A 56,782-nucleotide genomic window follows, 5' to 3' on the forward strand; every position below is an offset into this window, starting at 1 on the left:
TTTTTCTCTTACGTTTATATCGCAATTTCTCACCCGCGGTCAAAGTGGCGGTGCAGGTTATTGACCCGGATTTGGAGCCATGTTATACATTCCTCTCTTGTGCTCCGCGAAACTGGCGGGCGCAAGCAACCCCGCGGTCCCATCCCGGCCGGCAGCAGGCGAAATGGGGCCATGAGCGCGGCCAAACGCATAGCTCCCGCCTTGACGTGGAAGCGCGCATCCGGGTGGTATCAGGTACGAGCAACCGCTCTCCCTTCGCCGCAGGCCTGGACGGAGAGAAAGCGAGGATGCGGCCCGATTCGTCGTCCTATTCATGTGAATACCGTTTGGAGGACTTTTATGCGTACCCGGCTCCCGTTTGGCCGAGCCCTGTCCGGCTTCGGACGTTTGCGTCGCCCGGCCCTGATTCTGGCGATCTCAGTTGCACTTCTAACCCTGCTCTCCACCGCGAGCTTTGCCCAGCAGGCGGCGCCCGCGTCGCACGAGATGAGCGGCGAAGCCAGCCTCAAGCTCCCCGATCTGTCCACCGTCTCGTTCCTGGGCATGAACGGCCACAGCCTGCTGCTGATCGGCATCCTGTTCTGCATTTTCGGGCTGCTGTTCGCGCTGGTGCAGTATATGCAGCTCAAGAGCCTGCCCGTGCACCGCGCCATGCGCGAAATGTCGGAACTGATCTACGAGACCTGCAAGACCTACCTGGTGACGCAGGGCAAGTTCCTGGCGATTTTGTGGGCGTTCATCGCGGTGGTGATCGTGCTCTACTTCGGCGTGCTGCTGAAGGCGGAATATTCCGTCGGCGTGGTGCTGATCATTCTCGGCTTCAGCGTGGTGGGTATCCTGGGCAGCTACGGCGTGGCCTGGTTCGGCATCCGGGTGAACTGCTTTGCCAATTCGCGCGTCGCATTCGCCGGATTGAAGGGAAAACCCTATCCCTGCTACGCCATCCCGACCAAGTCGGGCATGAGCATCGGCATGGCGCTGATCAGCGTTGAGCTGCTGATCATGCTGATCATTCTCCTGTTCGTTCCCGGCAATTATGCCGGCCCGTGCTTCATCGGCTTCGCCATCGGCGAGTCGTTGGGGGCGGCGGCGCTGCGTATTGCCGGCGGCATCTTCACCAAGATCGCCGACATCGGCAGCGACCTGATGAAGATCGTGTTCAAGATCAAGGAAGACGACGCGCGCAACCCCGGCGTCATCGCCGACTGCACCGGCGACAATGCCGGCGATTCGGTCGGCCCCTCCGCCGACGGTTTCGAGACCTACGGCGTCACCGGCGTCGCGCTCATCACCTTCATCCTCCTCGCCGTGAAAAGCCCGACCATCCAGGTGCAACTGCTGGTCTGGATCTTCGTCATGCGCGTGATGATGCTGGTGTCGAGCGCGGGCTCGTACTTCATCAACGGCGCCTGGGCCAAGGCAAAGTACGCCGGCAAGGACGAGATGAACTACGAGACGCCGCTGACCACGCTGGTGTGGCTGACCTCCATCATCTCCATCGCCCTCACCTACCTGATTTCGTACCTGATGATTCCCAACCTCGGCGGCGACACTTCGTTGTGGTGGAAGCTGGCGAGCATCATCTCCTGCGGCACGCTAGCGGGCGCGGTGATCCCCGAACTGGTCAAGGTTTTCACCTCGACCGAATCGCGCCACGTGAAAGAAGTGGTGACGTCGGCGCGCGAAGGCGGCGCCTCGCTCGACATCCTCTCCGGCTTCGTGGCCGGCAACTTCTCCTGCTACTACCTGGGCGGCGCGATGATCATTCTCATGTCCCTCGCCTACTACGTCAGCTTGCAGGGACTGGGGGCGATGCTGCCCGGTACCAACATACCGCTGATGCTGGCGCCCGCCGTGTTTGCCTTCGGACTGGTGGCGTTCGGCTTCCTCGGCATGGGCCCGGTGACCATCGCCGTGGACTCCTATGGCCCGGTCACCGACAACGCGCAGTCCATCTACGAGCTCTCCCTGATCGAGACATTGCCCGGCATCGAGAGCGAACTGAAGCGCGATTACAACATCACCACCGTCAACTTCGAGCGCGCCAAGTACCTGCTGGAAGCCAACGACGGCGCCGGCAACACCTTCAAGGCTACGGCCAAGCCGGTGCTGATCGGCACGGCGGTGGTGGGCGCGACCACGATGATTTTCTCCATCATCATGGCGCTGACCCACGGCCTGACCATCAACGTTGACAAGCTCTCGCTGCTGCACGCGCCGTTCTTCCTCGGCATGGTGACGGGCGGCGCGATGATCTACTGGTTCACCGGCGCCTCCACGCAAGCGGTGAGCACGGGCGCGTATCGCGCGGTCGAATTCATCAAGGCCAACATCCGGCTGGAGGGAGTGGAGAAGGCGTCGGTCGAGGACAGCAAGAAGGTGGTGGAAATCTGCACTCAATATGCGCAGAAGGGCATGTGGAACATCTTTCTCGCCGTGTTCTTCGGGACGCTGACCTTCGCCTTCATCGAGCCGTTCTACTTCATCGGCTACCTGATCGCGATCGCCATCTTCGGCCTCTACCAGGCGATGTTCATGGCCAACGCGGGCGGCGCCTGGGACAACGCCAAGAAGATCGTCGAGGTCGAGCTGCAGCAGAAAGGCACCGAACTGCACGCCGCCACCGTGGTCGGCGACACCGTGGGTGACCCGTTCAAAGACACCTCCTCGGTGGCCATGAACCCGGTCATCAAGTTCACCACGCTGTTCGGCCTGCTGGCGGTGCAGTTGGCGGTGAAGCTGACCAGCGAATTGGGCTCGGGCGTGGCCCACCTGATTGCGATCTGCTTCTTCGCCGTGTCGTTCACCTTCGTGTACCGCTCGTTCTACAGCATGCGAATCGGCACGCTGGAGAGCGCGCAGGCGCCGGTGGTGGAGAAGGAAGAAACCATGGCGCACAGATAGTCGCGAGTCGCGAGTTGCGAGAAAAAGCCACCCGGAGACGGGTGGCTTTTGTTTTAGATTCACCTGTTGTGAATTGTGAGACTCCCGACTCACAAGAACCAATCCATCTGGTAGACGAGACCTTAGAACGGAATATCCTCGTCTGTTATTTCGGTTGAAGTCGGGGCTTCGAGAAGTGGCGTGCCATCATCGAGAACCACAGCCGGGTTCGCCGGGTCCGTTGATTGTTTGAGCGCCTCAGCGAGCTGCGATTGCCAGTTAGTTGGGAACTGCCGAACGTTTGCGATAATCGCCTCGCGAATACTCACATCGCCATTCTGAACTGCTGCGGAGATTGCCCTTATCGCTCTCTTAACCTCGCGCTCGTCAGTCAGTATCTCCGGCAGGTGAAGCATGAAGTATTTTGCGACGTAGCGGCGATCATCGTCGTCTACACCTTCCAATTTTTGAATTAACACTCTTGCGCCATCTGCACGGAGAGTGAAGTTTTTCATGAACCTGCTAGCCCACGTGCCGAGCGGGCCAATCGTCTTTCCGGTTAGCTGTATTTCGCCCTCCTCAACGACTCGAATGAGCTTGTTCTCAATTCGGAGACGCGAAGCCTCAGCAATTCGTGGCCACAGTTCCGGCGTTAGCATCTGTAACGCAGTCCGGATGGCGACGTCTTCAGCTGTGGTTCGGAATTCCTCAGACACCGTGCTAAGGTACCGCGCGAGTTGAACATCGCTGAGATCTGACAGCAGTGTTGGCACGAGATAACGCAGCTTTCGAACTTCGAGTGAGCGGCGAACTCCAAATAGGGCTGCAAGCGCATCGCCGCGCCGGTTCGTGGGGACCTCCGCGACGAGTAGCTCGGCGTATCGCTTAGACTCCACGAACTCAGGATCGGAGATGCTCGCGATGAAACTCTCGACTGTAAAAGCTTCCTTAGAAGCGTTGAGGATGCGCAGGATGTAATCCAAGAAATGGACAATGGCGTCCGCGTCCTCTTGCGAATCCTTGAATTGTTCGTGGCTCCTGGGGTTTCGTATCGCGAGATACACGCCGCGCAGCAATTGCTCAATTCCCCTTTGGACGTTTTTCTCGCTTTCTGATTGGAATGCGTTTACGCGAAGCTTCGGAGTATCCCCGCCAAGTGCTTGTCCCACCAAGGCAGCTCCATCGCCATCAGCGCCAGATCTGTCGCGAAGGATCGTCGTGAGATGGTGCACCGCCTCAAGGATCGCGTGCGAGTAATTTCCTGACTCGTACGGACCTCGAATAGCGTCCCACAAGTTACTCGATATGTGCGTCTGGAGATTCATGTTCCGCTCCACGTATCCACTTGCCGGGTGCCCCGCCCAACGCGGTTTTCGTTGGGTGGGATTCCGTGCCGCCGTGGCATTACACCGATCGTTTCAGCATTCGGAACTGCGTGATCTCAACTCTTCCCTCGGGAAAAATGGCCTCGATGCGCAGGGTCCCTCCCATTGCTCTGACGAAGTCCTGAAGCGTGCTGACATACATATCAGCGCGGTGTTCCAGCTTCGAGACAGCCGCCTGATTCACTCTCAAAATCCTGGCGAGGTGTTGTTGCGTCATCTCGCGGGCTACGCGAAGTTCGTCCAGCGCCATGGCCTCTGCGTATTGACGAGCTTTAGCCCGGGCGCTTTCTTGGGCCTCGGGACTCATCTTTTCTCTTAGCGCCTTGAACCTTTTTGCCATCATCCCTCTCCTGTTTGCGGCGGTCCCGCTTTATCTCCTTCAAGTGTTCGTCGAACAGATCGTCCGCGATTGGAACAAACTGGTTGTACCAGTCTGGGTTGCCCGTCTTGTCGCCGCCGATGAGCAGGATCGCGGTCCTGCTCGGGTCAAACGCGTAGAGGACCCGAAGCTCACTCGGCTCTCCTCCCGGCTTCGTTACCCTGCCGCGCAGTTCTTTCATATTGGCATATCTGGATTGGCCGATCACGTCAGAATGGGGGCGAGGAAGGACGGGCCCACGTTCTTCCAACAATCTGACTTTGGCGTCAATCTCGACCTGCTCGTCGGAGGTCAGCGTGTTCCACCACGCCTCGAATTCAGCCGTGAATTCGACCTCCCATGCCATAGATGGAATATAACTTAGACGGAATATATTGTCAACAGGGTTGTGACCGCCCCTATCGGAAGCGGTCAGAAAAGCCATCCGGAAAACGGGTGGCTTTTTCATTTACCATCGCGCCCATTTCGGCGAAACTTTGAGTGCTCGTGGCTGCGTTCCGTCGTACAATCCCGGTACCCCGGTCAGGAAATCTGCAGTGCGTGCTGAGGTGAGGAAGGCACGGCCATGGAGCTTCGTAACTTCAACACGGTTTCGTCAGTTCGGCCGTTCCTGATCGCTTGCGGTTGCGCCGCGCTGGTGGCGGCCAGCGCCATCGTCGGGCAATGGGTGCTCAATGTTCACTTCGGTGTTCCGCGTCTGCACGGGATCGGACTGGTGGGACCGACGATCAGCTTTGTTGTGACCTCGGTGCTGGTGTACATCATCCGGTTCCGGGCGCAGCAGCGGCGCAAGGCGCGCCTGGCGCGGGCGCAGATCGTGGCGGACTGCAATCACGAGATCCGCAACGCGTTGCAATGCATGGTCGGCCTGAATTATCCGCAGGAAAGCCTGGCGCAGATCGAAGCAGCGGTGAAGCGCATTGACGGCGCGCTGCGGGACCTGCTGCCGCACCTGGAGGATGACGACGCGGAGGGCGACGGCGGGGCGGAAAAGTGGGAGATTCACCAAGGACGGCTTAAAGTTAAAGATCAGGTCCGCTGACACGGCCATGTGAATAAGTTCCCCGCCGAAAACCTGGCGCTGGACCCCCAGTCGCTGGAGCGCTTCCCGCAGCGAAGCCCGGGCTGCTTCCGCCCTCAACCATCACGACATCGCCAGTAATTCTTGCCGCCAGGCCGAAATTTCGCCATGACGCCCTTCCGCTGCAATTTCAGCACCCTATTGATTATAAACTACTTAGTAGGAGCAGTCCGTGGTACGCAAGTTGCTGTAATCAAGGTGTCCTGATAAGGACTGGGGGGATATTCCATGGACCAGGAATCCGGCAAGTCGTTTCAATTCAAGCCAATTTGGGGCGCGGTGGCAGCGCTGACGGTGGCGGTCGCGCTGGCGGGCGGGTATGCGATCCACGAGCACACCGCGGCACAAAAGCTGTCGGCGGAAAACACGCAGATGACCACGGCGCTGCAAGACACGCGCGGTCAACTGGACACGCTGGCGTCGAAGGTGAACGCGATGAGCGAGGCGGAGGCACAGCGCCAGCAGGCAGCGGCGGCCGCGGCGCAGCGCGCGCGCGTGACGCACACCGCGACGGCGCGCCGGCCCAAGGGCATGGACGACAAGCGCTGGAAGGAAATCCAGGCGAAGCTGGACGCGCAGCGCCAGGCGATTGACGCCAACGGCAAGGCGATCGAAGACACGCGTAGCGACCTGGCAGGCGCCAAGACGGAGCTGTCGGGATCGATCGCGCGCACGCATGGCGAGTTGGTTGCGTTGCAGCGCAAGGGCGAGCGCAGCTATTTCGAATTTGACGTGGATAAATCCAAGCAGTTCCGCGCCACCGGCCCGGTGGGGATCAAGCTGAAAAAAGCCAACACCAAGCACCAGTTCGCCGACATGGACCTGATGGTGGACGACGTGGCGGTGAACCAGAAGCACGTCAATCTGCTGCAGCCGGTGATTTTCTATGCCGGCGAAAATGGAAAACCGGTCGAACTGGTGGTGCAGCGGATCAGCAACAACCATATTCACGGGTACGTGAGCACGCCGAAGTATAAGGACTCGGACCTGGCGGCGATGTCGACCGCGAATGCCCAGGCCAATGGCGAACAGAGCGCTCCCGCACGGCAGAAGCTGGAATTGCCTAAGAACTAGTTTCAGTTTCAGTTTCAGTTTCGGTTGGACGGCGCAGAGGGATCTGCGCCGTTTTCGTTGTCGACACAGCTTGGCGAGTCCGCGCAGACAGGCAGCGCGATTCAGGCGAGGACAATCAGGCGAGGAAGTAGATGTCGGGCTGGTCCACGACTCCCGAATCTTCTTGCGCACGCGGCACTGCGGGAGAGGTGACGAACCCTCGCGCCTTTGCCAGGTCCGTGACCTCAAACCAGGTAACGACCTCGTTGGGGTCGTCGAGGTTGCGCAACACCTTATCGAGGCGCAATCCTGACTGGCGTTGCGCCTCGGCGTGGGAATCGAACACCCGCTTCCAATTGGCAAAGTCCGCCACTTTGAGCCGCACCAGCAAATAAGGCATGCAATTATCCTCCCCATCGCGTTCGAGGGCGAACGCGCTCCAACTGCTCATCGCGGCCCTCCGGACGACAAACCGGCATTGTACTGCCGAGGGAAAAATATCGCCGAGGCACGGATTTATTGAACTCGGACGGATGGCGTATCGTAATAAACATCAAGTCAGGAGATACGGCATGAAACTCAAATTCCTGGTAGTCACGCTTGTCCTATTGTTCGCCGCTGGGGCGTTGCAGGCGCAAACGCCGCGGCCTGCGCCCGGCGGATCGCCGTTTATGGGCAACTGGAACCCGCCGGCCGCGTTGACAACCGACTGGTGGAATAATCCCGATATCGCCAACGACCTGCGCCTTACCGAAGCACAGAAGAAGCAGCTCGAGCAGGTGAGCACGAACGTGAAATTGACGCTGATCGATGCCGGGGCCACGGGGCTGAAGTCATACGTGCGGCTGCAGTCGCTGCTCGATGGCGATCCGTTCGACCGCGCCGCCTTTAACCAGGAGCTGGATGCGGCGTCCAACGCGGCCAGCAAGTTGGTGAAGGATTTTGGGCAGATGGCGGTCACCGTGCGCACCATTCTGACGGCGGAGCAGTGGCACAAGCTGGAAGCGATGAAGTCCGCCGGCCGCATGCGCGCGCGCCCGCATCCCGACGCGATGCATGACGGCATGCACGACCACATGCATGCGGCGCCGCCTCCATCGCTGCAAACGCCGCCGCAGTAAACAGGCTCCAGGCTGCAGGCGCCAGGCTGCAGGCGCGGCGATTTCGGCATGACAGGAGCAGTTCGGTTCGTGAGAAATCGGCAATCTGCAATCGACAATCGGCAATGGTTTTGTTTTTTTGCATGCTAGACTGAATTGAATGAAAGTCGGCGTCATCCAGTTTCCCGGCTCCAACTGCGACCAGGACCCTTACTGGGTATTCCAGCAGGTGGCAAAAGAGCCGGTCACCTACCTGTGGCACGAGTCGCAGGACCTGGAAAACTGCGATCTGATCGTGGTTCCCGGCGGTTTTTCCTACGGCGATTACCTGCGCACCGGCGCCATCGCGCGCTTTTCGCCGGTGATGGAAGCGGTGGGCCGCTTCGCCGCCGCGGGCGGGCTGGTGCTGGGCATCTGCAACGGATTCCAGATCCTGTGCGAATCGCACCTGCTGCCGGGCGCGCTGCTGCGCAATGCCGGATTGAAATATATCTGCAAGCCGGTGCAGGTGCGGGTGGAGAACGCGGAAACGCCGTTCACCAGCGGCTGCCGCCGCGGCGAGGTGCTGCAGATCCCCATCGGGCACATGGACGGCAACTATTTCTGCGACGCGGCAACGCTGGAGGAGCTGCGGAACGAACAACGTATCGTGTTCCGATATTGTTCCCCGGCGGGGGAGATCAGCGAAGCGGCCAATCCCAACGGGTCGCTCGACAACATCGCCGGAATCTGCAACCCCGGACGCAACGTGCTGGGCATGATGCCCCACCCCGAGCGCGCCAGCGAAGCCCTGATGGGCGGCACCGACGGCTTCAGGATTTTCGAGTCCCTGGCCGGCGCCATGGCGCCGCGACCGTAAAACAGCTTAGAGTTTCAGTTTCGGTTTCAGTCTCAGTTCAGAAGGACGAACTGAAATCGAGAATGAAACCTCCTTCCGAATCGATCAAAATCTTCAACTCCGAGGACAACGTATATGCAGCAGGCCACCAAGACGGCAAAACAAGAAGCTCGGTCCGGCGTGAAAAAGGTCGCGCTCCTGGGCGCAGGAAAGATGGGCGGCATCCTGCTGGAAGCTTTTGCGCGCTACCAGGGATCGCCGCGCCTTGCGCTTAGCGCCACGGTGCAGCATGCCGCCCGCGCCGAGACGCTTGCGCAGCGCTTCAACGTTCCCATCGGCACGGACAATCGCAAGGCCGCTCGCGCCGCCGACATCATTTTTTTGTGCGTCAAGCCGCAGGTCGTAGACCAGGTGCTGGCGGAAATCCGGCCCGAGGTCGGACACGGCAAGCTGGTCGTCTCCATTGTCGCTTCCGTCCCCACCAGCTATATCGAGCAAAGGCTGAAGGGGAAAGTGCCGGTGGTGCGTTCCATGCCAAACACGCCCGCGGTGGTGGGCTGCGGAATGACCGCCATCTGCAAGGGAAGCTTTGCCACGGACGAGCACATGGAAATCGCCCGCCAACTGTTTGGCTCCGTGGGACGGTGCGCGATTGCCGAGGAGAAGCAGATGGACGCGATCACCGGACTTTCGGCCAGCGGTCCGGCGTACATTTTCATCATTCTCGAATCCCTCGCCGAGGCCGGCGTCAAAGTCGGGCTGTCGCGCGAGCTGGCTACCGAACTGGCGGCGCAGACCGTGCTCGGCGCCGCACAAATGGTGCTGCAAACCGGGAGTCATCCCGCGCTGCTGAAGGACGCGGTCACCACGCCCGCGGGGTGCACGATTGACGGCATCCTCGAACTGGAAGAGGGCAAGCTGCGGGTGACGCTGATCAAGGCGGTGGTGAAGGCGACGCAGAGGGCGAAAGAACTGCTGATGTCGCGGTAGGAGTTAGGACGAGTTAGTAGTTTGGAGTTAGCGTCTATGCCCAAGCGCAACTCTCACCGGCGAAGAGTTATGCCTTTGTGTCTATCCCCATGCAAGCCAGGAAGAGAACTTACTGCCAGAACGACGCCATTCGTTACATGAAGCCGGGCGGACGCGTCTTCCTCCGGCAAAACATACAGGCCACCGGAACTAATTCTCAGAAACCCCCGAGCTCCAGCATTCCGGTTTCGTTCAGGTAATAAAGTCGACCGTACGCTACTTTCCGTCGAAATTCAGCATCTTGCTCCAACTGACACAGCCACCCGCGAACTACGGCGTCGGACAGCAAGTTGTAGCAAGCGTTACAGACGCTGTCTTCTATATAACTTTTCGGCAGATGCTGGCCCAGACCGGCTTCTCGCAACAGAGAAATAAGTCGGTTCGGACCCCACAGCCTGAGGGCATGTAATGCGACGCTCGTCTCGGCTCGATCGAAAATGTCAGCCACGGAGGATTCCCGCAGGTTGCCCAGAAGAAGCGGGTGCTTATGCTGTAACTCAATCAGCGGCCCTATGCAACCGTAAACGCGCGCGTCAGGAAAAATACAGGGCGAGCTAGCAGCCTGGCAGGCCTCTTTTGGCGGCTCATCGCTAAGCCCAAATCTCAATTGCGAGATCATCTGGGAAGCTCGGCCCAATGGGAAGGTAATCCCCGTACGAATATTCTCTTGATCGGTAAGCTGGAGAAGCTCGGAATTGACCCGTTGATACTCAGGATCCCTCTTATTGTCGGTGACGACTGAGATGTAGTAGGGTATCCCACACTGTTGGGCCGCCCAGATAGCATTTTTTACATGCTCAAACGGCACGTAATGCTGATGGTATACATCAGTGCTAATCGACAAAAAACAGATCTTCGGCAGGCTCTCCAGCAACCGCTTGGCCGTTTCCCGTTTAGTCGCCCAAAACCCATTGGTCACAACTGATATGTACAAGTTACATTCAGCGGCGAACTCCATCACTTCTCTAAGCAGCTTTAGATTGGAGAATGGCTCGCCGCCCGTTAACGAAAGAACATACACATAATGATTGCGATAGGAAGCGATCTGGCGAATCCAATTGCGGGCATCATCCAGAGTCACTTCCTCGTGTCGATCCGGTCCGGCCTTAACGATGCAATGGGCGCAGGATGCCTGGCAATGATAGGTCAGGAATAGGCCTACGTTGCGCACAAATGGCGGATCCCCACCCGTTCTTTGTACAGTATCCATCTGACTGTGAGAGGCTCTTACTTCAATTGTTCAGGCACTTTCTGCATTACCACCAGCTGCCCCTGTGCCCGTTTCAGCGCGTCGAGGTGGTCGGCAAGCGCTGCGCCCGCCTTCGGGTCACCGCGACGTAGAACTGATGTCAACATGTCAATGTCAAAGATAATGTAACCATTGTTGTGGGGAATCTGCGGTACGAACCTAACCTCATTAGTGAATGCCTTCAGCAAATCAACCGGAATCCTGAATTCTGCGGTGGGCGTTGTTTTGTCCATTGTGGAATCCTCCTTCTGTAAGGTCGAACTGAAACCTTGTTCCGCTTAGACCTACTTGAACCCCGCATGTGCGAAGTGTTCGCTCCAACAGAAAGTACGATGGGTGCACTGATCCGTGTACCCTGTACTCGTCTCGGTTATCGGGAGCCTGGGCCTACTGGGTAGTGACTTATGGTAGTCCCATTGCTAGCACTTCGCCTGAAGATTTTTTCGCAGCCGTGCCATTGTGGGAATCGAAACTTCTAACGACTAACTACTACCTACTAGCTACTAACCACTCTAACAACTAACTACGAATCCCCAACTACTGCTTCTTGAACGCTTCTTTGTTCACCACGAACGGCATCTTGCTGGGATCAGCGTTGTAGTGGTTCTCCAGCACATCAATGAGGCCTTGCACGCAGCGGCCCGCCATGCCTTTGTCGGGATCGGTGGAGAGCCGCGTGATCTTGCCGGCGCTGGCGAAGTGCGGGTAGAGGCGGCAGCGGTCTTCGATGGCGGGGTCGCGCAACGGCGAGTCGGCGGGCAGCGGTTCTTTGGCGAAGACATCGAGCGCGGCGCCGGCAATCCAGTTTTCCTTCAGCGCCTTGGCGACCGCGACCTCGTCCACCACCGGCCCACGCGAGTTGTTGATCAGGTATGCGGAGGGCTTCATCATGCGCAGCGTCTTCTCGTTGATCAGGTGATAGGTCGGCGTGCCGCCCTCGCCGGGACGGACCAGCGGCACGTGAATGGTGACGAAGTCGGATTCGTGCAATGCCTGCTCGAAGTCCGCGTACTTGATCCAGGTGCGGTCTTTGGTGATGCCGAGAGAATGGCGCAGGTTCTTGAGCAGCTGGATGGCCTGCACGAACTGGTGGTTCTGGTACACCGGGTCGTAGCAGAGGATGTTCATGTCGAAGCCGTCGCATTTTCTGATGATCGCCTGCCCGATGCGGCCAGTGCCGATGACGGCGATGGTTTTGCCGGTGACTTCGTCGCCCAGGAACGGGAGATACGGGTGCCAGGTGCCCCACTCGTTCTTGCGCACGTTATGTTCGGCGCTCCACAGCTTGCGGGCGAGGGCGCCCATCATGAAAAAGGCAAATTCGGCAGTGGCTTCGGTGAGAACGTCGGCCGTATTGGTGAACGGGACGCGGTAGCGGTTGGCGTCGGCGCGATTGATGTTGTCGAATCCGACGGCGAGCTGCGAGACCACCTTCAGGTGGCCCTTGCCCGCCTCGAAAATTTCCGCGTCAATGGGATCGCGCAGGGTGGTGATGAGGCCGTCCACGCCGCTGCGCAGCTTTTCGATGACGAGTTTTTTCGGCGGCGGCTCCGGGCCGGGATAGACCTCGACGTCGTAGCCGCGCTGGCGCAGCAGATCGAGAGCTTCACCGATATCGCAGGTGGCGTACACGCGCTTCTGGTCGGCCATGTCGTCCTCCCCACAGGAAAGCAAACAGCCTAGCTTACGGGAGGGGGTCGGGGAAAATCCAGTTGGGAAGGAAGTGGTCAGTGGTCAGCGGTCAGCGGCCGGTAGGCAGTGGTCAGTCAAAGTCGCGGGCGAGGGCGCCCGCGCCACAAGAATTTCAGAGGTTTCAGATTCACATGACGGGCGGAACGGTGATGCCCATGACATCGAGAATGCGGAGGAGTTCGCGGCGCACCACCGCAGCCGTCGCCAGCAGGAATTGTTTCCTGCCCTCGTCGGGTTCGTTGAGGATGTGGTGGCGGTGGTAGAAGTTATTGAAGAGCTGCGCCAACTGGAAAGCGTGCTTGGCGGCGTAGGCGGGCTCGGCGGTGGCGATGCACTGCTCGATGACGTAAGAAGTTTTCGAGGCGGCGAGCCAGAGCTCCCAGAGTTCGTTGGCAGAAGGCGCGCTGAGATAAGTGGCGAAATCGATGGACGTCGATGGTCCATGGTCGATGGTCGATGGCGAATTGCCGATTGTCGATTGCCGATTGTTGATTGAGGAGAGCACCGATTCGGGATCGACCCCGGCTTTGCGGAAGATGTTGGTGGCGCGGACGACGGCGTACTGGGAGTAAGGGCCGGTTTCTCCCTCGAAGCTGAGCGCTTCCTTGAAGTCGAAGGCGATGACGCTCGGCTTGGTGAACTTGAGCATGAAGTAGCGCAGCGCGCCGATGGCGATTTGGGTGGCGATCTCGCGGCGCTCTTCCTCGCGCAGCTCGGCGTGGCGCGAATCCACTTCCTTGCGGGCGGCAGCGATCAGCGTGTCGATGAGGTCGTCGGCCTTGACGCCGAAACCCTTGCGGCCCGAGACCTCGATGTAAGCCTTGCCCCAATCGTCCTCGCTCAGCTGATAGCCGAGTTCAGAGGCGCAGCGCGGAGTGAGCGCGACCATTTCGTAGGACAGATGCGTGTAATGCTCGGCAGCATGGGTGTAGCCGAGCCCGCGCAGCGCTTCGATCACCGTGTTCTGCGCTTCCGCCTGGCGCGCGTCAATCACGTTGTAGATGGCGCTCACCCCGCCGAAATGTGGATGATCTTTTTCGCCTTCGACCGCCGAAATCCAGACTTCATGCCGATTGGGATACTGGTAGAAGCGGCGATATTCGAAGTCGCGACCGAGCAGCCCGAATTTCCACAAGTGATACGCGATGTCCTTGCCGACGTAACCGACGGTGCCGTTGGAGCGCACGATGACCTTCTGGTCTTCTTCGGTGTGCTCCTCCTCGGACTTCCCTGCCGCGTGCGGACGCCCCATGACCCAGCATCCCTTGTTCTTGCCTTCGGGTTCGAGGTAGAGCACGCCTTTGTCCTTCATCTGCTGGAAGGCAAGGTCCCAGAAATGCAGGCGGAGAATTTCGCTCTCGCGCGGCAGGAAGTCGTACTCGATGGAGAGCCGCTCCATGGTTTCGAGATGGCGGCGCAGAACGGCGGCGGAGATGATCTCGGCGATATCGGCGGATTCATTGCCGCCCTGCTCGATCGCGTGCAGCGCCTCGGCACGCTTCTGGAGGTTCGCGTTGTCTTCCTGGTACCACTGCGAGACGCGCGCGTAGAGGTTCCAGCAGAGGTAATCGAAACGCGGCTCGCGGCGCGCAAGCTGTTCGATGTCCTGCTGGCTCTTAGGTTCGAGCTCGCGGAAGCCGACGACCACGTCGGCGACCTGGACGCCGGTGTTGTCGATGTAGTTCTGCACGTCCACGGTGCGGCGGGCGGCGCGCAGCAGGCGAACGAAGGTGTCGCCGAGAATGGCGTTGCGCAAGTGGCCGATGTGCGCGGCCTTGTTGGGATTGATGCTGGTGTGCTCGACCAGAATCTTGCCTTCGACGCCGGGAAGTTGCGGCGGCTCTTCACCCGCGGCGAGCGCGGCGGCGGCGGCGGCGCGATGGAGGCGCGCGTTGATGTATCCCGCGCCCGCGACTTCCAGCTTCTCGAAGCCTTCGATCGCACCGATGCCGTTGACGATGTCCTCGGCAATCTTGCGCGGCGGCTTGCGCAGGCGCTTGGCAAGCTCGAAGCAAAGCGGCAACGCGAACTCGCCGAGCTCGACCTGCGGCGGCTGCTCGATGACTACGTTGTCCAGATCAATGTCGTAGGCTTCGCGCAGGTAGGCGCGAACGCGATCGGCGAGTTGCTGCTGGAAATGGCGGTACAAGCGGCCTCTAGCGGTGATAGACAGAAGCGATTATAGCAATGCCGGAGGTTTGACGCGGGTGGAGCGCTTCCCTATGATGAAGGATTCGAGAATTGAGAAGTAAGAATTAAGAAGTCAGAAGTCAGAATGAAGAGTGAAGAATTGTCGGAAAAGTTCTACATCACGACGCCGATTTACTACGTGAACGCGCGGCCGCATCTGGGGCATGCGTACACCACCATCGTCTGCGACACCATTGCGCGGCGGCAGCGCATGTTGGGCAAAGACACGTTCCTGCTGACCGGAACCGACGAGCACGGGGTCAACGTGGAGCGCGCGGCGCAGGCGGCGGGACGCGATCCCAGCGAATACGTGGACGAGATCGCGGCGGCGTTCAAGGCGATGGCCGACCGGGTGGGCGCGACTTACGATAAATTCATCCGCACCACCTCGGCGGAACACAAGCACGGCGTGCAGGCGCTGTTCCGCGTGCTGCGCGACAACGGCCACATCTACAAGGGAACGTACACCGGCCAATACTGCGTCCACGACAACCTGTACGTGGATTCCGCCGGTCCGGGCGCGCCTTGTCCGACCTGCGGGCGCCCGACGGAAACGATCAGCGAGGAGAACTACTTCTTCAAGCTGTCGGCGTTCGAGGACAAGCTGCTGCGCCATTACCAGGAGAATCCGGAGTTCATCCGCCCGGAGACGCGGCGCAATGAAGTGATGTCGTTCGTGAAGGGCGGACTGCGCGATCTCTCCATCAGCCGCAGCACGTTTCAATGGGGCATTCCGGTGCCGGACGATCCCGGCCACGTGATCTACGTGTGGCTGGACGCGCTGAGCAACTACATCACGGCGATCGGGTACGGATCGGAGAAGAAAAAAGACCAGCAGCAGTTCGAGAAATACTGGCCGGCGGAAGTGCACATGATCGGCAAGGAGATCGTGCGCTTCCACTGCGTCTACTGGCCGGCGTTCCTGATGGCGGCGAACCTGCCGCTGCCCAAGACGATCATGGCGCACGGGTGGATCCTGTTCGAGCAGGACAAGATGTCGAAGTCGCGCGGCAACATCGTGCGCGCGGAGACCATCATTGACGTGCTCGGCCTGGACTCGCTGCGCTACTTCCTGCTGCGCGAGATCGTGTTCGGGCAGGACGGGTCGTTCTCCTTCGACGCGCTGGTGGGGCGCTTCAATTCCGATCTGGCGAACGACTACGGCAACCTGGCGAGCCGCACGTTGAGCATGATCCAGCGCTATTTTCGCGGCGAGGTGCCGTACCCGTCGGCGACCGGGTCGCGGACCGCGGCGGACAACGCCATCCAGGAGCACGCGACGCGCGCCATCGAAGAGTGCCGGCGACTGTTCGACGATTACCAGTTCTCGCGCGCGCTGGAATGCGTGTGGGGCGTGATTGGCGCGGTGAACAAGTACATCGTGGAAAACGAGCCCTGGGCGGTGGCGGAAAAAGAGGATGAGCCGAGCCGGTCGCGGCTGGGCACGATCCTGTACACCGCGGCGGAGGCGCTGCGGGTGGTGACCGCGCTGGTGCACCCGGTGGTGCCGGAGTCGAGTTCGCGGATATGGAAGCAGCTTGGTCTCGGAGAAATTTCCAAGTTCCGCCTGGACAAGCTCAAGTGGGGACAATTGGAGTTGGGAACGAAGCTGGGCAAGGTGGAGCCGGTGTTCCCGCGCGTCGACAAGAGCGCGATCGAGAAGATGCACGAGATGGAGCAGCAGGGCCGCGCGCCCGTCGCATCGGCCGAGACAAAGAAGCCGCCCGCAACCGCCGGAGCGCGCCAGCCGGTGGAGATGGCGATGGGCCAGAACGGTGAGACCGCGCCGCCCGCGCGAAGCGCAGCGACAGCGGGACAGCAGGGGACGCCAGCGGCGCCGAACGGCCCGGCGGCGTCGCCGAGTGCCGGCACAGTGGCGGCAAGCACAAAGCCGGCCGCGGCGCCAGAGGGAAAAATCTCGATTGACGATTTCCTGAAGGTCGAGATGCGCGTCGGGCAGGTGAAGTCGGCGGAAAAAGTCAAAGGTGCGGACCGGTTGCTGCGGCTGGAAGTGGATATCGGAACAGAAGTGCGGCAGCTTGTCGCCGGCATCGCCGAGGCGTACACGCCGGAGCAGTTGATCGGACGCAAAGTGGTGATCGTGGCCAACCTGGCGCCACGCAAGCTGAAAGGACTGGAGTCGAACGGCATGATCGTGGCGGCGTCGGTCGAGGGCGGCAAGCCGGTGCTGGCGGGATTCCTGGAAGACGTTCCGGTCGGGGCAAAATTGAAATAATTGACCACGGATTTTCACGGATTCACACGGATCATTTTTTCTTCTGTTTTATCCGTGTGAATCCGTGGCGATCCGTGGTTCGCTTTTATGTACGTTGACTCTCACTGTCATCTTGACGGGCAGAAATTTGCGCCGGACCGCGAACAGGTGCTGGCGCGGGCGCGGGAAGCGGGCGTCGAGGCGCTGGTGGCGATCGGGAACGGCAGCGGGCCGGATGACGTGGCGTGTGGGATCAGGTTGGCCGGCCAATGGTCGATGGTCGATGGTCGATGGCAACAGCAGATTCCCCCCTCCGGTCGAAATGACAACTTCATAAGAATTTTCGCGACCATCGGCGTGCATCCGCATGAGGCGGCGCTGGCCCAGGAACGGCATTACGGCGAAATGGAAAAGCTGGCGCGAGACCCGCGGGTGATCGCGTGGGGCGAGATTGGGCTGGATTATTTCTACGACCACTCGCCGCGCGAGGTGCAGCAGAAAGTATTCATCCGGCAGATGGAGCTGGCGCGCGCCGCCAAGCTGCCGATCGTGATCCACAACCGGCCGTCGGACAACAGCGAAAATGCCTGGGAAGACCTGTTCCGCCTGCTGCGCGAGCATTGGCAGTCGAGCGGCTTGGGCGGGATTCTGCACTGCTTTACCGGCACAGTGGAGCACGCGCGGGCGGGAATGGATTTGGGATTCATGATTTCCTTCGCCGGAAACGTGAGCTATCCGAAAGCGGTTTCCATTCGCGAGGCAGCGGCGCAAATCCCGCTGCAACGGATGTTGATTGAGACGGACTCGCCGTACCTGGCGCCGGTACCGCATCGCGGGAAACGCAACGAGCCGGCGTTTGTGGCAGAGACGGCGCGGCATATTGGGGAGCTGCGCGGGATATCGGCGGAAGAGATTGGCTCGGCGACAACGGAAAATTTCTACCGCTTCTTCGGGATTGATTAGCCACAGAGGGCACAGAGAAAGAGGAAGGTCAGTTTCAGTTTCAGTTTCAGTTTCAGAAAAGCATAGATCCTGAGCGCGCGCTCAGAATGACTTCCTTCATCCATTTCCTCTGTGTCCTCTGTGGCTAGCTTTTCTTTCCGCGATACAAGCCCGCGATCCCAAACGTGTACGGCGTCCAGGAAACGTCGGCGAATCCGGCGAGGCGCATGCGGTCCAGCATTTCTGCGGGCAAAGGAAAGCGCTCGACGGAGGCAGGCAGATAGGCGTAGGGGCCTTTGACGCCGGAGATGACGGTGCCGACGGCGGGCAGGACGCGCTTGAAGTACAGGCGATAGAAGCGGCCGATGAGGCCCGTGGGCTCGCCGAAATCGAGGATGCCGATTTCGCCGCCCGGGCGCAGGACGCGGAAGATTTCGCGCAGTCCGGCGTCGTAGTCGGCGAGATTGCGGAAGCCGAAGGCGGAGGTGACGAGATCGAAGCTGGCGTCGGATAGGGGAAGCCGGAGAGCGTCGGCCTCGAGCCAGCGGAGCGAAGTGCCGCTGGATTTCTGGACGGCGCGGACGAGCATGGCGTGAGAGAAGTCGGCGCCAAGGATTTCAGTTTGCTTGCCGGAGGCGCGGTGCAGGGCGAAGGCCATGTCGCCGGTGCCGCAGCAAAGGTCGAGAGCGCGGGCGCCGGGGCGTTGCAGGATGTGGCGAAAGCTGCGGGCCGCGCGGCGCCACCACAGGCGGTCAATGTTGAAAGAGAGCAGGTGGTTGAGCAGGTCGTAGCGGGGCGCGATGGAGGTGAACATGTCGCGCACCGCGGCGGCGGCCTGCCGGCGGTCCTGCGCGCCTTCGGGGGTGGCGCCGACGACGGGCTTGGGGGAATCCGCCATGGGTTTAGTTAACCACAGAGGACAGTCTTCAGTCGTCAGTCTTCAGTCGTCAGGAACATCCCCACCCTGTCTCGCCCCGGCGACTGCGTCAGCGCAAGCTCCATCGCGGCGAGACAAGGGTGGGGCAACCGAAAAAGCAGGTTCCTCGACTCGAAATGACGAGAAGATATTTTGCCCGAGACGCCGTGCCCTTCTCGAAAGGTCTAATTCGGACCAAGCCTAATTGCGAGGAGGTAAGGGTGCCTACGCCTGGGAGAGGTGGCGGAGTTCTTCGACCGCCTGGATGACGACGCGCTCGGGGACGTCGGAAACGACTTCGACCTTGCCGACCTCGAGGGGGAGGATGAAGTGGACGATGCCGTTCATGGTCTTCTTATCGTGCGCCAGGCGGCGGGCGATGCGCTTGCCGCGCGCCTCGACCTTGGGCAAAGCGGCATAGGCGAGCACGGAGGAGATGATGCGGCGCGCGGTTTCGGAGTCGGCCTTCTGCATGGCGGCGGAGATCATGGAAGCGGCGACCATGCCCCAGGCGACCGCTTCACCATGCAGGAAGCGCTTGTAACCGGTTTCGGCTTCCAGAGCGTGGCCGACGGTGTGGCCGAAATTGAGGATGCGGCGCAGGCCGGCTTCGCGCTCGTCGGCGGCAACCACGTCGGCCTTCACTTGCACACATTCGGCGATCAGCCACTCGAGCGCGGCGGGATCGCGCTGCAGGATGCGCTCGCGGTTCTGCTCCATGAAGTCGAAGATGTCGGGGCGGCGAATGATGCCGCATTTCAGGGCTTCGTAAAGGCCGGAGCGGTATTCCCGCGGGGCGACGGTGGAGAGCACGCCGGGATCAATGAGCACGGCGCGCGGTTGATGGAAGGTGCCGAGAAGATTCTTTCCCTCGGGGAGGTCCACCCCGGTTTTGCCGCCGATGGAGGCGTCCACCTGCGCCAGAAAGGTGGTGGGAATTTGCACCACGTCGATGCCGCGCATGTAAATGGATGCGACAAAGGCGGCAACGTCGCCGACAACGCCGCCACCGAGGGCGATGACGGCGGACTTGCGGTCGGCGCCGCGGCGTACCAGCTTGGTGGCGAGGTCGCGAACGGTTTCCAGGGTCTTGGCGCGCTCGCCGTCGGGCATTTCGATGACGGTGTGCGCGAGCTTAGCCTTGGCGAGGGAGGCGGTGAGCGTTTTGGCCCAGTGTTTCTTGACCGGCGGAACCGTGATGATGAAGTAGCGCGAGCGGTCGGGCAGAGCGGCACGGAGAAGCTCACCGGCGCGCTTCAGCAGGCCCGATTCGATGGTCGCCGTGTAGCGATGGGAGGGGAGTTGAACCTCGACTTGCCGCACGATGCCATGATAGCGCAGAGGTGAGGCGCGGGTCGCGGCAGTTGGGCAGGCGGTAGTCCCTAATCGGTAGTGATCGGTGGCGTCACTCGGCGGTAATACTGACTATCGCAGGGGCGAAGATGTAACATCATGCGGCCATGAAACCCGTACCCAGTGAGACCGATTTCATCGTGGTGGGAGCGGGGATTGCCGGGCTGCGCGCGGCCATCGATCTGGCGCCCGGCGGGCGTGTGCTGGTGCTGGCCAAGCGCGAGTTGAGCGAATCGGCAACCCAGTACGCGCAAGGCGGGATCGCGGCGGCGCTGAGCGATGAAGACGAGATCGGGCTGCACCTGCAGGACACGCTGAACGCGGGGGACGGGCTGTGCAACGAGGCGGCGGCGCGGGTGCTGGTGGAGGAAGGGCCGGAGCGGATCGAGGAGCTGATCGCCTGGGGCACGGAGTTCGACCGCAATGGGAGCAAGCTGGTATTCGCCCGCGAAGGAGCGCACAGCCGCAACCGCATCCTGCACGCACATGGGGATTCCACGGGGCGCGAAATCGGGCGCGCGCTGTGGCTGAAAACCAAGGCGCTGAAAAATGTCACGCTGCTGGAGTTCGAGTTCGCAACCGAGCTGTGCACCGAGGATGGACGCGTCACCGGGTTAAGCGTGATGAACGAGAAGGGTGCGCGCAAGCAGGTGCACGCGTCGGCGGTGCTGCTGGCCACTGGAGGGTTAGGCCAGGTCTATCGCGAGACGACCAATCCCGGCGTGGCGACCGGGGACGGCGTGGCCATGGCGTACCGGGCGGGGGCGGAGATCAGCGACATGGAGTTCGTGCAGTTCCATCCAACGGCGCTGTACGTGCCGGGAGCGCCGCGATTCCTGCTGTCGGAGGCGCTGCGCGGAGAGGGAGCTTACCTGCGCAACATGGAGCTGGCACGCTTCATGCCGAAGTACCACGACATGGCGGAATTGGCCCCACGGGACGTGGTGGCGCGGGCGATTGCGCACGAGATGGAACTGGTGAAGTCGCCGCACGCGGTGGTGTATCTCGACCTGACGCACCTGAATGCGAAAAAGCTGGAGAGCCGCTTCCCACGGATTTACAAGACCTGCCTGGATTACAACGTGGACATCACCACCGACCTGGTGCCGATTCGTCCGGCGGCGCACTACGCCATGGGCGGCGTGCGCACCGACCTGGACGGCAAAACCAACCTGCGCGGGCTGTTCGCGGCGGGCGAGGCGGCGTGCACCGGGGTGCACGGCGCCAACCGTCTGGCGAGCAATTCCCTGCTCGAAGGGCTGGTGTACGGCGCACGCGCGGCGAAGGCGATGCGGGAAGAGCGGCGCGGGCACCACTCCGCTGCGGAACACGTCGCGGGTGACGCGGGAGGCGCGGGCGGGACGGCTTCAGCCGCCGATGTGGTGCAACAGATCCAGGACCTGATGTGGCGCGAGGTGGGGATCGTGCGCAGCGGATCGCAGCTCCGGCATGCGATTCACGAATTGGAAAAGCTGCGGGGCGGATGGCCGCAGGAGATGCATCGGGCGGCGTGCGAAGCCGCGAATATCCATGAGGTTGCGCTTTTGATTGCGCGCTCGGCGCTGGCACGGGAGGAAAGCCGGGGAGCGCAGTATCGCACGGATTTTCCGCTGCACAACGATGTCAAGTTCAGGAAGCATTCGGTGGTCAAGGGCGACAGCATAAGATTTGAGTAAGTTTTCCCGCACAATTCAGCCGTCCCTACGGTGTCTGTGTCATAGCTCGATTTCGCGCGTTGCAGTGGTCCAAAAGCGAACCGAAACCAGCCGCGGAGCGGCGAAATTCGTTAGCCCAGCGCGGCAGCGCTGGGTAAAGTGGACCAAAAAGCGTGAGCGCCAGCGGCCGAAATTCGTTAGCCCAGCGCGGCAGCGCTGGGTAAAGTGGACCAAAAAGCGTGAGCGCCAGCGGCGCGGCACGGCGATGACGCAGACACCTACGGGACTTGACCGTAACTTGCTGATGCCTTCCCGGCACTGAAGTGCCGGGCTACTTTTACCCGTCGCTCACGCGACAGACTTCAATTCGCGAGGACATTCTCGTGCACTTATCGAGAGCTGTTTCCGTACTTCTGCTCCACCTTTGCTTCTGTGCGGCCTGCGCCCCAATGGCGATCGCTCAGCAGTCGGCGCCCGCCACGCAGCATCCAGCGCCAAAACCAGCAGAAACAGCGAATAGCATCCCCGCGTCGTACACGCCGGGGCTTGACGTGACGGCGATGGACAAAAGCGTGGACCCGTGCGTGGATTTTTATGCATACGCGTGCGGCGGGTGGCAGCAGAAGAACCCGATTCCGGCGGACCAGTCGTCGTGGAGCTTGACGGCAAAGCTGCAAGAGGAGAATCGCCAGGTATTGCGGCTGATTCTGGAAAAAGCAGCGGCGCCGGATCCGCACCGCGGGCCCATCCAGCAGAAGATCGGGGATTTCTACGCGTCGTGCATGGATGAGAAAGCGGTGAACGCGACCGGCGCCGGCGCGCTGCAGGTTGATCTCGATCGCATTGCGGCGGTGCGCACCAAGGGAGATCTGGCGGATTACCTGGCGCGCGCGCATCCGGAGGACATCGGTATTTATTTTGGGCAGGCGCCGCTGTTCCGGTTCGGCTCGACGCAGGACGCGAAGAATTCCGCGGAGGTGATTGCGGAGGTGGACCAGGGCGGGCTGGGGCTACCCGACCGGGATTACTACCTGAAAGATGATGCGAAGTCGCAGGAGCTTCGCGCGAAATACGTGGCGCACGTGCAAAAGATGCTCGAGCTTGCGGGGGAGACAGGGCCTGCGGCGGCGGCGGACGCGCAGGCGGTGATGCGAATTGAAACCGCGCTGGCGAAAGGTTCGATGACGCGAGTCGAGCGGCGCGATCCCAAGGCGACCTATCACCGCATGTCGCGGCAGGAACTGCAGGCGTTGAGCCCGGCATTCCCGTGGGACCGCTATTTCGGCGCCTACGGCTTGTCGGGCGTGAAGTCGCTGAACGTGGTGTCGCCAGATTTCGTCAAGGCCATGGACGCCGTGATCGCCAGCGAAGAGCCGGCGGCGTTGCAGGGATACTTGCGGTGGCACCTGGTGCACGCGCAGACGCGCTGGCTGGCGTCTCCGTTCGTGGAGGAGGACTTTAACTTCTACAGCCGGACACTGACAGGCGCGCGCGAGCTGCAGGCGCGGTGGAAGCGGTGCGTGCGCTTCACCGACCGCGCGCTGGGTGAGGCGCTGGGGCAGGCGTACGTGGAGGTCGCGTTCAGCGCGCAGGCCAAGCAGCGCACGCTGACGATGGTGCAGCAGATCGAACAGGCGATGGCGCGCGACATCCGGCAGTTGAGCTGGATGAGCGAGCCGACGAAACAGCAGGCGCTCACCAAGCTGCACACGGTGGTCAACAAGGTTGGATATCCGGACAAGTGGCGCGACTACGCGGCATTGAAGATCGCACGCGGCGACGCGCTGGGCAACGGCGAGCGGGCGAATGCGTTTGAGTTCATGCGGCAGTTGCGCAAGATCGGAAAGCCGGTGGACCGGACGGAGTGGTACATCACCACGCCGACGGTGAACGCGTACTACGATCCGCAGAACAACAGCATCAACTTCCCTGCCGGGATTTTGCAGCCGCCGCTGTTCGATCCCAAGATGGACGACGCGCCCAATTACGGCGACACCGGCGGCACCATCGGGCACGAGCTGACGCACGGCTTCGACGATCAGGGCCGGCAGTTCGATGCCGAAGGAAACCTGCGCGACTGGTGGCAGTCTCAGGATGCGAAGGAATTCGAGCGGCGGGCGCAGTGCGTGGCCGACCAGTACGCGCAGTACACGATCGTGGACGAGATCAAGATCAACAGCAAGCTGACGCTGGGCGAGGACGTGGCCGACATCGGCGGACTGATCCTGGCGTACATGGCGTGGCGCGAGGAAACACGCGGGCAGAAGCTGCCGCCGGTTGAGGCACTGACGCCGGAGCAGCGGTTCTTCATCGGCTATGGGCAGAGCTGGTGCAGCAACCAGCGTCCGGAGGTGATGCGCATGCGGGCGATGACCGATCCGCACTCGCCGCCGAAGCATCGCACCAACGGCGTGGTGCGCAACATGCCGGAGTTTCAGGAGGCGTTCCACTGCAAGACGGGCGCGCCCATGGCGCCGGCTGAGAAATGCAGGGTGTGGTAAAGCGGGCTTCAGGCTTCAGGCTTCAGGCTTCGGGCCTTAGGCTTCAGGCTTTGGGCGGTTCTCTTTAGGCGCGATGAGGAGCGAGGCGACAACCGAGGTCAGCAAGACCAGGCCGACCGTGATGAGCGCGTATTCGGTGGGGATGGGGTAATAGCTGGAGAGCAGCATTTTCATGCCGATGAAGATGAGGATGGCGGAGAGGCCGTAATGGAGAAAGTGGAAGGCTTCCATCATGCCGGCGAGCGCGAAATAGAGGGAGCGCAGGCCGAGGATGGCAAAGACGTTTGAGGTGTAGACGATGAACGGGTCGCGGGTGATGGCCAGCACGGCGGGAATGGAGTCGGCGGCGAAGAGAACGTCGGTGGTTTCGACCACGATGAGCACCAGCAGCAGGGGCGTTGCGAACAGGCCCGGTTGGCGGACGGTGAAGCGCCCGCCGACGTAGTCGGGCGTGACCGGCACCCAGCGCCGGAACATTCTCAGGACGGGGTTATGTTCGGGGTGGATTTCTTGCTCCTGCTCGCGAAACAGGCGCGCGCCGGTGTAGATGAGGAAGGCGCCGAAGACGTAGATGATCCAGTGAAAGCGGCGAATGAGCGTGACCCCGGCGAGGATGAAGGCGCCGCGCATGATGAGCGCGCCCAGGATTCCCCAGAACAAGACTTTGTGCTGGTAATGCGAGGGCACGCGGAAATAACGGAAGATCAGAAGAAAGACAAAGAGATTGTCGACGCTGAGCGATTCCTCGACCAGGTAGCCGGTGACGAATTCCAGCGCCGTGGCGCGCCCGCGCCAATAAAAGACGAGGACCGCGAACGCCGCCGCCATCGCCACCCACATGATGCTGAAGCCGAGCGCCTCGCGAAAACGGATGGCGTGCGGCTTGCGGTGGAAGACCGCCAGGTCCAGCACCAGCATCAGCACTACGAAAGTATTAAACGCGATCCAGAAGGTGAGATGGTTCACGGTCGTCGGTCGACGGTCGATGGTCGATGGCGGTGCTGCCATCGTAATCCGGTGACCGGCGACAATTTGGCATTAAAAATGAAATCGCGCGAAAGAGCCAGCCCTCAAGGTTGACGGGCGGAAAGACCGGTTCGGGCCATCCTGTTGACGCAAGGAGCAACACGCCGCGTAGCGCGATTCACCACCGAGGCGCCGAGTTCACCGAGATACACCGAGGAATCTACTTCAAGGAACACGAACAGAAATTCTCGGTGGGTCTCGGTGTCCTCTGTGTCTCGGTGGTGACCCTCTCAGTTCGGGTTCAGCAGGCTGATCGTCTGCAGCACTAGACTTCCCACAATTTCCAGGCTCTGCGGGCTCAGTTTGTCCAGCGTGTCCTGGGGCGTGTGCCAGTAAGAATTGTTGGGACCGTAGTTCAGATCTATGAGGTCAGCCACGGGGACGCCGGCGCGGGCGAACGGCAGGTGGTCGTCTTCGATCTGGTTTGGGCGGCCAAAAAAGTGCGGTGCATAGCCGAGTTCGGTCGCGGCCTTGTAGATCACGTCTTGCAGCCACGGAGTTGAATTGGCATCGCGCTCGACGTTGAGGTCGGCGTCGCCGATCATATCGAGCAGCAGGAAGGCCTGGATCTTCTTGAGCGTGCCGTCGTTCGCCCACTTCGTGGCCAGATGCCTGCTGCCGTAGGTGGAATCCGTGGGCGACCACTGCCGGATGGCCTCCTCGCCGTCAAACCAGACCAGCCAGACACTGTAGCCGTCAAGTTGCTTGCCGCGGAGTTGGCGGGCGAGTTCCAGCAGCAGGCCGGTGGAAGAGCCGCCATCGTTGGCGCCGACGAAATCTTTGCGTCCGTAGAGGGTGTCGTAGTGGCCGGTGACGACGATCAGTCCGTCCTTTTTGCCCGGGAACTTGGCGATGAAGTTGGTCATGCGGAGGCTGCCGGCGGGGGTGGAGGCGGTGAAGGTGTCTTCCTGGAGGTTGTCGCCGCTGAGTTCCTTGCGCAAATACGCCTCGGTTTGGGCGTGGCCGGGGCTGCCGACATAGCGCGGGCCGAAGGCGACGACCTCGCGCGTATATTGCAGCGCGCGCTGTCCGTCAGCATGCGGTAGCGAAGCGCCGGCGGGCACCGAAGCGGGTTTGGGCGCGGGTTCGGCGGGGGAGGCGCTGACGGAGCTGTCTCGATTGCAGGCCGAGAAGACGAGCATAATCAGGAGCGCGAACGCGATGGTGCTCAGGCGCGGGTGCCAATTGATCATGCGATGTACCGCGCATCAGCATATCAGGTCGCGCACGGGCTCCAGTGCCGGGTGAATTCCTTCACCATGGCGCCGCGCAAAATCCAGTAAAATCAACCTTTCCTATGGCGACCCTGGTATCCCAGGCAGCACCGGCCATGAGCTGGCAGGCGGCTGCCCGCATGATCGATCACACGCTGCTGAAGCCGGAAGCCTCGCGCGAGCAGATCGAAAAGCTTTGCCGCGAGGCGGCGCGCTTCGACTTCGCCTCGGTGTGCGTGAACGCGTACTGGATCCCGGTTTGCGCCGCCATCCTGCGGCCCACGCCGGTGAAGGTGTGCACCGTCGTGGGGTTCCCACTGGGAGCAACGCTGACCAGCGCGAAGCGCTTCGAGACGGTGGAAGCGCTGCGGCTGGGGGCCGATGAAATTGACATGGTGATGAACGTGGGCGCGATGAAGTCGGGCGACCACGCGCGGGTGGAGAACGACATCCGCGCCCTTGCCGAGGTCACGCACGATGCCGGCGGGCTGCTGAAGGTCATCTTTGAGAATGTGCTGCTGACGCGAGAAGAGAAAATCGCCGCCAGCGAGCTGAGCCTGGCCGCGGGAGCGGATTTCGTGAAGACCTCCACCGGGTTCTCGTCGGGCGGCGCGACGGTGGAGGATGTTGCGCTGATGCGCGCGACGGTGGGCAATCTGGCGGGAGTGAAGGCGGCGGGCGGGATCCGCACGGCCGATCAGATGATGGCCATGGTGGCGGCCGGCGCGGATAGGATCGGGGCGAGCGCCTCGGTGGCGATTTGCCGGAAATTGGGGGCGCCGTACTAAACCAGTCGTCAGTCGCCAGTCGCCGGTCGCCGGTCGTCAGAAAGAATCAAATCGGTTGAGGGTCTTCCCGTTCAACTCCGACTCCGCACTAGTCGCTGAACCGCCGCTGCTGAAGCTGGGACCCGCCTGATATCATCCAATCCTAACGGCCCAGACCATGACTACGATGCCTCGAACCATGACCACAACCGCGACCCAGACCGTGCCCGTGCAGGTTGACTCGCTGCTGCTGGAAGTGGCCGACGTGGTGAACACCACGCTCGACCTCAACACCATCCTGCGGCGGGTTGCGGAACTGGTGCGCCGGGTCATTGAGTACGAGCATTTCGCCATCATGCTGCTGAACGAGAAAACGCAGGAGATGCGCATCCGGTTTTCGATCGGGCATCCGCCGGAGGCGATTGAGCGCTGCCGGATCAAGGTGGGCGAAGGCGTGACTGGGCTGGCCGCGCAGCGCCGCGAGCCGGTGCTGGTCAACGACGTTCTGAAGGCACCGCACTACATCGAGACGCTGCCCCAGGTGCGCTCCGAGCTGGCGGTGCCGCTGATTATCAAGAACCGCGTCATTGGAGTCATTGACATCGAAGCGCCGCAGCCGGGGTATTTTACCGAAGATCACAAGCGGCTTCTCTCGCTGGTCGCGTCGCGCATTGCCATCGGAATCGAAAATGCGCGGCTGTACACGCGCACCTCGCGGCAGGCGAAGACGCTGGCGGTGCTGAATGAAATCAGCCGGGACCTGACGTCGATTCTCAACCTCGACCAGTTGCTGCAGCGCGTCGGCGAGGCGGTAACGCGGCTGATTGACTACCAGATGTTCAGCGTGCTGCTGGTGGACCCGGCGCGCGCAATCCTGGAGCACCGGTTCTCGCTGCGCTTCAACGAGTCGGTGCAGATCAAGCACGACATCCCCCTCGGCAAGGGCCTGGTCGGTTACTCCGCGCAGCACAAAGAGCCGGTGCTGGTGGGCGACGTCGGCAAGGACCCGCGCTATATCAACGCCAACCCGGAGACGCGCTCGGAGCTGTGCGTGCCGCTGATCTACAAGGACAAGGTGATTGGGGTGCTCGACATCGAGCACACGCGGCGCGGCTATTTTACCGAAGACCACGTGCGCACCATGACGACGCTGGCGGCGCAGGTGGCGATCGCGATCGAGAATGCGCGGCTCTACGAGCACGTGGCGCGGCAGGAACGCCGGCTGCAGAAGGACCTGGCACTGGCGCACGAACTCCAGTTCCGGTTGCTGCCGCAATGCTGCCCGGTGATTGGGAATGCGGAGCTGGCGGCGAAGTTCGTACCCGCGCGCGAGATCGGCGGCGACCTGTACGACTTCCTGCCATACGAGCGGCGCGCGCAGGGCCGTAAGCGCGGCGAGGAGCGCAATCCGAATCTTGGCATCGCGATTGGCGACGTGAGCGGCAAGGGCGCTCCCGCCGCGTTATATGCCGCGCTGGCCAGCGGGTTTCTGCGGTCGCACGCCAGTTCGCGGCCGGGCGCAGCCGAGATGCTGTCGCTGCTGAACCAGTCGCTGTCCGCACGCCGTATCGACGGACAATACATCTCGGTGGCGTATGCGCTGTGGGACGATCATTGCCGACAGCTGCGCGTGGCCAACTCCGGGCTGCCGCGGCCCTTGTACTGCCATAACGGCCGCGTCGAGCGAGTGGAGAGCGTGGGCCTGCCGCTCGGCTTGTTCGACGACCCCCAGTACGACGAGGTGACTTACCGGGCGAATCCCGGCGATGTGTTCGTCTTCTTCAGCGACGGCGTGCTCGACGCGCAGAACCGGGAGGGCGACATGTTCGGGGGCACGCGGCTGGTGAAGGTGATCGAGGCCAACTGCGAGCGCAGTGCCGACGACATCGTGACCGCAATCTTCGCGGCCGTGGGCGAATTTACGGCGGGCGAGAGCCCGTACGACGACCAGACCGTGGTCGTGCTCAAGGTCCTGCGGCAGTCCGGCAAAAAGAAATGAGCAAGAGCGCCGTGCCCGAGGGGCGACCGCCCGCATTCGTGTATCGCCGGGACGTGCTGCACTGCGAGCGCGCGCCGCTGCCCGAGCTGGCGCAGAAGCACGGCACGCCGCTGTACGTTTATTCGGCGACGACCATCCGCGACCGCTACCGCACCTTCGACCGCGCGTTCCGCGGGTTTCCGCACACCGTCTGCTATTCCGTCAAGGCGAATTCCAACCTGGCGCTGCTGAAAATGCTGGCCGGCCTGGGCTGCGGCTTCGACGTGGTCTCAGGCGGCGAGTTGCGGCGCGTGCTGCGCGCCGCCAGAACAGCGGCCAGGCGCGTGGTGTTCTCGGGGGTGGGCATGACGGCGGAGGAGATGGATGCCGCGCTGCGCGCCGGCATCCTGATGTTCAACGTGGAAAGCGAAAGCGAGATGGCGGCGTTGGCGCAACGTTGTGCGCGCCTGAAGAAGACGGCGCGGCTGGCTTTTCGAGTCAATCCCGACGTTCCCGCGGAAACGCACCCCTACATCGCCACCGGGCTGCATCAACACAAATTCGGAGTGCCGATTGATGCCGCGCGGCGCCTGTACGAGCGGGCCGCGCAGGAAAAATGGCTGGAGGTGGCGGGCGTCAGCGTGCATATCGGGTCGCAGATCACCAGCGTGGAACCGTTCGGGATGGCGATGGAGCGCGTGGCCGAACTGGTGCGCGCGCTGAAGAGCGACGGACATCGCATCCGCTACGTGGATGCCGGCGGCGGACTGGGCATCCGCTACGACGCGCAGGAATTGCCGGAATTTGCCGAGCATGCGCGGGACTTTGCCCGGGCCGTGACACGTCCGCTGCGCCGGTCAGGAGTGCATCTGCTGCTGGAGCCGGGGCGCGCGATCGTGGGTCCGGCGGGCGCGCTGCTGGTGCGCGTGCTCTACCGCAAATCGAACAACGGAAAGTCGTTCGTCGTGGTGGATGCCGCGATGAATGACTTGATCCGCCCCGCCCTGTATGGCGCTCACCACGAGATTGTTCCGGTGGAACGCACGCGAGTGCAAGAGCGCGACATTGTGGACGTGGTCGGGCCGATCTGCGAGACCGGCGATTTCTTCGCCCGCGACCGCGCCCTGCCGCCGGTAGAGGAAGGCGGGCTGCTGGCGATCCTCGACACCGGGGCGTACGGGATGTCCATCTCTTCCAACTACAACACGCGGCCGCGCGCGGCAGAGGTGCTGGTGGAGGGAAAGAAGGCGCGCGTGATCCGGAAGCGGGAAACGGTTGTGGAGTTGTTGAGGAATGAGAGGCTTTAGGCTTTAGATTTTAGGTTTTAGGAAGCCCGGCGCTTCCCGCACACGCATTACTCTTTGGTCCGGACCATTCGAGCACGGCCCTAACTCACCGTATGCCCATTTTCAACTTGTTCCGCAGCACGTCGAAAAAGGTCTTGCGCATGCGCAGCAGAGTGGTGTGGTAGGCGGACTTGTGGCAGACGACGCGGTCCTCATCGGCGAGCGGGACGCCGACCTGGCCATCAATGCTGAGGTATGCCTCCTCGCCCGCGCTCTTGACGACGATCTCGATCTCGACCGTGTCCTTCACCACCAGCGGCCGGTGGGTGAGCGAATGCGGGCAGACGGGCACAATCACCATCGCATCCACGGAGGGCATGAGGATGGGCCCTCCGGCGGCCAGCGCGTACGCGGTGGATCCCGTGGGGGTGGAAATGATGACGCCGTCGGCCTTGTAATTGGACACGAAGACGGTATCGAGATAGAGATCGAAACTCACCAGCCGCGAGATGGCGCTCTTATTGACCACCGCGTCGTTGAGGGAGTCGTAGTTCGCCACCATTTTTCCGTCGCGCATCAACCGGCAGTTCAGCATGTTGCGGGTTTCGTGGGCACAGCGGTGCTGGTCAACGGCTTCGAGAGTCTCCCAGAGCTCATCGAGCGGGACCTCGGTGAGAAAACCGAGCGAGCCGAGATTGACGCCGAGGATGGGGATGTTGGCCAGCGCAACCGCACGCGCCGCCGAAAGCAGGGTGCCGTCGCCGCCGAGCACAAGGACGAATTCGGGCTTCTTCCCGGCAAGTTCGTCGCGTTCCACCGCCTCGGCTGCCGGCAAGTAGGCCGCGGTTTCGCGGTCGAGCCAAACGCGCTCGTAGCCGTGCTCCTGGAACCAGCGCAGCACTCTCGGAACCAGTTCTTCGAGTTCCGGTTTCTCCGGCTTGGAAACGATGGCGGCGATCTTCATGGGGCAATCGGGGATTGTACAGGCTGGCGGCGGAAACGGGCTAGCGTTCGGCGTAGAGGAGAAATTCGCGGTTGCCGTGAGCGCCCAGAATGGGCGACTCGATCACGCCGGTGATGCGCCAGCCCAGGTCCGCCAGGGCCTTGCGCACCGTATCGGCCGCGGCCTGCTGCGCCACGGGGTCGCGCACGATGCCGCCCTTTCCGACCCGTTCCCTGCCGACTTCGAACTGCGGTTTCACCAGGACCACGATGCCGCCGAGCTTGTCGCCGGCGGCTGCGATCACCGCCGGCAGCACCAGGGTGGCGGAGATAAACGAAACATCCATGGCGACGAACTCCACCGCTTCGGCCACGTCCTCGCGCCGCAAGTAACGGGCGTTGGTCTTTTCCAGCAGACGGACGCGAGGATGGTTGCGGAGCCGGAGATCAATCTGGCCGTAGCCGGTATCCACGGCGATGACGCGCGCGGCGTCGTGCTGCAGCAGGCAATCGGTGAAACCGCCGGTGGAGGCGCCGATGTCCATGCAGATGCGGCCGCGAACATCAATGTGCCAGTGATCGAGGGCACGCTCCAGCTTGAGTCCGCCCCGGCTGACGTAGCGCATGTCCTCGCCCAGCAGGCGGATGACAGCATCTTGTTCAACCCCTGCTCCCGCTTTCTCCACCTTCTGCTCGTTGACCAGCACTTTGCCCGCCAGGATCAATGCCTGCGCGCGTTCGCGCGAGGGCACGAGGCCGCGCTCCACCAGGAGCTTGTCAATGCGGGTCTTCACCGCGCCAGCGTAGCAGGAAAGCGGCGATCAGCAATTAGCAATTAGCGATTAGCAATTAGCGATTAACAATAAGCTGGTCAGCGATGGCAAACAAATTTTTTCTTCGCCCACGCAGGTGTGCAGTTTGCTAAACGAAGCGTCAATCCTTGACTTGCGAGTCTAAAGCGGGTGATTTGCACACGCTTTTTCACACTCGTGTTGAAAATTTCAGAAAGCGTTTGGCAGCAGACGCGCTGAAGCGGCGGCGCGGCGGGAATCGCAGGCCACTACTTGAACCATGTGTATCCCACGCGGAACTGTATGGTCGCGTTGATGCCCGGGTTGTGGTCGGCGAGGCTGGCATTGGAGATGTGCGTGATGTGCACCGACAAATCCACCGCCTGCCGGTTGCTGCGCAGGAAGTAAAAGCCGAAGGCGCCGCCGGGCATGAAGTTCACCCGCGAGGTGTCGCCCGGCGGTATTTCCTTGGAGCTGAAAAGCAAACCGCCTTCCGCCGCGAGGTAAGGCACGACCCGGTTGCCGCCGGTCCAGTTGTATTTCAGTACCACCGGATTGGCGGCGAAGCTGTAGATCCACTGCTGCGGCCCGGAGGTGTAGAGCGCCGATTGCCGGACCTCATACACCGGCATGATGTCGGCGGCCCATTCAAAGGTACCGCGCATGCGGCCGCTGCCCAATTCGCCGGTGAGCACGCGTCCGATGCGCAGGCCGCCGTTGATGAACTTGAATTCCGAGGCTTGGCCAAGCCCGGTGCCTCCTCCGAACCATGGCCCAAGCTCCCACACCGGCCGGCGCAACGGATTGTCCTGCGCCACGGCCGCCGCGCTCAGCAGCACCACCACCGCAATCAGTTTTTTCATGTTCCCTTCCCGAGTCTGAGGAATGTAACAGGGAATGAAAGGAATTGTCGATTTTCGATTGTCGATTGCCGATTGACGACGGTGCGTCCCCGGGACAGTGGGAACTTACAAACGAAAACCCGGCCGAGGGCGGCCGGGCTATAAACTCTCAACTCTGCTGAAACTCGAAACTAGCTCGCCACTTCCTCCAACTGCTTCAGGTCCACATCGAAATTCGACCAGACGTGCTGCACGTCGTCGAGCTCTTCCAGAGCCTCCACCAGGCGGATCATGGTGGTGGCCTGCGAGCCTTCCAGTTTGATGTAGTTCTGCGGGATCATGGCAATTTCCGATGCGGTCGGGGTGATCTTCGCCTTCTTCACCGCCTCCAGCACCGTGTCGAAGGCGTGCGGATCGGTGATGATCTCCCAGGTCTCGCCGTCGTCCTTCAGGTCCTCGCCGCCGGCTTCCAGCACGATGTTCATCAGGTCGTCTTCCTTGGCCGCCGGCTTGGGCACCACGATATCGCCCTTCTTGTGGAACATCCATGCCACCGACCCGGCTTCGCCGAGGTTGCCGCCGAACTTGGCGAAGGCGTGGCGGATCTCGCTGACGGTGCGGTTGCGGTTATCGGTGGAGAGATCCAACAACACGGCAACCCCGCCAGGGCCGTAGCCTTCCAGGTTGAATTCTTCGTAGGTAACGCCGGGTAATTCGCCGGTGCCGCGCTGAATGGCGCGCTTGATGTTGTCGGCCGGCATGTTTTCGGCTTTGGCGTCGAGGATGGCCTTGCGCAGGCGCGGATTCTTGTCGGGATCGCCGCCCGACTTCGCCGCCATGGCAATTTCGCGGATCAGACGGGTGAAAATCTTGCCGCGCTTGGCATCCAGCGCGCCCTTCTTGTGCTTGATGGTGGCCCATTTTGAATGGCCAGACATGAGAGACCTCGATGAAAAAAGAAGTGGGCACGATTATGCCCCGGCGCACTAGGACGCCCAAAAACACTGCAGCAATCGGGGATTATAGCACGCGGGAAACGGCGGAATCAGGCAGTTGCCAGCGGGTGGGCAGTATCACCGCAGCGGCGGCAAAATCTCAATTTCGGGTTGGCCGGCTCCTTGCTTGTGCCGAGACCGGTACGCATACAGGACTGCCAGCAACGGCGCGGCCAGCAACACACCCCAGAAGCTGAAGATCATTCCCAGGACGATGGGCGCCAGGATGGAAGCCCAGATCGGCACCTTGGCGGTGCGGCGCATCAGGTAGGGCTGCAGCACAAGTCCATCGGTCACGGCGACGACGGCGTAAAGGATGAACACATAGAGCAGGCGCATGATGCCGCCGCTGACCACGGCCGCGACCGCCGGTCCAGCCAGCGCCATGACCGGCCCAAGATGAGGAATGAACTGCAGGATGGCGGCCAGCACCGCCCACAGCGGCGCCCACGGAACGCGGATGATCAGCAGGCCGATCAGCCATAGACATGCCACCGCGGCCGAGTCCTGCAGTTGGGCGATGAACCATCGCTGCAGTGCCCCGCCGGTCACGCCGGCATGTTCGCGGAAGTCCATTTGCTTGGTTTGGATGCGCGGGCTGCCATGACCGTCTCGAACAAGGGGCGGACAGACCCACATCTGCCAAGTGCGGGCAGATGTGGGGCACCCACTTGCACCCATTTGCGTTTCGATCACCGGATCGGGGCGGCGCGCTAGCTCTTCCCCACGTAGGCATCGCGAATGTATTTGTTGTTGATCAGCGACTTGCTGCTGCCGGACAGCGTGATACGCCCCGTCTCCATGAGGTAGGCCGTTTCCGACATTTGCAGCGCGTAGCTGACGTTCTGGGCGACCAGGAGAATGGTGACACCCTCCTTGCGGATTTGCTCAACGTGGCCGAAGATTTCGTCCACCAGCTTGGGGGCGAGGCCGAGCGAGGGTTCGTCGAGCATCAGCAGTTCGGGTTCACCCATGAGGCCGCGTCCGACGGCGCACATCTGCTGCTCGCCGCCGGACAACGTGCCGGCAAGTTGCCCGCGGCGCTCCTTGAGGCGAGGGAAGAGATCGTAAACGCGGGTGAGGCCCTTGTGGGCGCCGCGGCGCAGGTTGGGCGGAAAGGCGCCCATGAGGAGGTTGTCTTCCACCGTCATGCGCGGCCAAAGCTGGCGGCCTTCGGGGACGAGGCTGATGTGGCGCTTGACGCGCTCGTGCGGCGGCAGGGCGGTGATGTCCTCACCTTTGAAAACAATGCGGCCGCTCTTGATCTTCAGGACGCCGATCACCGCGTTCAAGGTGGTGGTTTTGCCGGCGCCATTGGAGCCGATCATGGTGACGATCTCGCCGCGCGGCACCGACAAGGAAACGTCCCACAAGACCTGCACCGCGCCGTAGCCGGCCGCGAGGCGCTCAATGGAGAGCAGGACATTGTTGGCCGAGGCGTCAGGCATTGTCCCAGCCTTTCGGGGCAACGCCGAGATACGCCTCGATCACGGCGGGATCCAGTTGGATCTGCTCGGACGTGCCTTCGGCAAGTTTCTCGCCGTAATTGAGGACGAGAATGCGGTCGCACACGGCGGTAATCGCTTTGACGTCGTGCTCGACATACATGATGGTGGTTCCGACGTCGCGAATCTGGCGCAGCAGGTCGAGCATGGCGGCGGTCTCGGCGTGGGTGAGGCCGCCGCAGATTTCGTCGCAGAGCAGGATTTCCGGGCTGGTGGCAAGGGCGCGCGCCACTTCGAGCTTTTTCTGGTTGCCGACCGAGAGCACGTAAGCCGGAGTTTCAGCTTGATCTTGCAGGCCGACGTTGCGCAGGACTTCCATGGCGACTTCGGGCGGGAGTTTATGGTCGGCGGATTGACGGCCGAAAGAAGCGCCGACCTGCACGTTTTGCAGCACGGTCATGGTGCGGAACGGGCGCACGATCTGGTGGGTGCGGGCAATGCCTTCCTGCACGAGATGGAAGGAGCGCAGCCCAGTCACGTCCCTGCCGCGGCACAGCACCTGGCCGGAGGTCGGCTTGTAGGTGCCGGCGATCATGTTGAAGAGCGTGGTCTTGCCGGCGCCGTTGGGGCCGATGAAGCCGAAGATCTGTCCGCGGCGGACTTCAAAACTAACGTCCCGGACCGCTGCCAACCCCCCAAAGAACTTCGTCAGATGATTTACCTGAAGTATTGGCAGCCCGTTTGTCTGCTCGGCGGTCACGGATCCTCCTGATCCTGCGAATGAGATTGCGAAGCGCGCCCAGAATTCCCCCCGGCTCAACCAGCACGATCACGATCAGCAGCCCTCCATAGAGGAGCAGGTGAGCCTGGGGAAAGCGGGCGACGATCTCTTCCTCAATGATGCCGACAACACCGCCGCCGATCACGCCGCCCCAAACCGTGCCCAGCCCGCCGATGACGGGCATGAGCAGGATCTGAACGCTGGTTTGAAAAGCAAAGACGCCGTTGGGATGAATGAACGCGGCATAACGGGCGAACAAGCCGCCGGCCATGCCGGTGAGGGCGGCGGCAACGGCGTGGGCCTTGAGCTTGTAAGTGAAAGGATTGACGCCGGAATCGGCGGCGGCGTCCTCATCCTGGTTGATGGCGCCCAGGCCAAGCCCGAACTTGGAATTGGCGATCCAGTACGAGATGGCGACCGCGGCAGCGGCCAGGACCAGGGCCGAGTAATAATGCTCGGCCTGGTTGAAGGGACGGAGTTCGGAAATCCGGTAGCCGCTGGCGCCGCCGGTAAATCCGACGTTGGTGGCCACCACGCGCACGGTTTCGCTGACCCCGATGGTAGCGATGGCGAAATAGGGGCCGCGAAGACGGAATGTCGGCAAGCCGATCAGCACCGAGGCGATCGCAGCCGTCACACCCGCACATAGAAAAGCAACGTACGGGTGCAGATGGACGGCATCGATCAGGATGGCCGCGGTGTAGGCGCCGATGCCGTAAAACACCGCGAAGCCAAACGAGACCTGCCCGGCATAACCGCCGAGAATATTCCACCCGACACTGGCCGTGATCCAGACGAACGTAATGAACAGGAGACGAACAGCGTTGGCCTGGAGTCCGAAGGCAGGAAGAAGCGCCAGGACGGCGAGGAGCAACAACGCCGGCAACAGTTGCCACAAGCGCCGTGTTGGTTTCATGCGAGCCGCCGGATTCTCCCGAGCAGACTGGCGATGCCTCCGGGAAGGACAAGCAGCACGACTACCAGCAGGCCGAAGGAAATGGCAAGCTGGTAGCCGGCAGGTAGCCAGATGATGCTGAGACTTTCGACCAGAGACAGCACGAGTGCGCCCACGGCGACGCCCCCAACCGATTCCAGCCCGCCGAGCACGATGATGACGAAGGCGCGGATCAGGAAGGGCCGGCCGAAGTCAGGATTGAAAGAGTACAAACTGGCGAGCAGCGCGCCGGCAAGTCCGGCAAAGCCAATGCCAATCCCGAACGTCAGGCCCGCGACCCTCTGGTCGTTGACCCCGACAATTTGCCCGGCATAGCGGTTTTGAACCAGCGCCCGGAGTGCGCGGCCGAACCATGTCCAGTTGAGCAGCAATTCCAGCAGCAGCACACACCCGGCGGCGGCGCCGAAAACGTAGAGGCGAATCGTAGGAATGATGATCGGGCCGAGGTGGATCACATCGAGCGTGCGGGGAGTGAAGATGGACCGGTCGGTATTGCCCCAAATCAGGTAGCCCAGGTTCTGGAGCACGAGCCAGAGGCCAAACATCAGCAGCAGCGAGGGCAGGGTCGGCTGGTCGGAACGCGGCAGCCAGCGCACCAGCAACCAGTGAACGAAGATGCCCACGATCACCATGAGGGGAAACACGGCCAGCGCGGCCAGGATGGGATCGAGGTGGAAACGGTCAAACAGCTCCATCGCGAAATAGGCGCCCAGCATCATGAACCCCGCATGTGCGAGGTTCACGATCTTCATCACGCCATAGATCACCGTCATACCGACCGACATCACGGCGTAGATGCCCGCCAGCAGCACCGCGGCCACCAGCAGGTTGGCAAAGTCAGCCAGGTCCATGGTTATCTCTTCGGCATTGGGGCTACGGATTCGCCCGTGGCCGCGTCCTTTGGAAACACGATGTCCGCCTTACCACCGGGCTTGGCCTGAACGATGACATAGGGTAGATGGGCCTGGCCATTGGCGGCGAACTTCACCACCTGCCCGGGAGTCAGGGCGCCCTTGAACTCAATCTTGTGAAGCTGGTCGCGGATGGCATCCTTATTGAGCGAACCGGCCTTCTCGATGGCCTGAACCAGGATGCGCACCGCATCGTAGGCGGTGGCCGGATAATAGGAATCCGGGTCGTGCCCGGTGAACTGCTTGTAATCCTGGTTGAACTTTTTCACCTGCGGGTAGGGCAGGTCTTTCGACCACCAGATTCCGGCAAAGATGTAGTTGATGCCGTCACCCAGCGCCTTGCGAGCGTCAGTCTCGGCAGCGCGGGCGCCGTAGCTGACCATCTGGTGGTACATGCCGTTTTGCAGGTACTGGCGCTGCATGGTGATGTAGTCCTGCAGGTGGGCGTCGGAGAGGAAGATGTCGGCGTGGGTGTTCTTCACCTTTTGCAGGAGGGCGGAGAAGTCGGGCGAGCCGAGATCGAACTTCTCATTAAAAACAATCGAGAAGTAGCCCGGATTTTTCTTGACCCAGTCAACAATGCCATTGACGTAGTCCACGCCATGGTCGGTATTTTCCACCGCGATGGCGATCTTCAGTCCCTTTTTCAACTTGCCGGAATCCACCATCGACTTGAGGTACTCGCCGGTGGTTTCGCCGAGGAGGTTGACCGGGCTGAGATTACCAAAGGTGTACTTGTAACCCTTGGCGAAGATGGTGGAGGCGGCGGCGCCCGGCGTGATCCAGGGCGTCTTGTAGCGGTCGGGCATCACCGATTGGGCCTCGCCGATAGCGCTGGAATAGGGGCCAACAACGGCGATGACCTGGTCAGAGCTCATGGCGCGCTCGGCAAGCGAGGCGGACTTGGCCTGATCAGAGCCGTCGTCGTAGAAGATTTCCTTAATGGGCAGCTTCTTCTTCAGGCTCTTCACGAACACTCCGCCCTGCTCGTTGATCTGTTTGATGGCGAGCTCGACGCCTTCCTTCTGATATTGGCCGGGCTTGGCTTCACGGCCGGTGATGGAGAAGATGACGCCAACCTTGATTTCGTCCTGGCTCCACGCCGTGGAAACGAAGCTAGTGGTGAAGAGAATGCAACTGGCAACAGCAACGCAGAGTGATCGAATGTGGCGAGTGCTCACGATTCCCTCTCCTGTAGATTTGGAAGTAAACACAACCAAAGTGGGCCGCGGAACAGGTGCAGTCGCGCATCATAGTCTGTCGAGTGGAAAGCCGCAAGCATGGGAGTTATCTCATGTGGTGTTCCGTTCCGGGTCGCCCATTTCGGCACCGAAATCAGCCCTCAAGCTGCGGGAGCAGGGCCGCGAGGAGTTCGGTCGGATAAAACACCTGGCGTTTGAGTCCGGACGCGAGTTGCTCGTGGCACGAGGTTCCGGTGGCCACCAGCACGCGCGCCCCGCCAGACTCGGCTTCGGATACCTGCTGGAACAGGTCCTGGCCCACGGCCAGGCTGAGATCGTAATACTCTTTCTTGTACCCGAAGCTGCCGGCCATACCGCAGCATTCGACGTTGGAGGTGGCAACGTCAAAACCGGCGGCTCGAAGCAGGGCCTCGGTGGCAGCCGCGCTGCCCACGGTCTTCTGCTGGCAATGGCTGTGATAGAAGAGGCGCGTGCCGAGCGGGTGGCGCGAGGCCGGGAACAGTTTCGCCGCGTCCAGGCCGGTTCCCTGCATGAACGCCCAAAGGTACTCGACGGCGTCGAAGCTGTGATCGCGAAGACTCTCGAACAGGAGCTGGCCTTCGGCATCGGTCAGCAGGCGGCGGTAATCGAGGCGGAACATGGCCAGCACGCTGGGCTCGATGACGACCACGTCGCGGCCGTCTTCAATGTACTTGCGCAGCAATTCGGCGGTACGGCGCGCCTGGCTGGCGGCGGTGGAGATCAGTCCCTGGGAGAGGGCGGCACGGCCGTCGGCACAGGTGTCGCTGACCACCACGTCAATGCCGAGCGATTGGAACACCTTGAGTGTTGCCAGGCCGCGCGAGGGTGAGCCGTAATTGGTGAAGATGTCGGCGAATAGGACAGCTTTCGCTTTCGGGTCCGACACCCCAGCCACGCGATTTTTCGCCGCTTCCACCAACGTTGGACTTGCAAATGGCGGCAACTCACGGCGGCGATCCAGGCCAACCAATTTTTCCATGAACGCGCGGGCACCGGGGATGGCGCTCATCCAGTTTGACAACGGCGCCAGCAGCGAGCCCCATCGGCCAGAAGCGTCGTAGCGTCCGAAAAAGAGTTTTTGCAGGGGTGCGACTTCGCCGTCGTGCGCTAGCGACCTCGAGAGCAGTTGGGAAATATTGCCCGCGTCGCGTTGATTGAGCCGTTGCCGCAACGTCGAGTTGAGAAACGGAATATCAATGCGAACGGGACATTGCGAAACGCAGCGCGAGCAGCCGGTGCACAGCTCGCTGAAGCGCGCAGCCTCAAGCGCGCGAGTGCCGGCCTCCCAGGAGCCGCCGATGCCTCCCGAGTAGGTCTCGCCGCCGAAAGCATGGCCGCCGACAGTCTGGAAATTGGCGCACGAGTTCAGGCAGGCGCTGCAGCGGATGCAGTAAAGCGCCTCGTGAAGCACGGGGTCCTGGCGCATGCTCATGCGGCCGTTATCCACCAGCACGAGATGGAATTCGCGGCGCGGCGCGGTGTCGCTGTTGGTGAGCACGGGCACGGCGTGCAACGGGGGAGTGATGATACTGGTGTAGGACGACAGCCTCTGGCCGGTGGCGCTGGCGGCGAGCAGCTCGAGGAAGGGCGCAAAGTCGGCCCGTGACGGCAGCACCTTCTCCACGCCGGCGATGGCGATGTGCAGCGGCGGGAGCAGCGTCGTCATGCGGATATTTCCCTCGCTCTCCACCAGGGCGATGGATCCGGAGTCCGCGGCAATCAGATTGGCGCCGGAAATGCCGGCGTCGGCGGCCAGGAACTTCTGCCGCAAGTGCTCGCGAGCGAAGCGCGTAAGTTCTTCGCCTGTATCGAGTGGCAGGTCGGTCTTAAAGCGGCTCTTGAACAGTGCCGTAATTCGTTCGCGGCTGTAGTGAATGGCCGGCGCGATGATGTGCGAGGGCTGCTCGTCGGCAACCTGCAGGATGAATTCGGCGAGATCGGTCTCGGCGACTTCAATTCCCTGCGCCTGCAGCACGTGGTTCAGCCCGACCTCTTCCGAGGTCATGCTCTTCCCTTTCACCACCAGGCGGGCTCCGGCGCGGGTGCAGACGCCGGCGATGTAGTGATTGGCATCGTGCGCATCCCTGGCCAGATAAAAGTGTCCGCCGTTGCGCTTGACGCTGGCTTCCAGGGTGGCGAGCAACTCCGGCAGGGCGGCGATGGCGCGTTCCTTGATGGCGCGGGTGCGGTCCTTGAGCTGGTCGTAGTCAGGCAGAGCGCTGGTGGCCGCGTAACGGTTGCGATTGAAAGTCTGCGTATTGCGGCGCACCGCTGGACTCTCGACGCGCAGCGCCATGCGGATGGCGGCCAGCAGCGTGCGCTTGGAGCTCTTGTTGGCGACGGCGCGCGGCGACTCCGGTGCTGGCGCAGGTGTGGCCATGGCTATACCACGATGACGTGCAGGCGATGCGGGCCGTGAACCCCGCGCACCAGCGGTCCCATGTCAGCGGTGGCGCTGGGCCCGGTGATAAAGACGAAGTTGCGCCGCAGACCATCGCCGTTCAGGCGGTCGGGGCGGAACAGGTCGGCGGGACGCTCGACGATGTTCTCGGCGGGCAGCACCGCAACATGAAAACGGGAGAGCAGGCTGATGAAGCCGGCATAGTCGTGATCGATGCAGACGCAAATGGAACCGCTGTGCGCCACGCCGGCAAAGGCGTCGGTGATGCCGACCACGCAGTCGTCCATTGCCTTGCGGCTGCGTGCGTCAAACGCACCGGGAAGACGGCGGCAGGCGTCGAACAAATCGGCAGGCACGTAAAGAGGTGCGGCGACGGCCAGGGGCCCGGCGGGCGCGACGCGGGCAACGGCGGCGGCAATCTGATCGGGATCGCGGGGGACACGTTCGACCGTTGCTGCGGCAGCAGTGGCCGATTTTTCGAAGGCATCGAGCAGGGACATGGTTATCGGTTATCGGTTATCGGTTTACGGATGCGAAAGGCATTGCCGATTGTCGATTGTCGATTGCCGATTGAAAAACAAGCCTAGACCCTCGCTGCGCGCGGAATGCGCTAAAAGCCGCGCCCATTCGCGTGTTTGCGGGTTGACTTTGTAGTTTCGATTGACAAACCGATTGTAAACAGCATATATCATGCCGCACAGAACGCCTTCCAGGCGTGGGGCATTCGTAGGGATCCGGCCAACAACTTCGTGTTATGGGCAGTGAATTGTGCCGGATCAAGGGGCTCCCTTGGACTCTCCAGGAGGAAAGTGATGGCCAAGAAAAAAGCATCCAGCAAACGAGGAATCACGCGCCGCGACTTTGTCAAAATCGCCGGCATGGCGGGAGCGTCCGTGGTGGGCGCCGGAGTATTGGGGAAAGCCCCGGCCTTCGCGCAGGAGAGGTCGCTCCATTTCCTGCTGTGGAAGAATTTCTCGCCGCCGGCCGACGTTGAGATCCTGCGCCAAGGCGAAGAGTGGAGCAAGCAGAGCAAGGTCAAGGTCAAGATCGAGCAGATCAACGCCAACGACATTCCCGCCCGCGCCGCCGCCGCCATCGAGAGCAAGCAAGGGCCGGACATCATCCAGTTCTTCCATAACTGGCAGAACCAGTACGGCGATTCGCTGGTTGACGTCACCGACATTTGCACCGCGCTCGAGTCCAAGTATGGCGGATACATCCCCTACGCCAAGGCGGATGCGATGCTGAACGGAAAGTTCAACGCGGTCCCGCACACCATCGTTCCCAACATTTTCGTGGCGCGCCAATCGTACATGAAGGCGGCGGGGACGGCGCAGTGGCCCAAGACGTGGGAAGAACTGCGGCGCGAAGGGAAAAAGTGGAAGGCGGCGGGACATCCGATCGGCCAGACGGTCGGGCACACCTTCGGCGATGCGGTCGACTTTACCTATCCTTATCTCTGGAGCTACGGCGTAGCGGAACGGGACGAGAAGGGCCGCATTACGATCAACAGCAAACAAACGCTGGAGGCACTGAAGTTCTTCAAGGCGTTGTGGGACGATGCCATGGATCCGGCGGGCGCGGGGTGGGACGATTCGGCCAACAATCGCGCGTTTCTGGCGGGATCGATCGCCGCGACCAACAACGCACCCAGCATCTACCTGACGGCGACGAACCAGGTGATCCTGGACGACAAAGGCTCCCCGCTAGTGAACGACATCCTGCACGTGGCGAATCCTGCCGGTCCTGCCGGGATATTCCACTACCACTACAGCCAGCAGTTAGCGATCCCCAGGTATTCGAAAAACGCCGACGTCGCCAAAGAGTTCATCCGCTGGCTGATGGACAAGGAGCAGTTCACAAAGTACCTGCGGCGCGGCCAGGCGTACCAGGCGGCAGCGCTGAAGGACTACATGAAAGACGCCATGTGGGACATGTTCCCGGCGCTGAAGCCTTACCGGGACCATCTCCTGGAAGCGCAGCATGTCGGCTGGAAAGGCGCCGCCGACGCCAGCGCTGCCCGGGTGGTGCAGAATTACGTGCTGATCGACATGCTGGCCAATGTGGCCACCGGGAAGATGACGCCGGACGAGTCGTTGAAGTGGGCCGAGGGGCAGCTCAAGACCATCTATGGTGCGTGACGCGGCAGGGACCGTGCCCCAGGTCGGTACGGAAACATCGCATCCCGAGCAAGGACCAGGGAAGCCAGGAAAAAGCAGGTACAAGGCCGCTCTAGAGTTGCTGGAGCGGCCGAATGTGCTTGGCTACCTGCTGATGATGCCGGCCGGGTTCATCATCCTGTTCTTCATCGCCTACCCGTTCGCCTGGGGCGTCTGGATGAGCCTCACCAACAAACAGATCGGAATGGCGTGGTCGCAGGTGAAGTTCGTCGGGTTGGGCAATTATGTAGACCTGGTGACCAAGGATGCGATTTTCCGGGGCACGGTGTGGAACAGCTTCGCCTATACGGGCGTCGCGACGGTAATCAAGTGGGCCCTGGGCATGTGGCTGGCTGTCCTGCTCAACCGGATGACCCGCCTGCAGCGCATCGTGCGTGCCGCCGTGCTGCTGCCGTGGATCGTGCCCACGGTGCTCAGTTCGATCGCCTTCCTCTGGATCTTTGACCCCGACTTCAGCGTGATCAATTGGACGCTGCGGCATTTTTACAGTTGGATGGGGTGGGGATACTTCCGCGGGCCGCTCTGGCTGGCCAACCCGACGCTGGCGCTGGCGTCGGTTACGTTTGTGAACATTTGGCGCGGCACGCCGTTTTTCGCCATCTCCTTTCTCGCCGGTCTGCAGACGATCAGCCCGGAGCTGTACGAGGCGGCGATGATCGACGGCGCCAACGGGTGGCAGCGCTTCTGGCATGTGACGCTGCCGGGCATCAAGCCCATCATGATCGTCGTCCTGGTCTTTTCCGTGATTGTGACCTTCTCCGACTTCCAGATCGTCTACGTGCTGACGCGCGGGGGCCCCGCGAACAGCACGCACCTGTTTGCCACCTACGCGTACCAGGTGGCGATGGTCGGGTCGCGGCTGGGACTGGGGGCGGCGGTGTCGCTTTTCATGTTGCCAATACTTACCGTCATGATCATCTTCCAGCTCGTCTACCTGCGGCGGGAGAAGGCATAGCATGGCGAGCAAGGTGGTCGGCGAGACCTTTGCCAAGCGGCTGGCGTTTTTTCATCTGCCGCTTTTCTTATTTGTTCTCTTCGCCCTGTTCCCCTTCTACTGGATGTTCGTGACGTCGATCAAATCGACGCACGAAACCTACAACCGCGAGGTCAACCCGTACATTCCCGTGGCGTGTACGACGACGGTGGTGGAGCAAGTGCGCACGCTGCACTTCGACGGATCGGCGCTGATGGAGAACTGCGCCTACCACTGGCGGTCGCTGCTGCGGGACACGCTGTTCGTGCGCTGGCTGGAGAACACGTTGCTGGTGGCGATCGTTTCCACGGCCATCTCGCTGTTCGCGGGGATCACCTCGGCCTATGCCCTGGCGCGGCTCAATTTCCGGGGCGCAAACACGCTGGGCATCCTGATCTTCATCACCTACCTGGTGCCGCCCACGCTGCTCTTCATTCCGCTCTCGGACGTGATCGGCAATATGCCGATCCTGCACACCAACCTGCTGAACTCGCCGTGGGCGCTGATTATCGCTTATCCGACCTTCCAGGTTCCCTTCTGCACCTGGCTTCTGACGGGTTATTTCCGGACCATTCCGAAGGAGCTGGAAGAGGCAGCGATGGTGGACGGAGCGACGCGAATCCAGGCGATGGTCAAGATTGTGCTTCCGCTGGCATTGCCGGGCGTACTATCGGCGGGGATGTTCGCGTTTACGCTCTCGGCGAATGAGTTCCTGTATGCGCTGATCATGATCTATGATGCGGGGAATAAAACCGTCCCGGTCGGCGTGGTCAGCGAACTGATCAAAGGCGATGTTTTTTACTGGGGAGAGCTGATGTCGGGCGCGCTGCTGGGGTCGGTGCCGGTGGCCCTGATCTATTCGTTCTTTGTCGAGCACTACGTGGCGGGCATGACCGGCGCGGTGAAAGGTTGAAGGAGGTCCAAGTGGAATCGCGGAGGAATCGCACGGCAAGCCGGACGATGATTCTGGCCGTCATTCTTTTTGCCATGGTGGCCGGATTGAGCGGCTGCAGCAAGAAGCAGGAACAGAACACTGCGGCGGCGGCAGCGAACGCCGGCCCGCGCGGCGAGATCTCGGGAACCATCACCCTCAGCCCGGAGTTAACGGACAAGGTGGGCAAGGCGCCACTGCTCCTGATCTTCGCTTCGACTTCATCCGATCCGAGCCAGCCGGCCTTAGTGGTCCAACGGGAAGCCGGTGCGGGTTTTCCCTACTCGTACAAGCTTTCCGCCGAAGATATCACTCTCACAGGTTCATCGTTCCGGGGGAAGTTGTATGTAACGGCCCGGATCGATCCTTCCGGTATGGTGGGCCCGCCGCGTCCCGGCACGTTCGACGGCACTTATGCGGGTAACCCCGTCCCTGTGGGGTCGAGCAAGATTGATATCGTGATCAATAAAGCCCACTAGGCCAACGCCGGCGTTCGTCCTGCGTGAGCACGCTTCCGAATCCAAATTGCCGACCGTATGTGCGGCCAAGCTTAACTTCGCAGGTATTAACGCCGCTCGTCGGGTGTTTACCCACCCCCCTCCCCCCTCGGGCTCGAGGCCCAAGGCGCAAGGCCCACGGCAAGAGGCAGTTGCTGGCAAATGGACATTCCCGGATACCGCCGGGATACCGGCCGATAACCGAGGGTTACCTGGAACGGTGGTGTGTACCGTTGAGGCAACTCTGGCGCTGCCGGCGCGCGGTGAAAGATAACTAATAGTGCAATGCAGTTCCTTCGGCCTGCGGGCTCCCGCTCGCTGGCGCTCGCTCACGCCCACGAAGCAGCTCAAGTTGTCAAAGAACTAAACAGCGGTCGTGAGCGACACAAGCACCTCCGCGCATTGTGCGCAAAAACAGGTTAGCGGGTTGGGAGAGAGATGTCTGTGACGAGCGCGGAAAATTTGCAGCGTGTTTTGTGCGGCTTGCAGAACTGGGAATGGGGTTGTCGGTTAATAGCTGTCGCTGAGGCGGTTCGGGGCCTTTGGTGATGCCGGAGACTCTTCGAGGTCGTTCAATGTAAAGGTTGATTCCTCAACGCAAGGCAGGTATATACAAGGAACGTGCGTCAGCAATTCAAGTTTATTGATCTGTTCGCTGGCATCGGAGGTATGCGACTGGCGTTTGAAAGAGCCGGCGGTCGCTGTGTATTCTCCTGCGAGTGGGACCAATTCGCGCAGAAGACCTACGCGGCGAATTTCGGTGAGACGCCGGTCGGCGACATTACCAAGGTTGCATCCTCCGACATTCCGACGCATGACATTCTGCTCGCTGGTTTTCCTTGCCAACCGTTTTCGATTTCTGGTGTGTCGAAGAAGAACAGCTTAGGACGGCCGCACGGATTCTTAGACAAAACTCAAGGCACGTTGTTCTTTGACGTGGCCCGGATCATTCGGGACAAACAGCCGAAAGCGTTTGTCTTAGAGAACGTGAAGAACCTGCTCGGGCACGATCGCGGCAAAACGTTTCGAGTGATCTATGAGACTCTGGCGGATGAGCTGGGGTACGACGTACAGTTCAAGGTCATTGACGCGCGATATTTCGTGCCGCAGCACCGGGAAAGGATCTTCATTATCGGGTTCCGAGATCCCAGGCGCTTCTCTTGGCCGGTGCTGAGACACAAACCCACGAAGATATCCGACATTCTCGAGCGGAATGCCCCATTGAAGTACGTCCTAAGCGACCATCTTTGGGCATACCTTCAACGCTATGCTGCCAAACACCGCGCCGCTGGAAACGGATTCGGCTACGGGCTGGTGCAACTCGACGGTACCTCACGAACACTCAGCGCACGGTACTACAAGGACGGTTCCGAGATACTCATCCCAAGAGGGCCGGGTATGAGCCCACGACGTTTAACTCCGCGAGAATGTGCACGGCTTATGGGTTTTCCCACACGCTTCAAAATTATTGTGTCTGACACGCAGGCATATCGGCAGTTTGGAAATAGCGTCGTCGTGCCGGCAGTTTATGCCGTAGCCAAGGAAGTGGTTCGAGCTTTGCGAGGCAGGGTTTTCAGCAGACGGCTATTCAAGGAATTCGAGCCGAGTGGACGTATTCACCAGAACAAAACGCAGTGAAGTGATGTCTCGGATACGAGGCCGGGACACGAAACTAGAAATTCTAGTGCGGCGCCGTCTGTTCCGGGATGGATTCCGTTTTCGCGTGAACGTGCGATCTCTGCCTGGGAAGCCTGACATTGTACTGCGCAAGTACCGAGCGGCGATTTTCGTAAACGGTTGTTTCTGGCACCACCACCGCCGTTGTAAGCTCGGGGTCCTGCCCACGACTCGCAGTTCGTTTTGGAAAGAGAAGCTGCTCGGGAACCGCGTCAATGACAGGAGAAAAATCCAGATGCTAAAGAAATCTGGATGGAACACGTTCGTACTGTGGGAGTGCCGGTTGGAGAGAGACCTCGACTGGGAAATGCAAACATTGGCGCGCGCGCTACGCGACCTAATCAGCACCTAGAGCTGACAACATGAACCTGGCCGACGTGATTTCCGCGGCAGTGTATAAGCAGTTGGTCAACGTCGATCTGCCGAAGCGTGGTTCTAATCAACATGAGATCAATGGAGTCGTCGCTCTTCGCCAGTTTTTTGGCACCGGAGAGGTGACGCGAGGGACGATCACTTGGCATCGTCTAGCTGACAATGAAGAGCCTGTCCGGGAAGTGTCGGATTTTACGTTTTACGATGCCAGAGCTAAACATCCGAGCCGAACTGAGTGGAGACTGTATTACGTAGGAGATTTTCTCCATCGTGCGGACGACGGGGACGTGCTTGTCCTCATCCGGACCGCTGCAAGTGTTCCAGAAATACACGGGTTGGTGCTGCAGAAAAGCTCTGCATGGCTTCGTGCGGCAGAACGCCTGTTTGTTGTAAGCAGTCTGAATCCAGCGAATTTCGAATTGCTCTCGCGGAAAGAGCTTTCGAGCACAGAACTGGGCATAGTCGGACAGCAGGTTCTGGAGGAGCTTGGGGTAGAAGACGTCTTACTCCCCACGAGCGACCAGGATGCGTCATTGGTATATCGGACGTTCAAGAGAACGTTTCCAACTACGCGTGTAATGTCGCGTTTTGCTCGGCAGCACACTGTCGGTGTTGATGTTGCGAATGCGGACGATACTCTTGTGAAATGGTTGCAGCGCGAAGAACAACTGTTCAGAGCCCTCGAACGCATTTTGGTTGAGGAGCAAGTCCGAAAGGGTTTTGCGAGCGTGGATGAATTCGTGGCATTTTCCCTGTCGGTGCAGAATCGGCGTAAGTCGAGGATGGGATATTCACTGCAAAACAATCTCGCCGCGCTTTTTGACGCGAACCGCGTCCAGTACGAACCGCAGGCCGTCACCGAAGGCAAGAATAGGCCGGACTTCCTATTTCCCAGCGCAAAAGCCTACCACAATGAAAAGGTCGACTCGCAATTGCTCGTAATGCTTGGGGCGAAATCAACGCTCAAGGACAGGTGGCGTCAAATACTCACCGAGGCGAATCGGATACGCACAAAACACCTGTGCACCCTTGAAGCGGCAATATCTCGCGACCAGATCACCGAAATGACGACGCGGCATGTACAGCTCGTCATCCCTGAGGCATTCCGTGAAACGTATCCGCCGGTCCAACGACGTGAAGTGTGGAGTCTCAAAGCTTTCATTGAGTTCGTGAAAAGAAAACAGAATTAGTTGACTCGCGGCAGGGTATGCGGTGCGGTCTCGCCGAGAATCAGTGAATGTGAGAAGTGAAACCAAAAATAATTTTCCACTTCTAACTTCTGACTTCCCTTCCTACTCCGGCGGATTGTTGCTGCTCTGGTCAGAAGTGCCTGGACGCCTTTCACATTTCTGTTGTGGGAACATGCCCATAATGACAGCAAGCCTGCACAATCGAAGGTAACGAAGCGCACGCCCGCCGACCCTGCGACACGACAATGGAAGGGTGCGGAGTGCCGGCGCAACACGACGGACACGGCTGCTTCATGTCAGCGCCTGCCTGGTGGTGGCAACCGCATTTGTGATGGCGCAAGAATCGGACTGGCAAAACGCCGTGCGCTCGGAGGTCGAGCATAAGAATCTCGACCGCGCGGCCGCGCTGGTGGACGTGCGTCTGGCGGCGAATCCCGGCGATCTGGAAGCGCGTGCCTGGCGGGCGCGCCTGCTGGCATGGCGAGGGCGTTGGGCAGAGGCGGAGAGCGAATACCGCCGGGTGCTGGAACAAGCACCGGCGGATGCCGAGGTCATGGCCGGACTGGCGGACGTGCTGACCTGGCAAGGCAAGCTCGACGAGGCGCTCCGTGTCCTGGATCGAGCGCGCACGATTCTGCCGCCGCAATCCTACGTGCTCGACCGGCGTGCGCGGATCCTGACACGCCTGAACCGTTTGCGGGAAGCTCGCGCCGAGTACCAGGCCGCATTGCGCCTGGATCCGAACGATCGCGAAGCACGGGCGGGCCTGCAATCCCTGTCCGGCGAACGGCGCCATGAACTGCGGTTCGGCGTTGATACCGACACCTTCAATTACACCGACAGCGCAGCCGCCCAAAGCGTGGTCTTGATTTCGCGCTGGACCTCGAACTGGATCACAACCTTTTCTTCGACCACCTACCAGCGCTTCGGCGCCGATGCCGAACGGCTGACCGCGCGCATTAGCCGCCGCGTCGGCAAGAACTGGTTCTCCGTGGGCGGGGGCGCCGGCCACGACCAGGGCGTGATTCCGCGGCGGGAACTTGCGCTGGAGTACGGCCGCGGTTTCCGCATCGGCAACCGCGGCCTGGTGCGCGGGATTGAGTTCAGCTTCAGCCCGCAGTGGTTCTGGTATCGCGACTCCAGCGCCGTGACGCTGACCTCGGCGGCAATCTTCTATCTTCCGCGGGACTGGATGTGGTCACTGACGGTGGTGGCCGCGCGCAGTTCGTTCCCCATCGTTGGAGCGCAGTGGCAGCCGTCGGGAAACACGCGGCTGTCGTTCCCGCTGCGCTCCGAACGGCTGCGCGGAAACATTTCATTCGGCGTCGGGACGGAGAATTTCGCCAAAGTGGACGAGGTCGGCCGTTTCTCGGCACGGACCTTCGCCGGCGGCCTCAAGTACCAGATCAACGCCCGGCAGGACGTCGGCGGATACGTCGCATATCAAGCGCGTTCGCAGCAACGAACGCAGACCAGCGTGGGATTCTTTTATGGGCTCCGCTTCTGAATGGATGGCGCGGCTGGCGCCGGCGGCAATCGTGCTGAAGGCGATTGTTGTCTCCCTGGCGGGAATCTCGGCGCTGATGATCTTCATCCTGCTGCGGCGGTGGGTGCGCGCGCGCTATTTCGCGCGGCGGGAACGGCAGACGTTTGAAATCCGGCAACGATGGAACGACCTGATCAGCGGCAAAGTGCTGCCGGAAACCTGGCGCTTCGACCCGCTTGCCTGCGAGGTGCTGGAAACCATGCTGCTGGACAGCATCGAGGTAAGCAATGGGGAGGAACTGCCGCGCCTGGTGAGTTGCCTGCGGCACAGAGGCCTGATTGACCGGCGCATCGAGGAAGCGCGCACGGCGGAGGGCTGGCAGCGATGGCGAGCGCTGGTGGCCCTCGGCCGGACTCGCGCCCGGGAAGCGGTACCCGCGCTGGCCGAGGCGCTTGACTCCGGCGACATGGAGACCCGGATCGCGGCGGTCCGCGGCATGGGGAAGCTCGCCTTCCCGGAAGCCGCCATCCCCATCCTCGACCGCTGGACGGACGGCCGCCTCATGGTCCCGGGACCGGTGTTGAAGAATGCCCTGTTGAATTGCTGCCGCAGCAAACCCGGCGTGCTGCTCCTCCACATCGTCCATGCGAAGGGTTCGCAACGCGAATTGCTGGCGAGGGTACTGGCGGAACTGGCGGACCCGTCCATGACGGATGAAATGCTGGTCCTGGCCAGCGATGCCTCGCCCGAAATACGGGCCGCCGCCGCGCGCGGCTTGTCGCAGGCCGAAGGGCGGATCGCGGTGCCGCCGCTGGCGCAACTGGCCTCCGACGCGGAGTGGTTCGTGCGCTTGCGCGCCGTGGTGTCCCTGGGGTCGTTCGACGCGGCCGATGCCACGGCGGTGCTGATCCGCGCCCTCGCCGATCGGAATCGTCACGTCCGGCAGCGGGCCGCGTGGGCGCTGATGAATTCACGCCAGACCATGGCGCGCGTGCTGCGGCAGGTGGTCGGTGCGGGAGACAATTACGGGCTGCAGGCAGTGGTGGCGGAGTTGGAGCGCTCGGGACGTTTCGCCGAAACATTGAGCGAGGTGGAGCGCACGCCAGGAGCTGAGGCGGAACGCCTGGCGGCCGCGCTGCGAGCGGCGCACTCGCGGCTGGCCCTGGAGCCGGCAGTGGAAGCGGAAAAAGAAACGGCAGGCGTGGCATGATCAAACTACTGCAACTTTCGAACTGGATCCTGTTCTTCTATTTCCTGCTGTCGAACATTTTTTACCTGGCGCTGCTGATCACCGCCATCTTCGCCAGCCTGCGGCACCGGCGGCGTTTGAGCAGCCTGCGGCTGGAGACACTGGAGTTGTCTCCATTCACCCCGCCGATCAGCATCCTGATTCCGGCGCATAACGAGCAGGCCAACATCGTCGAAAACGTGGGCGCGTTGCTGACGCTGGATTATCCGTCGCTGGAGTTGATTGTCGTCAACGACGGCTCGACGGATGAGACGCTGTCCTGCCTGACATCGGCATTCCGGCTGCGGCCCGCGAACCTGCTCTACTTGCCGCAGGTAGCGTGCGCGCCTGTGCGGGCTGTGTACGCCAGCGACGCGGACCCGCGATTGATCGTGCTCGACAAGCAGGCGGGCGGCACCAAGGCCGATGCCACCAATGCCGCGCTGAACGCCGCCACCGGGCCGTATGTCTGCGTCATCGACGCGGATTCGATCCTGGAAAAAGATGCGCTGCTGCGCATCATGGCGGAGGTCTTCTCCGACCCGGTGCGCGTTGCCGGCGCCGGCGGGATCGTGCGCGTGCTGAACGGGTCGGTGGTTTCGGAGGGGCGGGTCAGCGAAATCCGCCTGCCGCGCAGTCCCGTGGAGTGCATCCAGGTGGTCGAATACCTGCGCGCGTTTCTCATCGGCCGGCAGGCGTGGGGACGCGCCAACATGCTGCCCATCATCTCCGGCGCATTCGGCGTGTTCAGCCGCGAAGCCATGCTGCAGATCGGCGGCTACCGGCCCAAGGCGATCGGCGAGGACATTGATCTGGTGGTGCGCATGCACCGCTCGTTGCTGGAGCACCGCGAGCAGTATCGCATTGGATTCGTGCCGGAGCCGACTTGCTGGACGCAGGTGCCACGAAGCCTGCGTGCCCTGTCGCGGCAGCGGGCCCGGTGGCAAAAGGGCCTGCTGGATGTGCTGTGGCGCAACCGCGACATGGTGTTGAAGCCGCGCTACGGGCGGTTCGGCTGCGTCGTCCTGCCTTACCTGTGGATTTTCGAACTGTGCGCGCCCGTGATGGAAGCGATCGGCTACGCCAGCATTTTGCTGGCCCTGATGCTGGGCGTGCTCAGCGCCGAGTTCTTCGTCAAGTTCATGATCTTCGGCTATGCCTTTGCCACGATGATCTCAATCGGGTCGGTCGTGCTGGAGGAAGTTACCTACCGCAGATACGGTCGTTGGACGGAAGTTGCGCGCTTGCTGCTGTACTGCTTTGCCGAACACCTGCCCTATCGCCAGATGTACATGGTCTGGCGGCTGCAGGGAATGTGGCAGTACATGCGCGGGAACGTGAAGTGGGAAGCGGCGGAGCGGACGCACTTCGCCCCTGCCGCTGGAGGAACGAAGAACTAAGAAAAGTCTTCGGTCGTCAGTCTTCAGTCGGCAGTGAAAGCCTGAAGAAAAGTCTTCGGTCGTCAGTCTTCAGTCGTCAGGGAAAGCCTGAAGAAAAGTCTTCAGTCGTCGGTCTTCAGTCGTCAGTGAAAGCCTGAAGAAAAGTCTTCGGTCGTCAGTCTTCAGTCGTCAGGGAAAGCCTGAAGACCGAAGACTGATGACTGAAGACTTTTTCACTTCTTACTTCTGACTTTCCTTCCTACTCCGGCGGATTGTTGCTGCTCTGGTCGGTGGTGCCGGGACGACGCCTCAGAACCGGCCGGTTGGGGTCGCTGCTGCGATTGGAATCGTCCGAGTAATCAATGATGTCGTTGTCATTGCTCGACGGCGGCGCATTGTAGTTGTTGTTGGACGGCGGCGCATTGTACCCGCCGCTGTAATCGTTGCGCGGGCGCTGAAGGCTGCTCACCGGCATGACCGTAATCGGACTCTCCAGGCGGAAGCTGAGCAGCGCTTCCGATTCCACCCGCACCTGCTGCGGCCTGCTGGCGGCTTGCGCTCCGCCGCCAATGCCTGCACCTGTCGCCGCTTGGGGCACGCAGTTCCTCTTTTTCGACGGGAAGGCCGTTCGCTGGCTGACGCGCGATGCCTACTTCGACGGTAGCTACCGCACTCGCATTGAGCACGTCCTGGAAGGCAACCCTTCGGGCATCCTGGTTCGCAGGCACATTGGCGACTTTCCGAAGGGCAAGCCTCCCGGACGAGTGGCCTGTCTGGCTCATTGATCCTTCCAATCCCGACGCCGGCCTCCAGAAACCCGCCGACTTGACGGTTGAGAACGGACCGGCGATCTCGCTCGGCGCCGTCGTTGGCTCGCTCGACGCCGACACCCTGGTCGCGGAGCTTCCGGATTCGATCGTGCTTCTGCGCCGCGCGCACTGACCGGCCGAACCCGCAAGGGCATGTTCCAGGGTTCGGGCAGGACAGGGGTGCGCCAGCGCGGAAGGCCCTTCCCATCACCCCTCCGTGTGACCCCAATCACTGTGGCCCCAGTGCCCACGTTTGATACTGGGCCGCGCCTTCCGCAATGAAATGGCGCACACTGTTAGGGAGACCGGCGACTAAAGTGGAACTGGAGGCAAGCCCAAGGAGGTCATCCAATGGATAGTGCACAGACGCTTCTAGGGACCGCCGAAGTACAGGAGAAAGCCGTTGTTGTCATGCAACGCTGCCAAACGCCAGATGACGTACGCGCCGGGTTTTTGCAGATCGCAGAACTTATGAGCGCACTCCCTGGGATGGAGACTCTTGTCAGAAGCCTAAAAGCGGGGGCCACCCGAGGAGCACTCGACGATTCTCAAGTGCTTCAGCTCCGCCAGGAGCTTCTACAACAGCTTCCAAAACAAGCTGAGTTTTTCCGGCAAACTGCCCGAAAGCTTCGCCAACAATTTGGAAAGAAATGGTGGCAGTTCTGGAAGTAGGTATACGTGTAAAACAGACAAGGGTGGATCGGGATGAGAGTCTTGAAGAGACTTCTTGGGAACGAAAGTTTGGATGAGCGCATCGATCGTTTGTGGGAGAAAGCGAAGAAACTAGGGTGGTCGGATGCGGAGCAGCAAAAGGCGATTGAGACCTACACCGAACTGCTCACCTTGATCGATAAGCAGTCAACCGCCTACAACATCTGCGCCATCTTACGCAACCGAGCGATCGGCCACAGGAGTCTCAAGAACTATGATGCGGCCCTCGACGACCTTGCCCGGGAACTGGAGATCGCTCAAAGGCGTGATGACCGCAACCGCGTTATGGAGTGCCGCAGAGTAACCGAGGAGACTCAGGAGTGGAGGCGGAAGGCGCAGATCCAGGCTGAGGGCGGAGAAAAGGCTGCAAGGCTTCAGGCCATGGAAGAGCAGGCACACGGACTCTGGCGTGATGGACCCGACTTCGGCAAGGCCTTCGATAGTCTCTTCGCGGACTTGGAGAACAATGATCCGGATGTTCGCGCTGAAGCATCACGGCTGCTGGCGGACGCCAGTAAGGCGCTGGAAAAGGTGATTTCTGTCTATCAGCAATGCCTGAATTCTGATCCCCGGCGTGCCAGTCTTGCCGGCCGGGTCCTTGGGCGAAAACTGGCCAAGGGCTCCGATGACATGTTCCCCGCGCAGCTCACCCAGATAATGTATGGCCTGTCTGCATCCTTCATTCCATGCTCCTGCGTTCATTGTGGCCATCAGAACAAGGGAATCGCCGCGCCTCCTAACGGCCCCAGCGTGCCTTACTACCACCAAGGTGATGACAAAGGGGCCTATGCGGTCCCCGTGCTGTGTGATAACTGTGGAAAGGAATTCTTTGTGGTGTGGGACAGGGACCCAGGATAGGCGGCCAGAATGCAGGACAGCTTGCTGGAGCAGGTCGACTGCGATGGGAACGTCCGACTCAACGCAGCGGGGTAAAGGTAAAGCCGTCGCCTCCGCTTGCGCCGTTGTCTGACTTGCCCCTGGAGCGGGCGGCGCGGGTCTTCAAAGGAATCTTGATCTAATGATCGGGAATGGCCGTTCTCGGCGGCGATTCGTTCAGGAGCTAACGGCTGGCACTGAGCCGCTGGAACCCGTCCGCAGCGAGTGGCTCAAGGCAGAGCTGTGAAAATAAGCTCAGCGCCTCCAAACACGGAGCCGGGTTCCGGTCGGTCTGCAGCGCGTTGTCAGGCAGCGGGGCATCTCCCGTTGTTCCGATTCCTTCGACTCAGGCAACAACATCGCCGGGAGATGGCAGCGGATGCTTCTTGGCCAGCGCCGAGGCCGATTCGGCCGTCTTGGATACCGAGCCAAAGACCCTCCAAGCGGCCGAGTTC

The 56,782-nt window shown here is 61.3% G+C and carries 51 protein-coding genes; 26 read left to right on the plus strand and 25 right to left on the minus strand.

What is annotated here, in order from left to right; translation table 11 throughout:
* Positions 1 to 339 precede the first annotated feature (339 nt).
* Positions 340 to 2,904, plus strand: a complete 2,565-nt coding sequence (locus LAN70_14830; protein ID MBZ5512426.1) for a sodium-translocating pyrophosphatase — start codon at positions 340 to 342, stop codon at positions 2,902 to 2,904.
* Between the two features lie 122 nt (positions 2,905 to 3,026).
* Here LAN70_14830 and LAN70_14835 read toward each other — a convergent pair whose 3' ends face one another.
* The 3 genes from LAN70_14835 to LAN70_14845 all read right to left on the minus strand — a co-directional run bounded on the left by LAN70_14835 (position 3,027) and on the right by LAN70_14845 (position 4,993).
* Positions 3,027 to 4,208: a TIGR02391 family protein gene (locus tag LAN70_14835; protein ID MBZ5512427.1), complete on the minus strand. Its 1,182-nt coding sequence runs from the start codon at positions 4,206 to 4,208 to the stop codon at positions 3,027 to 3,029.
* Between the two features lie 79 nt (positions 4,209 to 4,287).
* Positions 4,288 to 4,608, minus strand: coding sequence for a helix-turn-helix domain-containing protein (locus LAN70_14840; GenBank protein ID MBZ5512428.1), 321 nt, complete (start codon positions 4,606 to 4,608; stop codon positions 4,288 to 4,290).
* Entirely contained in the window at positions 4,541 to 4,993 is a 453-nt protein-coding gene (locus tag LAN70_14845) for a type II toxin-antitoxin system RelE/ParE family toxin (GenBank protein ID MBZ5512429.1), read from the minus strand. Before LAN70_14845 ends, LAN70_14840 begins: the two co-directional genes overlap by 68 nt.
* A gap of 219 nt (positions 4,994 to 5,212) precedes the next feature.
* Here LAN70_14845 and LAN70_14850 point away from each other — a divergent pair, with 219 nt between their 5' ends.
* A complete protein-coding gene (locus tag LAN70_14850) occupies positions 5,213 to 5,689 on the plus strand; it encodes a hypothetical protein (protein MBZ5512430.1) in 477 nt (158 codons plus the stop codon).
* Positions 5,690 to 5,956: 267 nt separating this feature from the next.
* A complete protein-coding gene (locus tag LAN70_14855) occupies positions 5,957 to 6,802 on the plus strand; it encodes a hypothetical protein (protein MBZ5512431.1) in 846 nt (281 codons plus the stop codon).
* A 115-nt stretch (positions 6,803 to 6,917) separates the two neighbouring features.
* Here the strand turns inward: LAN70_14855 and LAN70_14860 are convergent, their stop codons facing one another.
* Complete coding sequence (locus tag LAN70_14860; protein MBZ5512432.1) at positions 6,918 to 7,181, minus strand: cyclase; 264 nt, start codon at positions 7,179 to 7,181, stop codon at positions 6,918 to 6,920.
* A gap of 172 nt (positions 7,182 to 7,353) precedes the next feature.
* On the opposite strand from LAN70_14860, the gene LAN70_14865 reads away from it, so the two are divergent.
* The 3 genes from LAN70_14865 (at position 7,354) to proC (ending at position 9,709) form a co-directional block, all read left to right on the plus strand.
* On the plus strand, positions 7,354 to 7,902 hold the full coding sequence (locus tag LAN70_14865; GenBank protein ID MBZ5512433.1) for a periplasmic heavy metal sensor: 549 nt from the start codon (positions 7,354 to 7,356) through the stop codon (positions 7,900 to 7,902).
* A 139-nt stretch (positions 7,903 to 8,041) separates the two neighbouring features.
* A complete protein-coding gene (gene purQ, locus LAN70_14870) occupies positions 8,042 to 8,740 on the plus strand; it encodes a phosphoribosylformylglycinamidine synthase subunit PurQ (GenBank protein MBZ5512434.1) in 699 nt (232 codons plus the stop codon).
* A 114-nt stretch (positions 8,741 to 8,854) separates the two neighbouring features.
* On the plus strand, positions 8,855 to 9,709 hold the full coding sequence (gene proC / locus LAN70_14875; protein MBZ5512435.1) for a pyrroline-5-carboxylate reductase: 855 nt from the start codon (positions 8,855 to 8,857) through the stop codon (positions 9,707 to 9,709).
* A gap of 196 nt (positions 9,710 to 9,905) precedes the next feature.
* Here the strand turns inward: proC and LAN70_14880 are convergent, their stop codons facing one another.
* The 4 genes from LAN70_14880 to argS form a co-directional block, all read right to left on the minus strand.
* Entirely contained in the window at positions 9,906 to 10,958 is a 1,053-nt protein-coding gene (locus LAN70_14880; protein MBZ5512436.1) for a radical SAM protein, read from the minus strand.
* Between the two features lie 17 nt (positions 10,959 to 10,975).
* Positions 10,976 to 11,230, minus strand: a complete 255-nt coding sequence (locus LAN70_14885) for a hypothetical protein (GenBank protein MBZ5512437.1) — start codon at positions 11,228 to 11,230, stop codon at positions 10,976 to 10,978.
* A 304-nt stretch (positions 11,231 to 11,534) separates the two neighbouring features.
* Positions 11,535 to 12,647 carry a D-glycerate dehydrogenase gene (locus LAN70_14890; GenBank protein ID MBZ5512438.1) on the minus strand — a complete coding sequence of 371 codons (1,113 nt, stop codon included), beginning with the start codon at positions 12,645 to 12,647 and terminating at the stop codon, positions 11,535 to 11,537.
* Positions 12,648 to 12,816: 169 nt separating this feature from the next.
* The gene (argS, locus tag LAN70_14895; GenBank protein ID MBZ5512439.1) at positions 12,817 to 14,838 is read right to left on the minus strand and encodes an arginine--tRNA ligase; all 2,022 of its coding nucleotides are present in this window, start codon (positions 14,836 to 14,838) and stop codon (positions 12,817 to 12,819) included.
* Positions 14,839 to 14,964: 126 nt separating this feature from the next.
* On the opposite strand from argS, the gene metG reads away from it, so the two are divergent.
* Together metG and LAN70_14905 are read left to right on the plus strand one after the other, a co-directional pair.
* Positions 14,965 to 17,115 (plus strand): methionine--tRNA ligase, encoded by a 2,151-nt coding sequence (gene metG, locus LAN70_14900; GenBank protein ID MBZ5512440.1) that lies wholly within the window; start codon positions 14,965 to 14,967, stop codon positions 17,113 to 17,115.
* An 87-nt stretch (positions 17,116 to 17,202) separates the two neighbouring features.
* The gene (locus tag LAN70_14905; protein ID MBZ5512441.1) at positions 17,203 to 18,057 is read left to right on the plus strand and encodes a TatD family hydrolase; all 855 of its coding nucleotides are present in this window, start codon (positions 17,203 to 17,205) and stop codon (positions 18,055 to 18,057) included.
* Positions 18,058 to 18,181: 124 nt separating this feature from the next.
* Here LAN70_14905 and ubiE read toward each other — a convergent pair whose 3' ends face one another.
* Complete coding sequence (gene ubiE / locus LAN70_14910) at positions 18,182 to 18,934, minus strand: bifunctional demethylmenaquinone methyltransferase/2-methoxy-6-polyprenyl-1,4-benzoquinol methylase UbiE (protein ID MBZ5512442.1); 753 nt, start codon at positions 18,932 to 18,934, stop codon at positions 18,182 to 18,184.
* A 243-nt stretch (positions 18,935 to 19,177) separates the two neighbouring features.
* Entirely contained in the window at positions 19,178 to 20,275 is a 1,098-nt protein-coding gene (gene aroB, locus LAN70_14915) for a 3-dehydroquinate synthase (protein ID MBZ5512443.1), read from the minus strand.
* Between the two features lie 137 nt (positions 20,276 to 20,412).
* Between aroB and nadB the strand changes: the two genes are divergently transcribed.
* Both nadB and LAN70_14925 read left to right on the plus strand, forming a co-directional pair.
* On the plus strand, positions 20,413 to 21,981 hold the full coding sequence (gene nadB / locus LAN70_14920; protein MBZ5512444.1) for an L-aspartate oxidase: 1,569 nt from the start codon (positions 20,413 to 20,415) through the stop codon (positions 21,979 to 21,981).
* Positions 21,982 to 22,409: 428 nt separating this feature from the next.
* Positions 22,410 to 24,461, plus strand: coding sequence for a M13 family metallopeptidase (locus tag LAN70_14925; GenBank protein ID MBZ5512445.1), 2,052 nt, complete (start codon positions 22,410 to 22,412; stop codon positions 24,459 to 24,461).
* Positions 24,462 to 24,497: 36 nt separating this feature from the next.
* Here the strand turns inward: LAN70_14925 and LAN70_14930 are convergent, their stop codons facing one another.
* Positions 24,498 to 25,469 carry a TerC family protein gene (locus LAN70_14930; GenBank protein MBZ5512446.1) on the minus strand — a complete coding sequence of 324 codons (972 nt, stop codon included), beginning with the start codon at positions 25,467 to 25,469 and terminating at the stop codon, positions 24,498 to 24,500.
* 248 nt (positions 25,470 to 25,717) lie between these two features.
* Positions 25,718 to 26,629, minus strand: coding sequence for a M28 family peptidase (locus LAN70_14935; GenBank protein ID MBZ5512447.1), 912 nt, complete (start codon positions 26,627 to 26,629; stop codon positions 25,718 to 25,720).
* Positions 26,630 to 26,817: 188 nt separating this feature from the next.
* Between LAN70_14935 and deoC the strand changes: the two genes are divergently transcribed.
* From deoC to lysA, 3 genes are all read left to right on the plus strand, one after another.
* Positions 26,818 to 27,489, plus strand: a complete 672-nt coding sequence (gene deoC / locus LAN70_14940; protein MBZ5512448.1) for a deoxyribose-phosphate aldolase — start codon at positions 26,818 to 26,820, stop codon at positions 27,487 to 27,489.
* Positions 27,490 to 27,667: 178 nt separating this feature from the next.
* Positions 27,668 to 29,467, plus strand: coding sequence for a GAF domain-containing protein (locus LAN70_14945; GenBank protein ID MBZ5512449.1), 1,800 nt, complete (start codon positions 27,668 to 27,670; stop codon positions 29,465 to 29,467).
* Positions 29,464 to 30,753: a diaminopimelate decarboxylase gene (lysA, locus tag LAN70_14950; GenBank protein ID MBZ5512450.1), complete on the plus strand. Its 1,290-nt coding sequence runs from the start codon at positions 29,464 to 29,466 to the stop codon at positions 30,751 to 30,753. The genes LAN70_14945 and lysA overlap by 4 nt, the downstream gene beginning before the upstream one ends.
* A gap of 85 nt (positions 30,754 to 30,838) precedes the next feature.
* On the opposite strand, the gene LAN70_14955 is transcribed toward lysA, so the two are convergent.
* The 12 genes from LAN70_14955 to LAN70_15010 all read right to left on the minus strand — a co-directional run bounded on the left by LAN70_14955 (position 30,839) and on the right by LAN70_15010 (position 42,518).
* Positions 30,839 to 31,696: an NAD(+)/NADH kinase gene (locus LAN70_14955; GenBank protein MBZ5512451.1), complete on the minus strand. Its 858-nt coding sequence runs from the start codon at positions 31,694 to 31,696 to the stop codon at positions 30,839 to 30,841.
* Between the two features lie 40 nt (positions 31,697 to 31,736).
* Positions 31,737 to 32,468 carry a TlyA family RNA methyltransferase gene (locus LAN70_14960; GenBank protein MBZ5512452.1) on the minus strand — a complete coding sequence of 244 codons (732 nt, stop codon included), beginning with the start codon at positions 32,466 to 32,468 and terminating at the stop codon, positions 31,737 to 31,739.
* Between the two features lie 266 nt (positions 32,469 to 32,734).
* Complete coding sequence (locus LAN70_14965) at positions 32,735 to 33,328, minus strand: acyloxyacyl hydrolase (protein ID MBZ5512453.1); 594 nt, start codon at positions 33,326 to 33,328, stop codon at positions 32,735 to 32,737.
* Between the two features lie 170 nt (positions 33,329 to 33,498).
* Positions 33,499 to 34,245 carry a YebC/PmpR family DNA-binding transcriptional regulator gene (locus LAN70_14970; GenBank protein ID MBZ5512454.1) on the minus strand — a complete coding sequence of 249 codons (747 nt, stop codon included), beginning with the start codon at positions 34,243 to 34,245 and terminating at the stop codon, positions 33,499 to 33,501.
* A gap of 135 nt (positions 34,246 to 34,380) precedes the next feature.
* Positions 34,381 to 34,878, minus strand: coding sequence for an AI-2E family transporter (locus LAN70_14975; GenBank protein MBZ5512455.1), 498 nt, complete (start codon positions 34,876 to 34,878; stop codon positions 34,381 to 34,383).
* Positions 34,879 to 35,015: 137 nt separating this feature from the next.
* The gene (locus tag LAN70_14980) at positions 35,016 to 35,750 is read right to left on the minus strand and encodes an ABC transporter ATP-binding protein (protein MBZ5512456.1); all 735 of its coding nucleotides are present in this window, start codon (positions 35,748 to 35,750) and stop codon (positions 35,016 to 35,018) included.
* A complete protein-coding gene (locus tag LAN70_14985) occupies positions 35,743 to 36,483 on the minus strand; it encodes an ABC transporter ATP-binding protein (GenBank protein ID MBZ5512457.1) in 741 nt (246 codons plus the stop codon). The genes LAN70_14980 and LAN70_14985 overlap by 8 nt, the downstream gene beginning before the upstream one ends.
* Positions 36,416 to 37,444, minus strand: coding sequence for a branched-chain amino acid ABC transporter permease (locus LAN70_14990; protein ID MBZ5512458.1), 1,029 nt, complete (start codon positions 37,442 to 37,444; stop codon positions 36,416 to 36,418). Before LAN70_14990 ends, LAN70_14985 begins: the two co-directional genes overlap by 68 nt.
* Complete coding sequence (locus tag LAN70_14995; protein MBZ5512459.1) at positions 37,441 to 38,334, minus strand: branched-chain amino acid ABC transporter permease; 894 nt, start codon at positions 38,332 to 38,334, stop codon at positions 37,441 to 37,443. Before LAN70_14995 ends, LAN70_14990 begins: the two co-directional genes overlap by 4 nt.
* A 2-nt stretch (positions 38,335 to 38,336) precedes the next feature.
* Entirely contained in the window at positions 38,337 to 39,575 is a 1,239-nt protein-coding gene (locus LAN70_15000; protein ID MBZ5512460.1) for an amino acid ABC transporter substrate-binding protein, read from the minus strand.
* 154 nt (positions 39,576 to 39,729) lie between these two features.
* A complete protein-coding gene (locus LAN70_15005; protein MBZ5512461.1) occupies positions 39,730 to 41,997 on the minus strand; it encodes an LUD domain-containing protein in 2,268 nt (755 codons plus the stop codon).
* A gap of 2 nt (positions 41,998 to 41,999) precedes the next feature.
* Positions 42,000 to 42,518, minus strand: coding sequence for an LUD domain-containing protein (locus LAN70_15010; protein ID MBZ5512462.1), 519 nt, complete (start codon positions 42,516 to 42,518; stop codon positions 42,000 to 42,002).
* 312 nt (positions 42,519 to 42,830) lie between these two features.
* On the opposite strand from LAN70_15010, the gene LAN70_15015 reads away from it, so the two are divergent.
* The 10 genes from LAN70_15015 to LAN70_15060 all read left to right on the plus strand — a co-directional run bounded on the left by LAN70_15015 (position 42,831) and on the right by LAN70_15060 (position 53,952).
* Positions 42,831 to 44,159: an ABC transporter substrate-binding protein gene (locus LAN70_15015; GenBank protein MBZ5512463.1), complete on the plus strand. Its 1,329-nt coding sequence runs from the start codon at positions 42,831 to 42,833 to the stop codon at positions 44,157 to 44,159.
* Positions 44,149 to 45,153 carry a sugar ABC transporter permease gene (locus tag LAN70_15020; protein MBZ5512464.1) on the plus strand — a complete coding sequence of 335 codons (1,005 nt, stop codon included), beginning with the start codon at positions 44,149 to 44,151 and terminating at the stop codon, positions 45,151 to 45,153. The genes LAN70_15015 and LAN70_15020 overlap by 11 nt, the downstream gene beginning before the upstream one ends.
* Before the next feature lies 1 nt (position 45,154).
* Positions 45,155 to 46,084, plus strand: a complete 930-nt coding sequence (locus LAN70_15025; GenBank protein ID MBZ5512465.1) for a carbohydrate ABC transporter permease — start codon at positions 45,155 to 45,157, stop codon at positions 46,082 to 46,084.
* A 47-nt stretch (positions 46,085 to 46,131) separates the two neighbouring features.
* Positions 46,132 to 46,581, plus strand: a complete 450-nt coding sequence (locus LAN70_15030; protein MBZ5512466.1) for a hypothetical protein — start codon at positions 46,132 to 46,134, stop codon at positions 46,579 to 46,581.
* Between the two features lie 687 nt (positions 46,582 to 47,268).
* Positions 47,269 to 48,237, plus strand: a complete 969-nt coding sequence (gene dcm / locus LAN70_15035; GenBank protein ID MBZ5512467.1) for a DNA (cytosine-5-)-methyltransferase — start codon at positions 47,269 to 47,271, stop codon at positions 48,235 to 48,237.
* A gap of 4 nt (positions 48,238 to 48,241) precedes the next feature.
* Positions 48,242 to 48,628: a very short patch repair endonuclease gene (locus LAN70_15040; GenBank protein ID MBZ5512468.1), complete on the plus strand. Its 387-nt coding sequence runs from the start codon at positions 48,242 to 48,244 to the stop codon at positions 48,626 to 48,628.
* Positions 48,629 to 48,638: 10 nt separating this feature from the next.
* On the plus strand, positions 48,639 to 49,838 hold the full coding sequence (locus LAN70_15045; GenBank protein ID MBZ5512469.1) for a restriction endonuclease: 1,200 nt from the start codon (positions 48,639 to 48,641) through the stop codon (positions 49,836 to 49,838).
* Positions 49,839 to 50,151: 313 nt separating this feature from the next.
* Positions 50,152 to 51,345, plus strand: coding sequence for a tetratricopeptide repeat protein (locus LAN70_15050; GenBank protein MBZ5512470.1), 1,194 nt, complete (start codon positions 50,152 to 50,154; stop codon positions 51,343 to 51,345).
* Positions 51,329 to 52,534 (plus strand): HEAT repeat domain-containing protein, encoded by a 1,206-nt coding sequence (locus LAN70_15055; protein ID MBZ5512471.1) that lies wholly within the window; start codon positions 51,329 to 51,331, stop codon positions 52,532 to 52,534. Before LAN70_15050 ends, LAN70_15055 begins: the two co-directional genes overlap by 17 nt.
* Entirely contained in the window at positions 52,531 to 53,952 is a 1,422-nt protein-coding gene (locus LAN70_15060) for a glycosyltransferase family 2 protein (GenBank protein ID MBZ5512472.1), read from the plus strand. The genes LAN70_15055 and LAN70_15060 overlap by 4 nt, the downstream gene beginning before the upstream one ends.
* 238 nt (positions 53,953 to 54,190) lie before the next feature.
* On the opposite strand, the gene LAN70_15065 is transcribed toward LAN70_15060, so the two are convergent.
* Entirely contained in the window at positions 54,191 to 54,529 is a 339-nt protein-coding gene (locus LAN70_15065) for a hypothetical protein (protein ID MBZ5512473.1), read from the minus strand.
* A gap of 131 nt (positions 54,530 to 54,660) precedes the next feature.
* On the opposite strand from LAN70_15065, the gene LAN70_15070 reads away from it, so the two are divergent.
* The 3 genes from LAN70_15070 (at position 54,661) to LAN70_15080 (ending at position 56,309) form a co-directional block, all read left to right on the plus strand.
* On the plus strand, positions 54,661 to 54,873 hold the full coding sequence (locus tag LAN70_15070) for a hypothetical protein (GenBank protein ID MBZ5512474.1): 213 nt from the start codon (positions 54,661 to 54,663) through the stop codon (positions 54,871 to 54,873).
* A gap of 218 nt (positions 54,874 to 55,091) precedes the next feature.
* Complete coding sequence (locus LAN70_15075; GenBank protein ID MBZ5512475.1) at positions 55,092 to 55,412, plus strand: hypothetical protein; 321 nt, start codon at positions 55,092 to 55,094, stop codon at positions 55,410 to 55,412.
* A 42-nt stretch (positions 55,413 to 55,454) separates the two neighbouring features.
* Positions 55,455 to 56,309, plus strand: coding sequence for a hypothetical protein (locus LAN70_15080; GenBank protein ID MBZ5512476.1), 855 nt, complete (start codon positions 55,455 to 55,457; stop codon positions 56,307 to 56,309).
* The last annotated feature ends 473 nt before the right edge of the window (positions 56,310 to 56,782 follow it).

The organism is Terriglobia bacterium, from assembly GCA_020072845.1.
Classification (GTDB): Bacteria; Acidobacteriota; Terriglobia; order Terriglobales; family Acidobacteriaceae; genus JAIQGF01.

What these genes read in the sequence shown, in the direction of transcription:
- LAN70_14830 (MBZ5512426.1), top strand. Translation starts at nt 340, where the DNA reads ATGCGTACCCGGCTCCCGTTTGGCCGAGCCCTGTCCGGCTTCGGACGT.
- LAN70_14835 (MBZ5512427.1), bottom strand. Translation starts at nt 4,208, where the DNA reads ATGAATCTCCAGACGCACATATCGAGTAACTTGTGGGACGCTATTCGA.
- LAN70_14840 (MBZ5512428.1), bottom strand. Translation starts at nt 4,608, where the DNA reads ATGGCAAAAAGGTTCAAGGCGCTAAGAGAAAAGATGAGTCCCGAGGCC.
- LAN70_14845 (MBZ5512429.1), bottom strand. Translation starts at nt 4,993, where the DNA reads ATGGCATGGGAGGTCGAATTCACGGCTGAATTCGAGGCGTGGTGGAAC.
- LAN70_14850 (MBZ5512430.1), top strand. Translation starts at nt 5,213, where the DNA reads ATGGAGCTTCGTAACTTCAACACGGTTTCGTCAGTTCGGCCGTTCCTG.
- LAN70_14855 (MBZ5512431.1), top strand. Translation starts at nt 5,957, where the DNA reads ATGGACCAGGAATCCGGCAAGTCGTTTCAATTCAAGCCAATTTGGGGC.
- LAN70_14860 (MBZ5512432.1), bottom strand. Translation starts at nt 7,181, where the DNA reads ATGCCTTATTTGCTGGTGCGGCTCAAAGTGGCGGACTTTGCCAATTGG.
- LAN70_14865 (MBZ5512433.1), top strand. Translation starts at nt 7,354, where the DNA reads ATGAAACTCAAATTCCTGGTAGTCACGCTTGTCCTATTGTTCGCCGCT.
- purQ (MBZ5512434.1), top strand. Translation starts at nt 8,042, where the DNA reads ATGAAAGTCGGCGTCATCCAGTTTCCCGGCTCCAACTGCGACCAGGAC.
- proC (MBZ5512435.1), top strand. Translation starts at nt 8,855, where the DNA reads ATGCAGCAGGCCACCAAGACGGCAAAACAAGAAGCTCGGTCCGGCGTG.
- LAN70_14880 (MBZ5512436.1), bottom strand. Translation starts at nt 10,958, where the DNA reads ATGGATACTGTACAAAGAACGGGTGGGGATCCGCCATTTGTGCGCAAC.
- LAN70_14885 (MBZ5512437.1), bottom strand. Translation starts at nt 11,230, where the DNA reads ATGGACAAAACAACGCCCACCGCAGAATTCAGGATTCCGGTTGATTTG.
- LAN70_14890 (MBZ5512438.1), bottom strand. Translation starts at nt 12,647, where the DNA reads ATGGCCGACCAGAAGCGCGTGTACGCCACCTGCGATATCGGTGAAGCT.
- metG (MBZ5512440.1), top strand. Translation starts at nt 14,965, where the DNA reads ATGAAGAGTGAAGAATTGTCGGAAAAGTTCTACATCACGACGCCGATT.
- LAN70_14905 (MBZ5512441.1), top strand. Translation starts at nt 17,203, where the DNA reads ATGTACGTTGACTCTCACTGTCATCTTGACGGGCAGAAATTTGCGCCG.
- ubiE (MBZ5512442.1), bottom strand. Translation starts at nt 18,934, where the DNA reads ATGGCGGATTCCCCCAAGCCCGTCGTCGGCGCCACCCCCGAAGGCGCG.
- nadB (MBZ5512444.1), top strand. Translation starts at nt 20,413, where the DNA reads ATGAAACCCGTACCCAGTGAGACCGATTTCATCGTGGTGGGAGCGGGG.
- LAN70_14925 (MBZ5512445.1), top strand. Translation starts at nt 22,410, where the DNA reads ATGGCGATCGCTCAGCAGTCGGCGCCCGCCACGCAGCATCCAGCGCCA.
- LAN70_14930 (MBZ5512446.1), bottom strand. Translation starts at nt 25,469, where the DNA reads ATGGCAGCACCGCCATCGACCATCGACCGTCGACCGACGACCGTGAAC.
- LAN70_14935 (MBZ5512447.1), bottom strand. Translation starts at nt 26,629, where the DNA reads ATGCTCGTCTTCTCGGCCTGCAATCGAGACAGCTCCGTCAGCGCCTCC.
- deoC (MBZ5512448.1), top strand. Translation starts at nt 26,818, where the DNA reads ATGAGCTGGCAGGCGGCTGCCCGCATGATCGATCACACGCTGCTGAAG.
- LAN70_14945 (MBZ5512449.1), top strand. Translation starts at nt 27,668, where the DNA reads ATGACCACAACCGCGACCCAGACCGTGCCCGTGCAGGTTGACTCGCTG.
- lysA (MBZ5512450.1), top strand. Translation starts at nt 29,464, where the DNA reads ATGAGCAAGAGCGCCGTGCCCGAGGGGCGACCGCCCGCATTCGTGTAT.
- LAN70_14955 (MBZ5512451.1), bottom strand. Translation starts at nt 31,696, where the DNA reads ATGAAGATCGCCGCCATCGTTTCCAAGCCGGAGAAACCGGAACTCGAA.
- LAN70_14965 (MBZ5512453.1), bottom strand. Translation starts at nt 33,328, where the DNA reads ATGAAAAAACTGATTGCGGTGGTGGTGCTGCTGAGCGCGGCGGCCGTG.
- LAN70_14970 (MBZ5512454.1), bottom strand. Translation starts at nt 34,245, where the DNA reads ATGTCTGGCCATTCAAAATGGGCCACCATCAAGCACAAGAAGGGCGCG.
- LAN70_14975 (MBZ5512455.1), bottom strand. Translation starts at nt 34,878, where the DNA reads ATGGACTTCCGCGAACATGCCGGCGTGACCGGCGGGGCACTGCAGCGA.
- LAN70_14980 (MBZ5512456.1), bottom strand. Translation starts at nt 35,750, where the DNA reads ATGCCTGACGCCTCGGCCAACAATGTCCTGCTCTCCATTGAGCGCCTC.
- LAN70_14990 (MBZ5512458.1), bottom strand. Translation starts at nt 37,444, where the DNA reads ATGAAACCAACACGGCGCTTGTGGCAACTGTTGCCGGCGTTGTTGCTC.
- LAN70_14995 (MBZ5512459.1), bottom strand. Translation starts at nt 38,334, where the DNA reads ATGGACCTGGCTGACTTTGCCAACCTGCTGGTGGCCGCGGTGCTGCTG.
- LAN70_15005 (MBZ5512461.1), bottom strand. Translation starts at nt 41,997, where the DNA reads ATGGCCACACCTGCGCCAGCACCGGAGTCGCCGCGCGCCGTCGCCAAC.
- LAN70_15010 (MBZ5512462.1), bottom strand. Translation starts at nt 42,518, where the DNA reads ATGTCCCTGCTCGATGCCTTCGAAAAATCGGCCACTGCTGCCGCAGCA.
- LAN70_15015 (MBZ5512463.1), top strand. Translation starts at nt 42,831, where the DNA reads ATGGCCAAGAAAAAAGCATCCAGCAAACGAGGAATCACGCGCCGCGAC.
- LAN70_15020 (MBZ5512464.1), top strand. Translation starts at nt 44,149, where the DNA reads ATGGTGCGTGACGCGGCAGGGACCGTGCCCCAGGTCGGTACGGAAACA.
- LAN70_15025 (MBZ5512465.1), top strand. Translation starts at nt 45,155, where the DNA reads ATGGCGAGCAAGGTGGTCGGCGAGACCTTTGCCAAGCGGCTGGCGTTT.
- LAN70_15030 (MBZ5512466.1), top strand. Translation starts at nt 46,132, where the DNA reads ATGATTCTGGCCGTCATTCTTTTTGCCATGGTGGCCGGATTGAGCGGC.
- dcm (MBZ5512467.1), top strand. Translation starts at nt 47,269, where the DNA reads ATGCGACTGGCGTTTGAAAGAGCCGGCGGTCGCTGTGTATTCTCCTGC.
- LAN70_15040 (MBZ5512468.1), top strand. Translation starts at nt 48,242, where the DNA reads ATGTCTCGGATACGAGGCCGGGACACGAAACTAGAAATTCTAGTGCGG.
- LAN70_15045 (MBZ5512469.1), top strand. Translation starts at nt 48,639, where the DNA reads ATGAACCTGGCCGACGTGATTTCCGCGGCAGTGTATAAGCAGTTGGTC.
- LAN70_15055 (MBZ5512471.1), top strand. Translation starts at nt 51,329, where the DNA reads ATGGGCTCCGCTTCTGAATGGATGGCGCGGCTGGCGCCGGCGGCAATC.
- LAN70_15060 (MBZ5512472.1), top strand. Translation starts at nt 52,531, where the DNA reads ATGATCAAACTACTGCAACTTTCGAACTGGATCCTGTTCTTCTATTTC.
- LAN70_15075 (MBZ5512475.1), top strand. Translation starts at nt 55,092, where the DNA reads ATGGATAGTGCACAGACGCTTCTAGGGACCGCCGAAGTACAGGAGAAA.